The 57,671-nt window shown below is 33.8% G+C and carries 58 protein-coding genes, 2 tRNA genes, 4 pseudogenes, 1 riboswitch and 1 other annotated feature (1 of these 66 running past the window's edge); of the genes and pseudogenes, 32 read left to right on the top strand and 32 right to left on the bottom strand.

Annotation, left to right across the window (positions count from 1 at the left end):
• Together CD147_RS05900 and CD147_RS05895 are read left to right on the top strand one after the other, a co-directional pair.
• Nucleotides 1-587, top strand: partial view of an ABC transporter permease gene (locus CD147_RS05900; protein WP_103166495.1) — the 3' portion only. It extends 1,297 nt beyond the left edge of the window; only the last 587 of its 1,884 coding nucleotides appear in the window; its start codon lies beyond the left edge, outside the window; it ends in the stop codon at nucleotides 585-587.
• Nucleotides 588-649: 62 nt separating this feature from the next.
• Entirely contained in the window at nucleotides 650-841 is a 192-nt protein-coding gene (locus CD147_RS05895; RefSeq protein WP_103166494.1) for a VraH family peptide resistance protein, read from the top strand.
• A gap of 219 nt (nucleotides 842-1,060) precedes the next feature.
• On the opposite strand, the gene CD147_RS05890 is transcribed toward CD147_RS05895, so the two are convergent.
• From CD147_RS05890 to rpmH, 10 genes are all read right to left on the bottom strand, one after another.
• Nucleotides 1,061-1,633: a helix-turn-helix transcriptional regulator gene (locus CD147_RS05890; protein WP_103166493.1), complete on the bottom strand. Its 573-nt coding sequence runs from the start codon at nucleotides 1,631-1,633 to the stop codon at nucleotides 1,061-1,063.
• Nucleotides 1,634-2,261: 628 nt separating this feature from the next.
• Nucleotides 2,262-2,804, bottom strand: a complete 543-nt coding sequence (locus CD147_RS05885; protein ID WP_103166492.1) for a TetR/AcrR family transcriptional regulator — start codon at nucleotides 2,802-2,804, stop codon at nucleotides 2,262-2,264.
• Nucleotides 2,767-3,165 carry a DUF3147 family protein gene (locus CD147_RS05880; protein WP_103166491.1) on the bottom strand — a complete coding sequence of 133 codons (399 nt, stop codon included), beginning with the start codon at nucleotides 3,163-3,165 and terminating at the stop codon, nucleotides 2,767-2,769. Before CD147_RS05880 ends, CD147_RS05885 begins: the two co-directional genes overlap by 38 nt.
• An 18-nt stretch (nucleotides 3,166-3,183) precedes the next feature.
• Nucleotides 3,184-3,546, bottom strand: a complete 363-nt coding sequence (locus tag CD147_RS05875; protein ID WP_103166490.1) for a DUF3147 family protein — start codon at nucleotides 3,544-3,546, stop codon at nucleotides 3,184-3,186.
• A gap of 191 nt (nucleotides 3,547-3,737) precedes the next feature.
• The gene (noc, locus tag CD147_RS05870; RefSeq protein ID WP_103166489.1) at nucleotides 3,738-4,577 is read right to left on the bottom strand and encodes a nucleoid occlusion protein; all 840 of its coding nucleotides are present in this window, start codon (nucleotides 4,575-4,577) and stop codon (nucleotides 3,738-3,740) included.
• A gap of 45 nt (nucleotides 4,578-4,622) precedes the next feature.
• Complete coding sequence (rsmG, locus tag CD147_RS05865) at nucleotides 4,623-5,345, bottom strand: 16S rRNA (guanine(527)-N(7))-methyltransferase RsmG (protein ID WP_103166488.1); 723 nt, start codon at nucleotides 5,343-5,345, stop codon at nucleotides 4,623-4,625.
• Nucleotides 5,345-7,222, bottom strand: coding sequence for a tRNA uridine-5-carboxymethylaminomethyl(34) synthesis enzyme MnmG (mnmG, locus tag CD147_RS05860; RefSeq protein ID WP_103166487.1), 1,878 nt, complete (start codon nucleotides 7,220-7,222; stop codon nucleotides 5,345-5,347). The genes rsmG and mnmG overlap by 1 nt, the downstream gene beginning before the upstream one ends.
• Nucleotides 7,223-7,334: 112 nt before the next feature.
• Complete coding sequence (mnmE, locus tag CD147_RS05855; RefSeq protein WP_103166486.1) at nucleotides 7,335-8,714, bottom strand: tRNA uridine-5-carboxymethylaminomethyl(34) synthesis GTPase MnmE; 1,380 nt, start codon at nucleotides 8,712-8,714, stop codon at nucleotides 7,335-7,337.
• Between the two features lie 146 nt (nucleotides 8,715-8,860).
• Nucleotides 8,861-9,211: a ribonuclease P protein component gene (gene rnpA, locus CD147_RS05850; RefSeq protein ID WP_167409764.1), complete on the bottom strand. Its 351-nt coding sequence runs from the start codon at nucleotides 9,209-9,211 to the stop codon at nucleotides 8,861-8,863.
• Nucleotides 9,212-9,362: 151 nt separating this feature from the next.
• On the bottom strand, nucleotides 9,363-9,500 hold the full coding sequence (gene rpmH, locus CD147_RS05845) for a 50S ribosomal protein L34 (protein WP_000240855.1): 138 nt from the start codon (nucleotides 9,498-9,500) through the stop codon (nucleotides 9,363-9,365).
• Nucleotides 9,501-10,190: 690 nt separating this feature from the next.
• On the opposite strand from rpmH, the gene dnaA reads away from it, so the two are divergent.
• The 6 genes from dnaA (at nucleotide 10,191) to gyrA (ending at nucleotide 19,505) form a co-directional block, all read left to right on the top strand.
• Nucleotides 10,191-11,546 carry a chromosomal replication initiator protein DnaA gene (gene dnaA, locus CD147_RS05840; protein ID WP_103166484.1) on the top strand — a complete coding sequence of 452 codons (1,356 nt, stop codon included), beginning with the start codon at nucleotides 10,191-10,193 and terminating at the stop codon, nucleotides 11,544-11,546.
• A 309-nt stretch (nucleotides 11,547-11,855) separates the two neighbouring features.
• Entirely contained in the window at nucleotides 11,856-12,989 is a 1,134-nt protein-coding gene (gene dnaN / locus CD147_RS05835) for a DNA polymerase III subunit beta (RefSeq protein ID WP_103166483.1), read from the top strand.
• A 389-nt stretch (nucleotides 12,990-13,378) separates the two neighbouring features.
• On the top strand, nucleotides 13,379-13,621 hold the full coding sequence (yaaA, locus tag CD147_RS05830; RefSeq protein ID WP_174694333.1) for a S4 domain-containing protein YaaA: 243 nt from the start codon (nucleotides 13,379-13,381) through the stop codon (nucleotides 13,619-13,621).
• Complete coding sequence (gene recF, locus CD147_RS05825; RefSeq protein WP_103166481.1) at nucleotides 13,618-14,733, top strand: DNA replication/repair protein RecF; 1,116 nt, start codon at nucleotides 13,618-13,620, stop codon at nucleotides 14,731-14,733. Before yaaA ends, recF begins: the two co-directional genes overlap by 4 nt.
• Nucleotides 14,734-14,742: 9 nt before the next feature.
• Nucleotides 14,743-16,680 (top strand): DNA topoisomerase (ATP-hydrolyzing) subunit B, encoded by a 1,938-nt coding sequence (gyrB, locus tag CD147_RS05820; protein WP_103166480.1) that lies wholly within the window; start codon nucleotides 14,743-14,745, stop codon nucleotides 16,678-16,680.
• Between the two features lie 146 nt (nucleotides 16,681-16,826).
• The gene (gyrA, locus tag CD147_RS05815) at nucleotides 16,827-19,505 is read left to right on the top strand and encodes a DNA gyrase subunit A (RefSeq protein WP_103166479.1); all 2,679 of its coding nucleotides are present in this window, start codon (nucleotides 16,827-16,829) and stop codon (nucleotides 19,503-19,505) included.
• 55 nt (nucleotides 19,506-19,560) lie between these two features.
• Here gyrA and CD147_RS05810 read toward each other — a convergent pair whose 3' ends face one another.
• Nucleotides 19,561-20,373 carry an NAD(P)H-hydrate dehydratase gene (locus CD147_RS05810; RefSeq protein ID WP_103166478.1) on the bottom strand — a complete coding sequence of 271 codons (813 nt, stop codon included), beginning with the start codon at nucleotides 20,371-20,373 and terminating at the stop codon, nucleotides 19,561-19,563.
• 283 nt (nucleotides 20,374-20,656) lie between these two features.
• Nucleotides 20,657-20,856, top strand: a binding site (T-box leader).
• An 80-nt stretch (nucleotides 20,857-20,936) separates the two neighbouring features.
• On the opposite strand from CD147_RS05810, the gene serS reads away from it, so the two are divergent.
• From serS to rlmH, 17 genes are all read left to right on the top strand, one after another.
• Complete coding sequence (gene serS, locus CD147_RS05805; protein ID WP_103166477.1) at nucleotides 20,937-22,223, top strand: serine--tRNA ligase; 1,287 nt, start codon at nucleotides 20,937-20,939, stop codon at nucleotides 22,221-22,223.
• Nucleotides 22,224-22,583: 360 nt separating this feature from the next.
• Nucleotides 22,584-23,279 (top strand): AzlC family ABC transporter permease, encoded by a 696-nt coding sequence (locus CD147_RS05800; protein WP_103166476.1) that lies wholly within the window; start codon nucleotides 22,584-22,586, stop codon nucleotides 23,277-23,279.
• Complete coding sequence (locus tag CD147_RS05795) at nucleotides 23,276-23,605, top strand: AzlD domain-containing protein (protein WP_103166475.1); 330 nt, start codon at nucleotides 23,276-23,278, stop codon at nucleotides 23,603-23,605. The genes CD147_RS05800 and CD147_RS05795 overlap by 4 nt, the downstream gene beginning before the upstream one ends.
• 98 nt (nucleotides 23,606-23,703) lie before the next feature.
• Nucleotides 23,704-23,802: riboswitch (SAM riboswitch) on the top strand.
• A gap of 66 nt (nucleotides 23,803-23,868) precedes the next feature.
• Nucleotides 23,869-24,837, top strand: a complete 969-nt coding sequence (gene metX / locus CD147_RS05790) for a homoserine O-acetyltransferase MetX (RefSeq protein WP_103166474.1) — start codon at nucleotides 23,869-23,871, stop codon at nucleotides 24,835-24,837.
• A 121-nt stretch (nucleotides 24,838-24,958) separates the two neighbouring features.
• Nucleotides 24,959-25,897, top strand: a complete 939-nt coding sequence (locus CD147_RS05785) for a YybS family protein (RefSeq protein WP_174694334.1) — start codon at nucleotides 24,959-24,961, stop codon at nucleotides 25,895-25,897.
• 14 nt (nucleotides 25,898-25,911) lie between these two features.
• Entirely contained in the window at nucleotides 25,912-27,879 is a 1,968-nt protein-coding gene (locus CD147_RS05780; RefSeq protein ID WP_103166472.1) for a DHH family phosphoesterase, read from the top strand.
• Entirely contained in the window at nucleotides 27,876-28,322 is a 447-nt protein-coding gene (rplI, locus tag CD147_RS05775) for a 50S ribosomal protein L9 (RefSeq protein ID WP_103166471.1), read from the top strand. Before CD147_RS05780 ends, rplI begins: the two co-directional genes overlap by 4 nt.
• Before the next feature lie 63 nt (nucleotides 28,323-28,385).
• Nucleotides 28,386-29,780, top strand: a complete 1,395-nt coding sequence (dnaB, locus tag CD147_RS05770) for a replicative DNA helicase (RefSeq protein ID WP_103166470.1) — start codon at nucleotides 28,386-28,388, stop codon at nucleotides 29,778-29,780.
• A 276-nt stretch (nucleotides 29,781-30,056) separates the two neighbouring features.
• Complete coding sequence (locus CD147_RS05765; RefSeq protein ID WP_103166469.1) at nucleotides 30,057-31,340, top strand: adenylosuccinate synthase; 1,284 nt, start codon at nucleotides 30,057-30,059, stop codon at nucleotides 31,338-31,340.
• A 655-nt stretch (nucleotides 31,341-31,995) separates the two neighbouring features.
• A tRNA-Glu gene (locus CD147_RS05760) sits at nucleotides 31,996-32,070 on the top strand.
• Nucleotides 32,071-32,077: 7 nt separating this feature from the next.
• A tRNA-Asp gene (locus CD147_RS05755) sits at nucleotides 32,078-32,150 on the top strand.
• Between the two features lie 633 nt (nucleotides 32,151-32,783).
• Nucleotides 32,784-33,485 carry a response regulator YycF gene (yycF, locus tag CD147_RS05750; protein ID WP_103166468.1) on the top strand — a complete coding sequence of 234 codons (702 nt, stop codon included), beginning with the start codon at nucleotides 32,784-32,786 and terminating at the stop codon, nucleotides 33,483-33,485.
• A 12-nt stretch (nucleotides 33,486-33,497) separates the two neighbouring features.
• Nucleotides 33,498-35,324, top strand: a complete 1,827-nt coding sequence (walK, locus tag CD147_RS05745; protein ID WP_103166467.1) for a cell wall metabolism sensor histidine kinase WalK — start codon at nucleotides 33,498-33,500, stop codon at nucleotides 35,322-35,324.
• Entirely contained in the window at nucleotides 35,314-36,645 is a 1,332-nt protein-coding gene (locus tag CD147_RS05740) for a YycH family regulatory protein (protein ID WP_103166466.1), read from the top strand. The genes walK and CD147_RS05740 overlap by 11 nt, the downstream gene beginning before the upstream one ends.
• Nucleotides 36,646-37,437, top strand: a complete 792-nt coding sequence (locus CD147_RS05735; protein ID WP_103166465.1) for a two-component system regulatory protein YycI — start codon at nucleotides 36,646-36,648, stop codon at nucleotides 37,435-37,437.
• Nucleotides 37,438-37,710: 273 nt separating this feature from the next.
• Nucleotides 37,711-38,511, top strand: coding sequence for an MBL fold metallo-hydrolase (locus tag CD147_RS05730; protein WP_103166464.1), 801 nt, complete (start codon nucleotides 37,711-37,713; stop codon nucleotides 38,509-38,511).
• A 403-nt stretch (nucleotides 38,512-38,914) separates the two neighbouring features.
• On the top strand, nucleotides 38,915-39,394 hold the full coding sequence (rlmH, locus tag CD147_RS05725) for a 23S rRNA (pseudouridine(1915)-N(3))-methyltransferase RlmH (RefSeq protein WP_103166463.1): 480 nt from the start codon (nucleotides 38,915-38,917) through the stop codon (nucleotides 39,392-39,394).
• 122 nt (nucleotides 39,395-39,516) lie between these two features.
• Here the strand turns inward: rlmH and CD147_RS12080 are convergent, their stop codons facing one another.
• The 11 genes and pseudogenes from CD147_RS12080 to CD147_RS05675 all read right to left on the bottom strand — a co-directional run bounded on the left by CD147_RS12080 (nucleotide 39,517) and on the right by CD147_RS05675 (nucleotide 47,529).
• Nucleotides 39,517-39,693: a hypothetical protein gene (locus CD147_RS12080; RefSeq protein ID WP_157946216.1), complete on the bottom strand. Its 177-nt coding sequence runs from the start codon at nucleotides 39,691-39,693 to the stop codon at nucleotides 39,517-39,519.
• 153 nt (nucleotides 39,694-39,846) lie between these two features.
• Nucleotides 39,847-40,458 (bottom strand): hypothetical protein, encoded by a 612-nt coding sequence (locus tag CD147_RS05720; protein ID WP_103166462.1) that lies wholly within the window; start codon nucleotides 40,456-40,458, stop codon nucleotides 39,847-39,849.
• A gap of 332 nt (nucleotides 40,459-40,790) precedes the next feature.
• Nucleotides 40,791-42,686 carry an Eco57I restriction-modification methylase domain-containing protein gene (locus tag CD147_RS05715; protein WP_103166461.1) on the bottom strand — a complete coding sequence of 632 codons (1,896 nt, stop codon included), beginning with the start codon at nucleotides 42,684-42,686 and terminating at the stop codon, nucleotides 40,791-40,793.
• 23 nt (nucleotides 42,687-42,709) lie between these two features.
• A complete protein-coding gene (locus tag CD147_RS05710; protein ID WP_103166460.1) occupies nucleotides 42,710-43,048 on the bottom strand; it encodes a hypothetical protein in 339 nt (112 codons plus the stop codon).
• A gap of 86 nt (nucleotides 43,049-43,134) precedes the next feature.
• Nucleotides 43,135-43,362 carry a hypothetical protein gene (locus CD147_RS05705; protein WP_103166459.1) on the bottom strand — a complete coding sequence of 76 codons (228 nt, stop codon included), beginning with the start codon at nucleotides 43,360-43,362 and terminating at the stop codon, nucleotides 43,135-43,137.
• Between the two features lie 14 nt (nucleotides 43,363-43,376).
• A complete protein-coding gene (locus CD147_RS05700) occupies nucleotides 43,377-43,883 on the bottom strand; it encodes a DUF1643 domain-containing protein (RefSeq protein ID WP_031797623.1) in 507 nt (168 codons plus the stop codon).
• Nucleotides 43,884-43,896: 13 nt separating this feature from the next.
• Entirely contained in the window at nucleotides 43,897-44,208 is a 312-nt protein-coding gene (locus CD147_RS05695; protein ID WP_103166512.1) for a DUF960 family protein, read from the bottom strand.
• Between the two features lie 30 nt (nucleotides 44,209-44,238).
• A pseudogene (locus CD147_RS12445) lies at nucleotides 44,239-44,577 on the bottom strand (MFS transporter); the annotation flags it as partial.
• 129 nt (nucleotides 44,578-44,706) lie between these two features.
• Nucleotides 44,707-45,276, bottom strand: a complete 570-nt coding sequence (locus tag CD147_RS05685) for an isochorismatase family protein (RefSeq protein ID WP_053041769.1) — start codon at nucleotides 45,274-45,276, stop codon at nucleotides 44,707-44,709.
• 19 nt (nucleotides 45,277-45,295) lie between these two features.
• Nucleotides 45,296-45,868, bottom strand: coding sequence for a TetR/AcrR family transcriptional regulator (locus CD147_RS05680; RefSeq protein WP_076690068.1), 573 nt, complete (start codon nucleotides 45,866-45,868; stop codon nucleotides 45,296-45,298).
• A 344-nt stretch (nucleotides 45,869-46,212) separates the two neighbouring features.
• Nucleotides 46,213-47,529, bottom strand: a pseudogene (locus tag CD147_RS05675) (ISL3 family transposase).
• Between the two features lie 301 nt (nucleotides 47,530-47,830).
• Here CD147_RS05675 and CD147_RS12335 point away from each other — a divergent pair.
• The 3 genes from CD147_RS12335 to CD147_RS12325 all read left to right on the top strand — a co-directional run bounded on the left by CD147_RS12335 (nucleotide 47,831) and on the right by CD147_RS12325 (nucleotide 48,819).
• On the top strand, nucleotides 47,831-48,106 hold the full coding sequence (locus tag CD147_RS12335; protein ID WP_107366724.1) for an alcohol dehydrogenase catalytic domain-containing protein: 276 nt from the start codon (nucleotides 47,831-47,833) through the stop codon (nucleotides 48,104-48,106).
• Between the two features lie 195 nt (nucleotides 48,107-48,301).
• A complete protein-coding gene (locus CD147_RS12330) occupies nucleotides 48,302-48,502 on the top strand; it encodes a zinc-binding dehydrogenase (protein WP_107366725.1) in 201 nt (66 codons plus the stop codon).
• A 122-nt stretch (nucleotides 48,503-48,624) separates the two neighbouring features.
• Nucleotides 48,625-48,819, top strand: a complete 195-nt coding sequence (locus CD147_RS12325) for a hypothetical protein (RefSeq protein WP_240621108.1) — start codon at nucleotides 48,625-48,627, stop codon at nucleotides 48,817-48,819.
• 360 nt (nucleotides 48,820-49,179) lie between these two features.
• On the opposite strand, the gene CD147_RS05665 is transcribed toward CD147_RS12325, so the two are convergent.
• From CD147_RS05665 to CD147_RS05655, 3 genes are all read right to left on the bottom strand, one after another.
• A complete protein-coding gene (locus CD147_RS05665; protein ID WP_103166458.1) occupies nucleotides 49,180-50,133 on the bottom strand; it encodes an amidohydrolase family protein in 954 nt (317 codons plus the stop codon).
• Nucleotides 50,134-50,199: 66 nt separating this feature from the next.
• Nucleotides 50,200-50,571, bottom strand: coding sequence for a DoxX family protein (locus tag CD147_RS05660; protein WP_023374382.1), 372 nt, complete (start codon nucleotides 50,569-50,571; stop codon nucleotides 50,200-50,202).
• A 32-nt stretch (nucleotides 50,572-50,603) separates the two neighbouring features.
• Nucleotides 50,604-52,013, bottom strand: a complete 1,410-nt coding sequence (locus CD147_RS05655; protein ID WP_053041768.1) for a DHA2 family efflux MFS transporter permease subunit — start codon at nucleotides 52,011-52,013, stop codon at nucleotides 50,604-50,606.
• 136 nt (nucleotides 52,014-52,149) lie between these two features.
• Here CD147_RS05655 and CD147_RS05650 point away from each other — a divergent pair, with 136 nt between their 5' ends.
• Complete coding sequence (locus tag CD147_RS05650; protein ID WP_053016936.1) at nucleotides 52,150-52,935, top strand: arylamine N-acetyltransferase; 786 nt, start codon at nucleotides 52,150-52,152, stop codon at nucleotides 52,933-52,935.
• 30 nt (nucleotides 52,936-52,965) lie between these two features.
• The gene (locus CD147_RS05645) at nucleotides 52,966-53,538 is read left to right on the top strand and encodes a TetR/AcrR family transcriptional regulator (protein ID WP_174694335.1); all 573 of its coding nucleotides are present in this window, start codon (nucleotides 52,966-52,968) and stop codon (nucleotides 53,536-53,538) included.
• Between the two features lie 226 nt (nucleotides 53,539-53,764).
• On the opposite strand, the pseudogene CD147_RS11980 reads toward CD147_RS05645, so the two are convergent.
• Nucleotides 53,765-53,896: pseudogene (locus CD147_RS11980) on the bottom strand (ATP-binding cassette domain-containing protein); the annotation flags it as partial.
• Between the two features lie 200 nt (nucleotides 53,897-54,096).
• Here CD147_RS11980 and CD147_RS05640 point away from each other — a divergent pair.
• Complete coding sequence (locus CD147_RS05640; RefSeq protein WP_226861110.1) at nucleotides 54,097-54,444, top strand: TetR/AcrR family transcriptional regulator; 348 nt, start codon at nucleotides 54,097-54,099, stop codon at nucleotides 54,442-54,444.
• An 88-nt stretch (nucleotides 54,445-54,532) separates the two neighbouring features.
• Here the strand turns inward: CD147_RS05640 and CD147_RS05635 are convergent.
• From CD147_RS05635 to CD147_RS12315, 6 genes and pseudogenes are all read right to left on the bottom strand, one after another.
• Nucleotides 54,533-54,784 (bottom strand): annotated as a pseudogene (locus CD147_RS05635) (DUF927 domain-containing protein); the annotation flags it as partial.
• Nucleotides 54,784-55,077 (bottom strand): cassette chromosome ssDNA-binding protein, encoded by a 294-nt coding sequence (gene ssb / locus CD147_RS05630; protein WP_103166457.1) that lies wholly within the window; start codon nucleotides 55,075-55,077, stop codon nucleotides 54,784-54,786. The gene ssb and the pseudogene CD147_RS05635, both read right to left, overlap by 1 nt.
• Before the next feature lie 170 nt (nucleotides 55,078-55,247).
• A complete protein-coding gene (locus tag CD147_RS05625) occupies nucleotides 55,248-56,396 on the bottom strand; it encodes a hypothetical protein (RefSeq protein ID WP_233649272.1) in 1,149 nt (382 codons plus the stop codon).
• Between the two features lie 11 nt (nucleotides 56,397-56,407).
• Complete coding sequence (locus tag CD147_RS12320; RefSeq protein WP_233643179.1) at nucleotides 56,408-56,761, bottom strand: hypothetical protein; 354 nt, start codon at nucleotides 56,759-56,761, stop codon at nucleotides 56,408-56,410.
• A gap of 206 nt (nucleotides 56,762-56,967) precedes the next feature.
• A complete protein-coding gene (locus tag CD147_RS12490; RefSeq protein ID WP_325167662.1) occupies nucleotides 56,968-57,036 on the bottom strand; it encodes a hypothetical protein in 69 nt (22 codons plus the stop codon).
• A 55-nt stretch (nucleotides 57,037-57,091) separates the two neighbouring features.
• On the bottom strand, nucleotides 57,092-57,196 hold the full coding sequence (locus CD147_RS12315) for a hypothetical protein (protein WP_233643203.1): 105 nt from the start codon (nucleotides 57,194-57,196) through the stop codon (nucleotides 57,092-57,094).
• A 165-nt stretch (nucleotides 57,197-57,361) separates the two neighbouring features.
• Here CD147_RS12315 and CD147_RS05610 point away from each other — a divergent pair.
• Nucleotides 57,362-57,671: YSIRK-type signal peptide-containing protein (locus CD147_RS05610; protein ID WP_142382043.1), on the top strand; the 310-nt coding region annotated here is incomplete at its 3' end.

Genomic DNA, 57,671 nt, shown 5'->3' with positions numbered 1-57,671 from the left:
ACGAAGTAATTCCAATGACCGTTTCTATGGGTGGTCCAGTGCTTAAAATAAGTCCTGAAAATTATAATGCTCTAAAATCACAAGATCAGTTAACGCATCATTATGGATTCAATATTAAAGACCATGGAAAACTAAATAAAGCAGAAATATTAGCTAAAAAAGTAAGTCCCGGTGTAGAATTGAAACGTAATATGAAACAAACGCTTGATCAAAGTAACGGTATTCTAATGTTTGTGACATCATTCTTAGGCTTGGCTTTCTTAATCGCAGCTGGCTGTATCATTTATATTAAACAAATGGACGAAACTGAGGATGAAATTAATAATTATCGTATTTTAAGACGTCTCGGTTTTACACATACGGATATGCTTCCAGGATTAGCTTTAAAAATTTTGTTTAACTTTGGACTACCTTTAATCGTTGCTTTATTACACGCATTATTTGCGGCGATGGCTTTTATGAAGTTACTAGGCGCATTTTCTTCAATGCCGATTATCATTGTGATGGTGTTATATTCACTCGTCTACCTCATCTTCGCCATCATTTCATTTGTTCATGCAAATCGTATTATTAAACATTCAATTTAAACAGATAACAGATTTAATTTTTGAAAATATAAACAATATAACAAACGAGAGGATGGTTCTAAATGAATATTAAAGAATTAATCAAAACGTCTTATGAAGATTTATTAAGCTTGAAAGTAAACTGGTTCAATGGATTAATGTTAGTCTTAATTGTCTTTATCTTAAGTAGTATCGCAACTCCATTTATTGGTGTACCTGTAGGCTTACTTGGTGGCGGTTATGCATTAAAACGTTATGAAGAAAAAGATAAATAATTAATTAAAGGAGCGGGATAGAAATCTAATGTAATTTCAAAGATTTCGTTGTCCCGCCCCGGCAAGGATGACTAGAGATGAAGCAAGTACAGTTTTATGTAGCTTCATCTCAGTCAACTACTGCCTAATTATAGGTTAGTAGATAATATCATTTTTTCACTCATTGCTCGATTCTATTCAAATCCTAAATACTTTTTGTTTCAATCACTTTATTATCAACTAAGCTAAAAAAGTATATGACAGATAAACACTTAAGATAGCAATAGCAACAATTCCTCCAACAAAGAATATAAAAGATAATATGCTTGTTACCAAATCACGTCTTTTACTCGTCTTAACTTCACTAGGATCTTTACCATTCATAAACGCGACAATACGATCATAATTCTCCAATTTATGTTTATATTTAATTTTGTCCACTCTAGTTGAACTGTAAACACCTACTAATAAAAGAATCATAACAAGACTATAACCCCACATATGAAAGTACACCATAAGCGGTCCTAACAAAATAGCACCTAAAACGAGTGGAATAACCATCATCCACGCCCAAAAGTCCATTTCCTTTTTTAATTCTGCATTGTTCATAATGGTCACGTCTCCTTTGACAAGATCATCTAAAGAAACGTTAAACAGCTCACACATCATCAACAAATTGTGAATATCAGGATAACTACGTTTATTTTCCCAATTTGAGATGGTTTGCCTCGACACGTATAATGCTTCAACTAAACCTTCTTGTGAATATGCTTCTTTTTCACGATATTTTTTTATTTGTTGACCGATTTCCATTATTTTAGCTCCCTAACTGTTTTTTAGAATCATCTTGCGTTGTAATAAGAGATTGACAATAAGCCTATATATATTTTAAAGACTTTGTCTTCTCTCTTCTTACATAGAAACGCTTTCTTATCTAAAAAACTACCAAAGTTTTTTTACAATTACATCTTTTTTTGTGTCAAAAGGTTTTTACATGTTAATATATCAACATTTCAAGACTACCGGATGTCTAATGGTAAATAACTTAATGGGGTGAGCCGCTTTTATATTAATGTCTCAATTTATATATTTCTTTGTCAAAGAACTTCCTAAAGCAAGATCATTCCACTTATTTAGTATGGCTTGAATGGCTCGTGTGACTTGAATGACTCGAATGGCTCATATGATTTGAATAGTTTATGGAATTTGAATGTCCTGTATGATTGATATTATTTGAAGACGAGTGTTGTTTGTTTTGTGTTTTTTGCGTTTTATTGCCTTTATAAACTTTGATTATCTTACGTATTTCGTAAATTTTAAGTATTTTACCTGTTTTTTTATTAGTTATGCCATTGTTTGACTTTTTATTGTGATTATTAAAGACTTAAGCATATTAAAAGACCTAAGATGAACGTTCGCCATCTTAGGTCTTTGTAACAATTTATCTTACTTTATATGCTTCTAGTATAATTTTCAATAAGCGTTCTATATAAGCTGTATTTAACACTTGTGGTTTGATAAGTATATTGAAGTATATTGGAGAAAATACCAAGTCTATAAATAAATCTTGTTCATTCTCATCAATATAATGATTAATAATAGATTTTAACCTCTGTCGATGGTATATAAAATACTTATCCATAAATAGTGATTTTGCTTCGGTTTGTTGATTACTTATTAAAATTTCGATAACTGCTCTACCTAAATTAGTTTGATATACTTCCATCACTTTAGTTAAATAAGTCAACAACGCTTGATATAGACTATTGTCCTCAGAAACTTTAATTTGTGTTTGTTCAGTAAACATATCGACGATGATTGAAGATTTATCTTTCCATCTTCGATAAATAGTAGCTTTCGACACGCCAGTATTTTCAGAGAGTTGATCAATCGTAATCTCTCTAAAATGTGTCGTTTCTAATAATTTGCCGAGTTCTTTGAATATTTTATGATTGATTGTTGGATCTTTCGGTCTTCCAGCCATGTTTTCCCCTTCTTAAATGCGAAATCAGTTCGACCATTTCGAAAATAATCACTGCACTTACAAACCATACTATAAAGCCAACGACGATACTTAACAACCATTGGTTTGTATAGTATAGCATCCCCCACGTAGCTAAAATACTAAATAACACACCGGTCATACCAAATACTGCACCACGACTTACGTGTTTAGCAATCACATTCCCGTGTTGCATACCTGTTATAAATAATGATACTAAGAAAACTGCAGGTAAAGTCGCAAATACGCCACCTAGTTCTTTCCAAGGTAAAACTACCGAAATAATATAACTTAGTGTAACTGCCAGTCCACCCACAAGAAATTTAATTAACGCTAATTTCATTGAAAATACCTCCAAATATTAATAAATGTGTCTGACTGCAAAAATTGCAATTGAAATAACTAACCAACAAACTAAGGCAAAGATTGTACCTTGTTTATAATCGCGTTTACTAATATAAATTGATGTTAACAAGACTGTGATGATACATGATATTATTCCAATAATTGCACCTGCACTAAGATGAATAGACATTTGGACTAGTTGATTTCCACGATGATCTATAGCTAAAGCGATAATCGCTGCGAGGTAGACTGCCGGCAGTGTCGCAATAATACCTCCCATTTTACCGCCTACTTTTTCAGACATAATCGAAGCAAATGCTACTGCAAAACCTCCCATAACGAAATGAAGAATAGCACTTGATATTGATATTCCGAACACTTACAAAACCTTCTTCACTAATTATTAAACGATACGTTTCGTTTAGTAATATTGTAAGCTTAAACCTATATATTGTAAACAACTAATGAAATATCAATAATTTTCAAATTTCTTTATAAACTTCTGTTGTCATAAAAAAAGATCCAAATTAAAAGTATCTTACTCTTAACTTGAATCTCATCTAAAATCATTTACTTTTTATAAATTTTTATCTTAATTTCATAATAATCGTCATGATTTTTATCATTATATTCTACGCGTATACCTGAATTTTCAATTGCTTGAATACTCTTACCTACTTCATCTCTTGCTTGAGTGATGTCTTTCGAAAATTGGAAGGTTTGAGCTTTTACCTTTTCAGGGCCTGTTTTTTGTTTAACACGTGCTTCAGTTTGTTTTACATTTAACTTTTGGCTAATTACTTGTTCGATAAGTTGCTCTTGATCTTCAGGTTCAAGAGATAATACGGCACGGGCATGACGTTCAGTTACCTTACCTTCTCTTAAACGCGTAATAACCTTAGGGGCTAACTTAAGTAAACGTAATTTATTCGCAATAAAACTTTGACTTTTACCAAGGCTTTTAGCGAGTTCACTTTGTGTCGTTTCTCCAATTTCAAGTAACTTTTTATAAGCTTCCGCTTCTTCCACGGCCGATAAGTTCTCGCGTTGGATATTTTCAATTAACGCCACTACCGCAGTTTGTTCATCATCCATATGGCGAATAATGACATCTGCCTGTGCTTTATGCAGTGATTGAAGCGCTCTAAATCGACGCTCTCCAGCGATAATTTCATACATATTTTCTTCAATCGGACGAACTACTATCGGCTGTAATAAACCATGTTCTTCGATGGATTCTGCTAGTTCATTAATTTTACTTGAATCAAATACTTGTCGTGGTTGATATCGATTTGGAACGATACGCTCTATTTGAATGGATTCAACACTTGAATTGCGATCTTCTTCAATATATCCAACGATGTCATCTTTATTTTTTAATCCAAATAATTTTGAAAAAGGTTTTTTCATTATCCATTCACTCCTCTTAAAATTAATTTTAACATGTCATTGCTATTAATTTTCTATTAAAGGAGATTTGTTAGGCGTACCTGGTTTTCTAGGGTACTTTTTAGAGGTTTGACGACGTTTATCGATAATAATCATTTGTCTTTCGCCAGCATCTTCTGGTAAATCGAATGTATAAGAATCGCTAAAGACGCCACCTAATATACCAATCCCAAATTGCGCTTCATTTAATTCTTCTTCTCCTTTTGAAGACTTCAATGCGATGAAGTGGCCTCCTTTTCTAACTAAAGGAAGACATAATTCACTTAATACCGTTAATCGTGCTACGGCACGTGCAGTCACTACGTCATAAGTTTCTCTGTAAGGACCTTTACCAAACGTTTCCGCACGGTCGTGGATGAAACTCACTTGCGTTAATCCAAGTTCAGCTGCTAAATGATTGAGAAACTGAATACGTTTGTTTAAAGAATCTACAATTGTTACTTTTAATTCTGGAAAAACGATTTTTAACGGAATACTTGGAAAGCCAGCACCTGCGCCGATATCGCAAAGCGTTAATGGTTGATCAAAATCATAATAAAAGCTTGGTGTGATTGAATCATAGAAATGTTTGAGATAAACTTCATGTTCTTCAGTAATACTTGTTAAATTCATTTTTTCATTCCATTCAACAAGCAACTTATAATAAGTTTGGAATTGTTCTTTTTGTTTATCTGTTAATTCAATTCCATGTTCACTTAATTTCTCAGCTAGCCATTCTACTCCATTCATTATCTTTCCACCCTTTGCAATTTACCTTGTTCTAAGTATACAAGTAAGATTGAAATATCTGCTGGATTTACACCGGAAATACGTGAAGCTTGTGCAATATTTAACGGTTTAACTTCGGCTAATTTTTCACGTGCCTCAGTCGCTAAGCTATCCACTTTGCTATAATCCAAGTCTTCTGGAATTTTCTTCTCTTCCATACGTTTCACTTTTTCAACTTGTTGCAATGATTTATTAATATAACCTTCGTATTTCGTTTGAATTTCGACTTGTTCTTCAACCGCTTCTGGTAAACGATGGTCTTCTTCTAATATTTCTAAAATTGTATCATATGTCATTTCAGGACGACGTAATAAATCAATTGCTAAGATACCATCTTTTAATCGTGAACCGCCATTAGTTTCGATAACAGATTGCGTATGCTCGTTTGGTTTAATACGTGTATCCGTTAAACGTTGAATTTCGTCTTGAATTTGTTGACGTTTTTCATTGAAACGTGCATAACGTTCCTCACTAATCATGCCTAGTTCATAACCAAGATCAGTCAAACGTAAATCTGCATTATCATGACGCAATAATAGTCTATATTCGGCACGAGATGTTAGAAGACGATAAGGTTCATTAGTACCTTTAGTTACTAAGTCATCAATTAACACACCGATATATGCGTCTGAACGGCTTAGAATTTTTTCACCTGTACCTAATACTTTACCTGCCGCGTTAATACCAGCCATAATACCTTGGCCAGCCGCTTCTTCATATCCTGAAGTACCATTAATTTGGCCGGCAGTATATAAATTCTTAATCGCTTTAGTTTCTAGCGTTGGCCATAATTGAGTTGGCACAATCGCGTCATATTCAATGGCATAACCTGCACGCATCATGTCCGCCTTTTCAAGACCAGGAATCGTTTCCAACATTTGACGTTGCACGTGTTCAGGCAAGCTTGTAGATAAACCTTGAACGTACACTTCATTAGTATGACGACCTTCTGGCTCTAGGAAAAGTTGGTGTCTAGGCTTATCGTTGAAACGTACGAATTTGTCTTCAATAGATGGACAATAACGTGGACCTGTACCTTTAATCATTCCTGAATACATTGCAGAAAGATGTAAATTATCGTCAATTACTTGGTGTGTTTTATCATTTGTATATGTTAACCAACAAGGAAGCTGATCTAAAATATATTCAGTTGTTTCGAAACTAAATGCGCGACCTACATCATCGCCAGGCTGAATTTCTGTTTTAGAGTAGTCAATCGTTTTTGCGTTAACGCGTGGTGGTGTACCTGTTTTAAAACGTACAACTTCGAAACCAAGTTCTCTTAAATTATCAGCCAATGTGATAGATGGAAGTTGATGGTTTGGACCACTTGAATATTTCATATTACCTAAGATAATTTCTCCACGTAAAAATGTACCAGTTGTAATAACAACTGCTTGGGCACGGTATTCTGTACCAATATTTGTGCGTACACCTTTAACTTCATTATCTTCTATAATTAATTCATCTACCATACCTTGCATGATATCTAAATTCTCTTCATCTTCAATAACACGTTTCATTTCTTGTTGATAAAGTACTTTATCTGCTTGCGCACGTAAAGCACGCACGGCAGGGCCTTTACCTGTGTTTAACATACGCATTTGAATATGCGTTTTATCAATCGCTTTCGCCATTTGACCACCTAAAGCATCAATTTCACGTACTACAATTCCTTTAGCTGGACCACCTACTGATGGATTACACGGCATAAATGCGATATTATCTAAATTAATCGTTAACATTAACGTTTTAGCGCCACGTCTAGCTGATGCTAAACCTGCTTCAATACCGGCATGCCCTGCTCCAATGACGATTACATCATATTCTTGAACCACCTTAGTTACCTCCTTCATATTTTCCTAACTTTTTATAAATGACAATTAAGACTAACCGCCGTCTTAATTTTTAATATACTTTACTATTTTCTATATTTAACGTGTTTCTCCTCTATTTACCTAAGCAGAATTGACTAAATAATTGATCGATAAGTTCATCACTTGCTGATTCACCAATGATTTCACCTAGAAGTTCCCATGTGCGTGTTAAATCAATTTGAATCATATCCATTGGAATTCCAGACTCAGCTGCATCAATCGCATCTTGAATAGCATTTCTAGCTTGTTTTAATAGCGAAATATGTCTTGAATTAGAAACATACGTCATATCTTGGTTCTGAACATCGCCACCAAAGAATAAATCTCTAATTTGAAGCTCTAATTGATCAATACCAGATTGCGTCAACATAGACGTTTGAATTAATGGCATATCGCCAATCATTTCTTTTACTTCATCGATATCTAATTTTTGTTCTAAATCGGTTTTATTCACGATAACAATTGCATCTTCATTTTTAATGACTTCATATAACGTACAATCTTCTTGTGTTAACGGTTCGTTATTATTTAGTACAAATAGGATTAAGTCTGCTTCACTTAATGCTTTACGTGAGCGTTCGACGCCAATCTTTTCAACGATATCTTCTGTGTCGCGAATACCTGCCGTATCAACAAGTCTTAATGGCACGCCACGCACATTGACATATTCTTCTAGTACGTCACGTGTTGTTCCTGCAACTTCAGTAACAATCGCTTTATTATCTTGAATAAGGTTATTAAGCATAGATGATTTACCAACGTTTGGTTTACCCACGATAACAGTTGAAAGACCTTCTCGCATAATTTTACCTTGAGTACCCGTTTCTAATAGAAGATTAATTTCATTCTTAATCTTTTTAGACTGTGCAAGTAAAAATTCTGTTGTCGCATCTTCAACATCGTCGTATTCAGGATAATCAATATTTACTTCTACTTGGGCGAGAATTTCTAGAATCGATTGTCTTTGACGTTTGATTAAATCGCTTAAGCGTCCTTCGATTTGATTCATTGCTACTTTTGAAGCGCGATCCGTTTTAGAACGAATAAAGTCCATCACCGCTTCAGCTTGAGATAAATCGATACGTCCATTTAAGAAAGCACGTTTAGTATACTCACCTGGCTCGGCCATTCTTGCACCGTGTGCCATTGTAAGTTCTAAAATGCGATTAATTGTTAGAATACCACCATGACAGTTAATTTCAATTATATCTTCGCGCGTAAATGTTCTAGGTGCACGTAAGACTGAAATCATTACTTCTTCGACTACTTCGTTTGTTTCTGGATCTATAATATGGCCATAGTTAATAGTATGAGATTCTACATCTTCTAGTTTTTTCTTTCCTTTATATAGCTTGTCTCCAATTTCTATTGCTTGTGGTCCAGATAAACGGACTATACCAATTGCGCCTTCACCCATTGGCGTTGAAATACTCGTTATAGTATCAAAATCCATGATTACCCTCGCCTCCTTATTCAAGTAAATTTTCATTATAATATTGTAATTTTTTTCTTTTAAAATTGCGAATATCTTGATTTAAAATATCTTGGGTAAGACTTCGGTTTGTCTGATGTAAGACTGACGTACGTCTTGATACTTGTTTATTTTATCTTTTTATTAAATACTTTCGCAATTTTTAGCACATGTTCTAAGCTACCCTGAATTTCAAGCGTTGTCATATTTTTCGCGGGATGCCTAGCGATAACGACAATATCTCGTGCGATAATATCTTCTTTATGCACTTTAAAATTCTCTCTAACCGCACGTTTAATTTTATTTCTTGTTACTGCGTTACCTAACTTTTTAGAAACGCTAATTCCTAAGCGAAAATGTTCATTATTACTATTGTACGTATAAACTACAAATTGTCTATTAGCTACTGATTTCCCCTTTTTATAAATAGTTTGGAAATCACTATTCTTTTTAATACGGTATGCCTTCTCCACGCTCACATCACTCGCTTATATTATTCTCTGCATTATTTATCTATTTAAATTATCTATGGGATAGAACGGAATTCTTAGTTCTATTTAATTATTTTCTATTATCTAGCCTTTAATCGTCATTCAAACGAAAAAAAAGACCACTGAGAAGTCAGTGATCTTATGCTGATAAAACTTTACGGCCTTTACGACGACGACGCGCTAAAACTTTACGGCCATTTTTAGTGCTCATACGTTTTCTGAAACCATGAACTTTACTATGTTTACGTTTATTTGGTTGATAAGTACGTTTTACCATGCAAAACACCTCCATCTACATATTTATCCAGATCATTAGCATTTCTAATGAACCTGATTATTTTAATAGATAAATTATACTTTCTGATATCAGAATTCTTGATTTAATTAAATTTTATCTAGTCATAATTCAAGCAACTACTACAATATAACAAATTACCATTTATAAAGCAAGCAGCTTTTCAATTGAACGCATTATTTTATTTAAAAAGTGAACAGAGAACTTTTTAATATTTATACATTTTCACTTTCTTGTTATAACGACGTTTTATTCATTTTTGATACATAGTTTATAAATTATTTCCCAGAGCTGTTATAGTACATTTTCTTATTTTCAAGAAATTAAGTAAAATTTATCCACTTATTCACATATAAGATCTGAAATACTGTGGATAATCATTCCGATATTCACAACATTATACCTAATTTAACAACATATTCACAGCCATTTGACATCTATCTCAGTTAAAAAGTATAATTATGTGGATAAGTCGTCTAACTCATTATTTTTATAGGATTTATTTATTGATTTTGTATGTATCGATAGTGTGAATAAATCATAGCATAAATAAAGTTATCCACCGAATGTTATTAACTTGTGGATAATTATTAACATACTGTGATTATTTTTATCCACTGGGTCAAAATTCTGTGTATAAGTCTTAAATTTATAGAAAGATGGGGTTTATATATGTCAGAACAAGAAATTTGGAAAAAAGTATTAGAAGTTGCTGAATCAGAAATTTCACGAACTACTTTTAATACGTTTTTAAAAGATACAGAGCTTAAGGAAATTCGTAACAATATAGCATATATCTTTGTAATCCATGAATTTTACGCTGATTGGCTAAATTCTAATTATAAAGAAGTCATACAAACAATTATGAAAGATATTATCGGATATGAAGTTGATCCTACATTCTTAACGGCTGAGCAATTAGCTGAATTAGATGAAACAAGTCGTAAACCTAGTAATGCCAGTCAATCACAACCACATATCATCGAGGATCATCACGAAGGTACAGATCAATTTAACACACATAATACTTTCGATACTTTCGTTATTGGACCTGGCAACCGCTTCCCACATGCAGCAAGTTTAGCTGTTGCTGAGGCACCGGCTCAAGCTTACAATCCATTGTTCATTTATGGGGGCGTTGGTTTAGGTAAGACGCATCTAATGCATGCGATTGGTCATCACGTGTTAAGCAATCAGCCTAACGCCAAAGTGCTATATACATCGAGTGAGAAATTCACCAATGATTTCATTAAGTCTATTCGTAATAATGAACCTGAAGCATTTAGAGAGAAGTATAGAAATATTGATGTCCTATTAATTGATGACATTCAATTTATTCAAAATAAAGAACAGACTCAAGAAGAATTCTTCCATACTTTCAACGAACTACATCAAAATAAGAAACAAATTGTTATTTCAAGTGATCGTCCACCAAAAGAAATTTCCAAACTAGAAGATCGTTTACGTTCACGCTTCGAATGGGGCTTAATCGTAGACATCACGCCACCTGACTATGAAACACGTATGGCAATTTTGCAAAAGAAAATCGAAGAAGAGAATCTAGAGATTCCTGCAGAAGCACTTAATTATATTGCGAATCAAATCCAATCAAATATCCGTGAATTGGAAGGTGCTTTAACACGTCTACTCGCTTATTCGAAACTTCAAGGTAGACCTATAACAACAGAGTTAGCAGCTGAAGCATTAAAAGATATTATTCAAGTTCCTAAATCTAAAAAGATTACCATTCAAGATATCCAAAAAGTGGTTGGACATTACTACAACGTGCGCATTGAAGACTTTAGTGCTAAAAAACGTACTAAATCTATTGCTTATCCACGTCAAATAGCAATGTATCTATCTAGAGAGCTTACTGATTTTTCACTTCCTAAGATTGGTGAAGAATTTGGAGGTCGTGACCACACCACAGTTATTCATGCGCATGAAAAAATTGCAAATGATATTAAAGCAGACAGTATTTTTAAACAAGAAGTAGAAGATTTAGAGAAAGAAATACGTAATCAATAGACAGAAAGGCTTATAAATTGATCAACTGTTGTATAACAGATTACATCTTATTAAAGTGGGAAATAAAAATAGTGGGAATTTGAACTTAATTTTAACCTTAAAAGAAGTTTAGTCTTCAAAACCACTTTCACCATGATTGTGGATAATGTTTAAAAGTAATGCACAACATCAACAGTTTATCCACATGTGTATAACTTTGGCATATCTAGATTTTCTCGACATATCCACTAATCCACAGGACCTACTACTATTACTATGAATTTAAAACCTATATAATTATATATAAACGACTGGAAGGAGTTTAAATTAATGATGGAATTTACAATTAGAAGAGATTATTTTATCAATCAATTAAACGATACATTAAAAGCCATCTCACCAAGAACAACTTTACCAATTTTAACAGGTATCAAAATTGATGCTAAAGATAATGAAGTGATTCTTACTGGTTCAGATTCTGAAATCTCAATTGAAATCACAATCCCTAAACAAATCGATGGAGAAGATATTGTTACTATTGCTGAAACAGGTTCAGTAGTACTTCCTGGTCGTTTCTTTGTAGATATTATTAAAAAATTACCAGGTAAAGATGTTAAATTATCAACGAATGAACAGTTCCAAACATTGATTACATCGGGTCATTCTGAATTTAACTTAAGTGGATTAGATCCAGATCAATATCCATTACTACCTCAAGTATCACGTGATGACGCAATTCAATTATCAGTAAAAGTATTAAAAAATATCATTGCACAAACAAATTTTGCAGTGTCCACCTCAGAAACACGCCCAGTATTGACTGGTGTTAACTGGCTTATACAAGATAATGAATTAATATGCACTGCAACCGACTCACACCGCTTGGCTGTAAGAAAATTAAAATTAGAAGATGAATTTGAAAATAAAAATGTCATTATTCCAGGTAAAGCTTTATCTGAATTAAATAAAATTATGAGTGACAATGACGAAGAAATTGATATTTTCTTTGCTTCGAACCAAGTATTATTTAAAGTTGGTAATGTAAACTTTATCTCACGCTTATTAGAAGGACATTATCCAGATACGACACGTTTATTCCCAGAGAATTATGAAATTAAATTAGGAATTAACAATGGCGAATTCTATCATGCAATTGATCGTGCATCACTACTTGCACGTGAAGGTGGAAATAACGTCATCAAATTAAGTACTGGTAATGATATTGTGGAATTATCTTCAACCTCTCCAGAAATTGGTACTGTAAAAGAAGAAGTTACAGCAACTGATGTTGAAGGCGGCAACTTGAAGATTTCATTCAACTCTCGCTACATGATGGATGCTTTGAAAGCTATTGATAACGATGAAGTTGAGGTTGAATTCTTCGGTACAATGAAACCATTTATTCTAAAACCTAAAGCTGATGATTCGGTTACACAATTAATTTTACCAATCAGAACATACTAGGACGCGAAGTAATAATCTCCGTTTAAGACCTTGGCATTTTCAATTAAGACAATGTCAGGGTCTTTTGTTTTTATTTGAAAATCATCTATAAGTCCTCTCAGCCCTTCAATAAGACGAAAATGTTGGTATTCTGTGGGTAAGTTACGTTTTAGTATTTTATAAGCTAAAATGCCCCTTAAAATTAAAGTTTAAGTACTTAACTACATATGCTTTATAGCGACCTCATTTTCAGACTCTAAAAGTTGCTTTAAAAACAAAATACCTTCTTCTTTCCCTCAAAAAGTGAGATATTAAAAATATCTTATAAAGTAAACGGTTTCACATTCCATTTTAAATGAAATTTAATCCCAAAAAAGGTATAATATATTAATGACACATAAAGAAACGGAGTGATTATTTTGGTTCAAGAAGTGGTAGTTGATGGCGAAATCACGTTAGGTCAATTTTTAAAAACAGAAGGCATTATTGAATCAGGTGGACAGGCGAAATGGTTTCTACAAGATTTTGAAGTCTTACTTAATGGCGAACGTGAAACACGCCGCGGTAAAAAACTAGCTGACCAAGATCGAATTGATTTCCCTGATATTCCTGAAATTGATTCTGTAATCATTATTCACCAAGGTGAACAATGAAGCTTAAGACACTCCAATTAGAGAATTATCGTAACTATGAGAATGTTACGTTAGATTGTCATCCTGAAGTAAATATTCTTATCGGCGAAAATGCTCAAGGAAAGACAAATTTACTTGAATCAATTTATACGCTAGCTTTAGCTAAAAGCCATCGTACGTCTAACGATAAGGAGCTTATACGCTTTAATGCAGAGTATGCTAAAATAGAGGGTGAGCTAAGTTATAGACACGGTACGATGCCACTAACGATGTTCATAACTAAAAAAGGTAAGCAAGTAAAAGTGAACCACTTAGAACAAAGTCGACTAACACAGTATGTTGGACATCTTAACGTGGTTCTTTTTGCGCCAGAAGATTTAAATATTGTTAAAGGTTCTCCTCAGATCAGAAGACGCTTCATTGACATGGAATTAGGTCAAATTTCTGCGGTTTATTTAAATGATTTAGCTCAATATCAACGTATCCTTAAACAAAAGAATAATTACTTAAAGCAATTACAGTTTGGTCATAAAACAGATACGACAATGTTAGAAGTCTTAAACCAACAATTTGCGCAATACGCACTGAACGTGACTTTAAGACGGGAACATTTTATCAAGGAGCTAGAGTCACTAGCTAAACCGATTCATGCTGGAATTACAAATGAGCGTGAAACGTTGTCGTTGAAATATTTACCAAGCATTAAATTAAGTGATACAAATACGGATGAGAGTGAGTTATTAGACGAGGTTACTACCTTACTAAATGACAATATTCAACGTGAAATGGATAGGGGCGTATGTTTGTATGGGCCACATAGAGACGATTTAGGTTTTAACGTTAATGGTATGTACGCCCAAACATATGGTTCACAAGGACAACAACGGACGACTGCACTATCTATTAAATTAGCAGAAATCGAATTAATGAATATTGAAGTAGGAGAATATCCAATCTTGCTGCTAGATGACGTACTTAGCGAGCTTGATGATTCTCGTCAGACACATTTGTTGAGTACGATTCAACATAAAGTACAAACGTTTGTAACGACGACTTCAGTAGACGGCATAGATCATGAAATTATGAATAATGCTAAGCTTTATCGAATTAATCAAGGTGAAATTATTAAGTAATAGAAAGTGATGGTGAATACATTGTCAGATGTAAACAACACGGATAATTATGGTGCTGGACAGATACAGGTATTAGAAGGCCTGGAAGCGGTACGTAAAAGACCTGGGATGTATATCGGGTCAACCTCAGAGAGAGGATTGCACCATTTAGTATGGGAAATTGTCGATAACAGTATTGACGAAGCCCTTGCCGGCTACGCTGATCAAATCGAAGTCATTATTGAAAAAGATAACTGGATTAAGGTAACTGACAATGGTCGTGGCATTCCTGTTGATATTCAGGAGAAAATGGGTCGTCCAGCAGTTGAGGTTATCTTAACAGTACTTCATGCCGGCGGTAAATTCGGCGGTGGGGGATATAAAGTATCCGGTGGTCTACATGGTGTAGGTTCATCAGTAGTTAATGCCTTATCTGAAGATTTAGAGGTCTATGTCCACCGTAACGAAACAATTTATCATCAAGCATATAAAAGAGGATTACCTCAATTTGATCTTAAAGAAGTAGGTAGCACGGAGAAAACAGGTACAGTGATTCGTTTTAAAGCTGACAGTGAAATTTTCACAGAAACAACAGTTTATAATTATGAAACACTTCAAAAACGTATCAGAGAGCTAGCATTCTTAAATAAAGGGATTTCAATCACGTTAAGAGATGAACGTGAAGATGACGAAGAACAACGCGAAGATACATATCACTATGAAGGTGGTATTAAATCTTACGTTGAATTACTTAATGAAAATAAAGAGCCAAGTCACGAAGACCCTATCTATATTCATCAAACTAAAGATGATGTTGAAATTGAAATCGCCATGCAATATAACGGTGGCTATGCGACAAATCTATTATCTTATGCGAACAACATTCATACATATGAAGGTGGTACGCATGAAGATGGCTTCAAACGTGCATTAACGCGTGTGTTAAATAGCTATGGAACTCAAAGTAAAATCATTAAAGACGAGAAAGATAGATTATCTGGTGAAGATACACGTGAAGGCTTAACAGCTGTCGTATCAATCAAACATGGTGACCCTCAATTCGAAGGACAAACCAAAACAAAACTAGGTAACTCTGAAGTCCGTCAAATCGTGGATAAACTGTTCGCAGAGTATTTTGAACGTTTCTTATATGAGAATCCTAGCGTAGCAAGAATTATTGTAGAAAAAGGTATGATGGCCTCTCGTGCACGTGTAGCTGCTAAAAAAGCACGTGAAGTGACACGTCGTAAATCAGCCTTAGAAATCTCAAGTTTACCTGGTAAGCTTGCAGACTGCTCTAGTAAAAACCCTGAAGAAAGTGAAATCTTTATCGTAGAGGGTGACTCTGCCGGGGGGTCTACAAAAGAAGGTCGTGACTCTAAAACACAAGCCATTTTACCGTTAAGAGGTAAAATTTTAAACGTTGAAAAAGCTCGTTTAGATCGTATTCTAAACAACAATGAGATTCGCCAAATGATTACTGCATTTGGTACTGGAATCGGTGGCGAATTCGATATTTCTAAAGCACGTTATCATAAAATCGTAATTATGACCGATGCCGATGTCGACGGTGCACATATTAGAACGTTATTATTAACATTCTTCTATCGTTTCATGCGTCCACTTATCGAAGCGGGATATGTCTATATCGCACAACCACCATTATTCAAGTTAACTCAAGGTAAACAAAAATATTACGTCTTTAACGACCGTGAATTAGATAAATTGAAATCAGAATTAAATCCAACGCCTAAATGGCAAATTGCTCGTTATAAAGGTTTAGGAGAAATGAACGCCGATCAATTATGGGAAACAACAATGAACCCTGAAAATCGTATGATGTTACAAGTGAAACTTGAAGACGCGATTGATGCCGACCAAACATTTGAAATGTTAATGGGCGACGTCGTTGAAAACCGTAGACGCTTTATCGAAGACAATGCAGTCTATGCAAACTTAGATTTCTAAGAGATTACTTGTTAATAATTTAGGTTGAATCTTAATCATTTAAGCTCTGAAGCTGACTAATGATGATTCAACCTCATGCTATAAACAACTGTTACGACAGTCTTACTAAGTTATGAAAGAACTGATTATAGAAGGAGGATATCTTGATGGCTGACTTACCTCAATCAAGAATTAATGAACGAAATATAACCAGCGAAATGCGCGAATCATTCTTAGACTATGCAATGAGCGTTATCGTTTCACGTGCCTTACCAGATGTACGTGATGGTTTAAAACCTGTACACCGTCGTATTTTATACGGTTTAAATGAACAGGGTATGACACCTGACAAACCTTATAAAAAATCGGCACGTATCGTCGGGGACGTAATGGGTAAATATCACCCACATGGTGACTCTTCAATTTATGACGCCATGGTTAGAATGGCGCAAACATTCAGCTATCGTTATCCGCTTATCGATGGGCAAGGTAACTTTGGTTCTATGGATGGTGATGGCGCTGCTGCCATGCGTTATACCGAAGCTAAAATGACTAAAATTACCTTGGAACTCTTACGTGATATTAATAAAGATACAATTGATTTCTTAGATAACTACGATGGTACAGAAAGAGAGCCGGAAGTCTTACCTGCTCGTTTCCCTAACCTTCTAGTGAATGGCGCATCAGGTATTGCTGTAGGTATGGCTACTAATATTCCTCCTCATAACTTAACTGAAGTCATCGATGGCGTTTTACGTTTAAGTAAAAATCCAGATGTTACTATTGCAGAACTTATGGAAGATATTCAGGGGCCTGATTTTCCAACGGCGGGCTTAATCCTAGGGAAAAGTGGTATCCGAAGAGCATTTGAAACTGGACGTGGATCTGTTCTAATGCGTGCACGTGCGGAAATTGAAGAGCGTGGCGGTGGACGTCAACGTATCGTCGTAACCGAAATTCCTTATCAAGTTAACAAAGCACGTATGATTGAGAAAATTGCAGAACTTGTACGTGAGAAGAAAATAGAGGGTATTACAGACTTACGTGATGAGACAAGTTTACGTACAGGTGTAAGAGTCGTTATTGATGTACGTAAAGATGCAAATGCAAACGTTATTCTAAATAATTTATATAAACAAACTCCATTACAAACGTCATTCGGTGTAAACATGATCGCGCTTGTAAAAGGCCGACCTAAACTAATTAATTTAAAAGAGGCTTTAGTTGAATATTTAGAACATCAAAAAGTTGTAGTTCGTCGTCGTACGGAATATAATTTAAGAAAAGCGAAAGACCGCGCTCACATCTTAGAAGGTTTACGTATTGCGTTAGACCATATTGACCAAATCATCTCAACTATCCGTGAATCTGATACAGATAAAATTGCGATGGAAACGTTACAAGAACGCTTTAAACTTTCAGAACGCCAAGCCCAAGCTATTCTTGATATGCGTTTAAGACGTTTAACAGGTTTAGAACGCGATAAGATTGAAGCGGAATATAATGATTTACTTAATTACATTTCTGAATTAGAAAAAATTCTAGCAGATGAGGAAGTCTTATTACAATTAGTGCGTGACGAACTTACTGAAATTAAAGAACGTTTCGGTGATGAACGTCGTACTGAAATCCAATTAGGTGGATTAGACGATATTGAAGATGAAGACTTAATCCCTGAAGAACAAATTGTGATTACTTTAAGTCATAACAACTATATTAAACGTTTACCTGTATCTACGTATCGCGCACAAAACCGTGGCGGTCGTGGTGTGCAAGGTATGAATACTTTAGAAGAAGACTTTGTAAGTCAACTTGTAACATTAAGTACGCACGATAACGTCTTATTCTTTACGAATAAAGGCCGTGTATATAAACTTAAAGGTTACGAAGTACCTGAACTTTCACGTCAATCGAAAGGTATACCAGTAATTAACGCAATCGAACTTGATAGTGATGAAGTAATTAGTACGATGATTGCCGTAAGAAACCTTGAAGATGAAGATAGCTACTTAGTCTTCGCTACTAAACGAGGTATTGTGAAACGTTCTGCGTTAAGCAATTTCTCACATATTAATAAAAACGGTAAGATTGCGATTGGTTTCAAAGAAGATGACGAACTGATTGCCGTGCGACTTACTGACGGTCATCAAGATATCCTACTTGGTACATCACATGCGTCGCTTATCAGATTCCCAGAAACGAAGTTACGCCCATTAGGCCGTACTGCAGCTGGTGTAAGAGGTATCTCATTACGCGATGAAGATACTGTGGTAGGTTTAGATGTAGCTCATGCAGAGAGCGAAGATGAAGTCTTAGTAGTGACTGAAAATGGTTACGGTAAACGTACGCCAGTAAGTGAATATCGCTTATCTAATCGAGGCGGTAAAGGTATCAAGACTGCTAAAATTACAGAACGTAATGGTAATATTGTATGTATTACAACTGTAACTGGCGAAGAAGACTTGATGATAGTCACAAATGGTGGCGTCATTATCCGACTTGATGTTGAAGATATTTCGCAAAATGGTCGTGCAGCTCAAGGTGTACGTCTCATGAGATTAGGTGAAGAGCAATTTGTTTCTACAGTAGCGAAAGTAATTGATAAAACAGAAGATGAAGAAGCTACTGAAGCAGCTCAAGTTGAAGATAATGCAAGTTTAGAAAGTACTGAAAGTCCTAGCGAACAAGTTGTTGAAGATGAGACGCCAGGTAACGCATTGCACACTGAAATAGAAGAAGCGGATACTACATCTGATGATGAACGTATTGAAGTAAGAGAAGATTTCATGGATCGTGTTAATGAAGATATAGAAAATGCTTCTGACGATGACGATAATAACGAATAATTAACAACAAATAAGACTACCCTGCTGAGGGTAGTCTTATTTTATATACAAACCTTTAGTTTTCTAATTCTTTCATCACGTATGGAATCTCACTTATTAAATGTGAAGGTGGCACAACGTACATTGTTTCAGATAATTTCTCTCCAATATAACTATGCGTATATGTCGCGCTAGTTACAGCATCTTTTAAATTGTCAAACTGACCAACAAAGCTAGTAATCATACCAGCTAATGTATCACCCATGCCTCCTGTCGCCATTGCAGGAGTACCGATAGCAAGTTTATACTCTTCGTCTTTAAAGAAGATTTCTGTACCATGTTTTTTCAACACAACCGTCGCGCCTAATTTATTTACAGCTTCTCTATTACGTTCATATGTTTGTTCTTCAATAGGAATACCACTTAAACGTTCCCATTCTTTTTGATGTGGAGTGAAAATCACGCGACACGTAGGAATTTCAGGTTTCAATTTACTAAAGATTGTAATTGCATCCCCATCAACAATTAAGTTTTGATGTGGTTGTATATTTTGAAGTAAGAATGTAATTGCGTTATTACCTTTGAAATCAATACCGAGGCCTGGGCCGATTAAAATACTATCTGTGTTCTCAATCATTTTAGTTAACATCTTCGTATCATTAATATCAATAACCATGGCTTCCGGACAACGTGAATGAATCGCTGCATGATTAGTTGGGTGTGTGGCCACTGTAATTAAGCCACTTCCACTATATACACACGCACGCGCTGCCAACATAATAGCACCGCCTAAATTGGCACTACCACCAATAAGTAAAATCTTACCGTAATCACCTTTATGTGTTTCATCATTTCTTTTAGGAATAGTAACCGAATTTAATGTTTCCATAAATAAACCTCCCTTATAAGGTGTGGAACCTTTCTACACTAAATAGATATGGTCTGAACTTTACAGTTGTAGCGAACAACTCAGACTTATCTACGCCCTCGACTTTTAAATACAATAGAAAATATTATACCTGGATTCGACTTTCGTCAACACTATTTCAGGAATAATTTTGGTTCTAATTTTGTTGAAAATGAAAACGTTTAAATTAATAATAATTTTTAATATTAACAATTGCTTGATAATTTTAAAAGACTTTGCTATATTAAAAATAACTTAATAAGTTATTGTTCGTAGGACAAGTAACATAATCGATTAATTTCAGAGAGCTTGTGTTGAGTGTGAACAAGTAATTAATAGTTATGCGAATCTACCTACTTTATGTGAACAATCGGTAATAACCGTTATATTGGTAAAGTGCAATTTGGTGCATCGTATGTATCAAGTTGTTAAATAGGGTGGCAACGCGTAGACCACGTCCCTTGTAGAGGGATGTGGTCTTTTTTTATACTTAAAAGTTGTCATTCTTAATAAACTTTTAAAAAAATGGGAAGGATGAAGTTAATATGTTAGACATCAGACAATTTAGAGAAGAACCTGATAAAGTTAAGAGCAAAATTGAATTACGCGGAGATGATCCTAAAGTAGTTGATGAAGTCTTAGAATTGGATAACCAACGTCGTCAACTCATTGGGAAAACTGAAGATATGAAAGCACGTCGTAACAAAGTAAGTGAAGAAATCGCTGAAAAGAAACGTAATAAAGAAAATGCCGACGACGTTATCAAAGAAATGCGTGAACTTGGTGACGAAATCAAAGAAAACGATGCTAAATTAAATGAAGTAGATAATAAAATTAGAGATATCTTAATTCATATCCCTAACTTAATCGCAGACGACGTACCACAAGGTGCTTCAGACGAAGAAAACGTTGAAGTGAAAAAATGGGGTACGCCACGTGAATTCGACTTCGAACCAAAAGCACACTGGGATTTAGTTGAAGAATTAAAAATGGCTGACTTTGAACGTGCAGCAAAAGTTTCAGGAGCACGTTTCGTATACTTAACTAGAGACGGTGCATTATTAGAACGTGCATTAATGAACTACATGCTCACTAAACATACAACACAACACGGTTACACTGAAATGTTTACACCACAATTAGTTAACGCTGATACGATGTTTGGTACAGGTCAATTACCTAAATTCGAAGAAGATTTATTTAAAGTTGAAAAAGAAGGTCTTTACACTATTCCAACTGCAGAAGTTCCATTAACAAACTTCTACAGAGACGAAATTATCCCACCAAATGTATTACCTGAAAAATTCACTGCACAAACTGCATGTTTCCGTAGTGAAGCAGGATCAGCTGGTAGAGATACAAGAGGTTTAATCCGTTTACACCAATTCGATAAAGTTGAAATGGTGCGTATTGAAAAACCTGAAGATTCTTGGGATGCTTTAGAAGACATGACTAAAAATGCTGAAGCTATCTTAGAAGAATTAAAATTACCATACCGTCGTGTAATCTTATGTACAGGAGATATTGGTTTCAGTGCAAGTAAAACATACGACTTAGAAGTTTGGTTACCAAGCTATAACAACTACAAAGAGATTAGTTCTTGTTCAAACTGTACTGACTTCCAAGCGCGTCGTGCAAACATCCGCTTCAAACGTAATGCAGATGCTAAACCAGAATTAGCACATACATTAAATGGTAGTGGTCTTGCTGTTGGACGTACATTTGCAGCTGTTGTTGAAAACTATCAAAATGAAGATGGTACAATCACAATTCCAGATGCATTAGTTCCATACATGGGTGGTAAAACTGAAATCCGTCCAGTAAATGGTTAAGCTATAACTCATACACATTTAGCGTTGAAGCTATCTTAAAAGATAGTTTCAACGCTTTTTTAATTTCTCCTATACCTTATTTGAAGATAATCAGTTTTCAATGTGAAAATCCGCTTTTTCCTAATAAAGTAATAAAGTAAATAATATCTTTTTAGACCCCCCTACATGAGGTAATTAGAAATTTCGGACTAAAAATATAGAACTCTCAAAACATTGATAAATCAACATTTTTAAACACCTGACAGTCTTACGTCACACAACCCTACGTCTTATAGTATTGCTACTCTAGTACTAGTGTATTAGACTAAATTTAATTAGATATTTACTTGTGAAAGTGAGTGCAACAAAGGGGGTATGAGGATGACGTCACATGTGACATTTAAACAAGGAATCAAAGAATGTATTCCTACTTTATTAGGATATATTGGAATTGGTTTGTCATTCGGAATCGTGGCGGCTTCACAACATTTCAGTATATTAGAAATCTTATTACTATGTTTACTTGTCTATGCCGGAGCAGCGCAATTTATCATCTGCGCACTTGTCATAGCAGGTACACCGACTTCAGCTATAGTATTAACCACTTTTATCGTCAATTCACGTTTTTTCCTATTATCAATGACATTAGCACCTAACTATAGAAATTATAGTGTATGGAATCGTATAGGCTTATCATCTATCTTAACTGATGAAACATTTGGCGTAGCAGTTACGCCTTATCTAAAAGGGGAGAAGATAAATGATCGTTGGTTACACGGTTTGAACTTAACTGCCTACGTATTTTGGGCGCTTGCGAGCGTAGCCGGTGCAATATTTGGTAAATACATCTCTAATCCAGATATGTTAGGGCTTGATTTCGCTATTACCGCGATGTTCATCTTTTTAGCAATGGAACAGTTTGAGTCGATTACACGTTCAAAACTTAAAGTGTATCTTGTATTGATTGCGAGTGTTATTGTAATGATGTTAATTCTAAGTTGGTTTATACCTTCATACGGTGCGATTCTTATCGCATCAATCTTTGCAGCGACATTAGGGGTGGTGATGGATAAATGACAACATCTTGGCATACGTTAATACTCATCGTTCTATGTGGTCTCGTAACGCTAATTGTCCGTGTTATCCCGTTTCTTATGATTTCACGTATCCAACTTTCAGAAACGGTGATTAAGTGGTTATCGTTCATACCCATCACATTATTCACGGCGCTCATCCTAGATGGCATTATCGTTCAACAAGACGGCGTACAAGGTTATACACTCAATATCCCGTTCATCATTGCAACGATTCCAACCATCTTCATTGCTCTTATTACACGTAGCCTGACGATCACCATACTAGTAGGCATCGCACTCATTGCTGGTATACGTTTCTTCTTTTAAAAGGAAGAACCCAATAGCTAGCTATTGAAGTTACAAATGTAATTAGATAAAATAAATTTAAACTAAATAATTACAAAGTGTAAAAACTAAACAATATAAACTTATTGAGAGAAGTGGAGGGACGCGGCCCTATGAAACTTCAGCAACCGGCAATAATGTACGGTGCTACAACCAGCGAGATACTCGGATGATAAGTAACAAGCATATCGCTTCATACTTCTAAAGAGTATGAAGTGATTTTTTTATCTAAAGGAGGAAAGCGTATGACAAATTATACGGTAGACACATTAAACTTAGGACCATTTACAACTGAATCAGGTGAAATGATTGAGAATCTGCAATTACGCTATGAACATGTCGGATACTCAGGTCAACCACTTGTAGTAGTTTGTCATGCGCTAACCGGCAATCACTTAACGTATGGAACTGACAAACATCCCGGTTGGTGGCGTGAAATTATCGACGGCGGTTATATGCCTATTTATGATTATCAATTTCTTACATTTAACGTTATCGGTAGCCCATTTGGCTCAAGCTCTCCCGTAACAGACCCACATTTTCCCAAACAATTAACATTAAGAGATATTGCTAAAGCGATTGAAAAGGGCATTCAAGAACTCGGCTTCGATAGGATTAATATCTTAATAGGTGGAAGTCTAGGGGGCATGCAAGTAATGGAACTACTCTATAATAATCAGTTCCAAGTCGATAAAGCAGTTATTCTCGCAGCTACTGATAAAACGTCTTCCTATAGTCGAGCATTTAATGAAATTGCATGTGAAGCCATTCATATCGGAGGTAAAGAGGGACTAAGTATTGCACGTCAATTAGGCTTCCTAACCTACCGGTCGTCTAAAAGCTATGATGAACGTTTCTCTCCAGATGAAGTCGTTAGTTATCAACGTTATCAAGGTAATAAGTTTAAAGAAACATATGACTTATCTTGTTACTTAACAATGTTGAATGTATTGGATAGTCATAATATTGACCGTGGCCGGGTAGACGTAGATGAAGTCTTTCAATCTTTAGATACTAAAGTACTTACGATGGGCTTTACTGATGATTTATTATATCCAGATGATCAAGTGAGAGTAGTAGGGGAGCGGTTTAAATATCATCGTCATTTCTTTGTGCCAGACAATGTAGGACATGACGGGTTCTTGTTAAACTTTAATGATTGGGCGCCGAACTTATATCATTTTTTAAAAGTAACGAATTTTAAACGAAAATAATGGAAGCGGATAATGACGATAGTGCCATTAAACCAATGGCTAGTGAGTGTGCTAAGTACTATTTCTATACATTTGTTTTAATCTTGCATAGAGGTTAAAATAGAAGTTACAGTCAAAAAGTATGGGAGTGGCAAATGTGTTTTCAAAAGTACACCTTAAAGCGACGATTATAGGAACAATTGCGCTCGCTATTGTTGCTTTAATCACGTATGTGTTACCGATACTTGGTTTGATACTATGTTTATTCGCTACAATTCCAGGGATTATTCTATGGAACAAATCCGTTCCATCGTTTGGAGTTGCCGCGTTAGTCACAGTCATCTTAACCACTCTATTAGGTAATACATTTGTATTAAGTGCCATGATTTTAGTTTTACTACTTAGCTTTATTATTGGCCAATTATTAAAAGAACGTGCTTCTAAAGAACGCATCTTATATATAGCAACTACATATTTAAGTATATTTGCTTTAGTCGCATTAATGTTATTACAAGTATTCAAAAAAATACCAAGTGCAACCACGCTTATTAAACCTTTTAAAGATGCAATGCATAGCGCCATTGTCGCATCAGGCGTTGAGTCTGATTATAAAACGGTATTAGAAGAAGGCTTCCGACAAATGGCAGTACAACTTCCAAGTTTTATTATCATCGGAATTTTTATTCTTGTTTTAATTAGTTTAATCATTACGTTTCCGATTGTACGTAAATTTAAAGTAGCTACGCCGATTTTTAAACCTTTATTTGCTTGGCAGATGAATCGTTCATTATTATGGATTTATATGATTGTCTTATTGTGCGTAATGTTTGCGACTCAGCCAAGTACGTTCCAAAGTATCGTGTTAAATTTTGAAGTTGTGTTATCATTATTGATGTATATTCAAGGATTGAGTTTAATTCATTTCTTTGGTAAAGCAAGACGTATGCCAAATGCTGTAACGATATTGTTAATGGTTGTGGGGACAATTTTAACGCCGGCAACACATATTGTTGCATTACTTGGGGTACTTGATTTAGGAATTAATTTAAAACGAATGATTAAAAATGACTTTAAAAAGTGAATAGAGGTGGAAGAATGAACCGTCAATCCACAAAAAAGGCATTACTTATACCTTACATTTTGATGGTACTTACTGCGATAGCGCTCGCTGTTGTATGGTTTATCTTTAAGCCATTGGTAGCTACGATTGCCGCTGCTATTCTAGTCGTGATGATTATTATTAGCATCGTATTAGTAAGACAAGCATTATTAAAAATGGATAACTATGTGGATAACTTAAGTGGTCATGTCTCAGCTGGCAGCAACAAAGCAATCAAACGTTTGCCAATTGGTATGGTGGTGCTTGATGCCGATGATCATATTGAATGGATCAACCAGTATATGTCTGAGCACTTAGAAACGAACGTCATATCAGAACCAGTTAATGAAGTATTTCCGAATATTTTAAAGCAACTTGAAAAGATTCAAGAAGTTGAAATCGAACATGGTCCATATCATTATCATGTACGCCATGCCGAAGAAGAAAATTGTTTATACTTCTTTGATATTACGAATGAAGTACAAACACACGCATTATATGAAGAATCGAAACCTATTATTGCGACCCTTTTCCTAGATAATTATGATGAAATTACGCAAAATATGAATGATACGCAACGCTCTGAAATCAACTCAATGGTAACACGAGTGATTAGTCGTTGGGCGTCGGAATATAACATCTACTTTAAACGTTATAGCTCTGATCAGTTCGTAGCGTATTTAAATCAAAAAATTCTAGCGGAAATTGAAGAGTCGAACTTTGAAATTCTCAGTCAATTACGTGAGAAAAGTGTCGGTTACCGTGCGCAATTAACACTAAGTATTGGTGTCGGTGAAGGTACCGAGAATTTAATCGACCTTGGTGAATTGTCGCAATCTGGTCTTGATTTAGCATTAGGCCGTGGTGGTGACCAAGTTGCCATCAAGAATATGAATGGTAACGTCCGTTTCTACGGCGGTAAGACTGACCCAATGGAGAAACGTACACGTGTAAGAGCACGAGTTATTTCTCACGCCTTGAAAGACATTTTAACTGAAGGCGACAAAGTAATTATTATGGGACATAAACGTCCTGACTTAGATGCGATAGGTGCTGCAATCGGAGTATCGCGTTTCGCATTAATGAATAATTTAGAAGCCTATGTCGTATTAAATGAAGAAGATATCGATCCAACACTTCGTAGAGTGATGGATGAAATCGATAAAAAACCTGAGCTTAAAGAACGTTTCGTAACGTCTGATGAAGCCTGGGATATGATGACTTCTAAATCTACCATTGTTGTCGTAGATACACATAAACCTGAGATGGTATTAGATGAAAATATTCTAAATAAAGCTAACCGTAAAGTGGTTATTGATCACCATAGACGAGGCGAAAGCTTTATTTCTAATCCATTGTTGGTTTATATGGAACCATACGCAAGTTCAACAGCCGAACTTGTAACGGAACTCTTGGAGTATCAACCGACAGAACAACGTTTAACTCGTTTAGAATCAACGGTAATGTACGCAGGTATCATTGTCGATACACGTAACTTTACATTGCGTACAGGTTCAAGAACGTTTGATGCGGCAAGTTATCTTCGTGCCCATGGTGCAGATACTATATTGACACAACACTTCTTGAAAGATGATGTAGATACGTATATTAATCGTTCTGAACTGATTAGAACGGTTGAAGTACAAGACGATGGTGTTGCGATTGCGCATGGTTCTAATGACAAAATTTATCATCCCGTTACAGTTGCACAAGCAGCTGATGAGTTGTTAAGTTTAGAGGGTATAGAAGCATCATACGTGGTAGCTAAACGTGAGGATAACTTAATTGGTATCTCTGCCCGTTCACTAGGTTCTATCAACGTTCAATTAACGATGGAAGCACTTGGTGGCGGTGGACACTTAACCAATGCTGCCACACAATTAAAAGGATTATCGATTGAAGAAGCAATCGAACAATTACAACAAGCAATTACAGAACAAAAGAGTAGGAGTGAAGACGCATGAAAGTAATTTTCACACAAGATGTTAAAGGTAAAGGTAAAAAAGGCGAAGTTAAAGATGTACCAGTAGGCTATGCTAATAACTTTTTAATTAAAAATAACTATGCTGTTGAGGCAACTCCTGGTAACTTAAAACAATTAGAACAACAAAATAAACGTGCCGAAGCGGATAGACAACAAGAAATTAATGAAGCGAAAGCACTTAAAGAAAAATTAGAAAATATCGAAGTAGAAGTAAGTGCGAAAACTGGTGAAGGTGGTAAATTGTTCGGTTCAGTAAGCACAAAACAAATTGCCGAAGCACTTAAATCTCAACATGATATTAAAATTGATAAACGTAAAATGGACTTACCTCAAGGTATCCACGCATTAGGTTATACTAATGTGCCTGTTAAATTAGACAAAGAAGTTGAAGGTACAATTAGAGTCCATACAGTAGAAAAATAATACAATTAGCACTGGCATTTGGGTAAAATTTAGGATGGATTGGATTTAGAGGTGTAATGACGTATGGATAATATGTATGATCAAAGACAAATGCCCCATAACAATGAAGCTGAACAATCTGTCTTAGGTGCAATTATTATAGACCCGAACTTGATTAATACGACTCAGGAGGTATTACTTCCTGAGTCATTTTATAGAGGCGCCCACCAACACATCTTCCGAGCAATGATGAATTTAAGTGAAGATCAAGGGGAAATTGATGTTGTCACATTAATGGATCAATTGACGAAAGATGGTGCGTTGAGTGAAGCGGGTGGCCCCCAATATTTAGCGGAACTATCTAATAATGTGCCAACGACACGAAACATTCAGTATTATACAAATATCGTCGCTAACTTATCGTTAAAACGTAAATTAATACAAACTGCCGATAGTATTGCCAACGACGGTTATGATAATGAACTTGAATTAGATGCGATTTTAAGTGACGCTGAACGACGCATACTTGAGTTATCCTCTAATCGTCAAAGCGACGGCTTCAAGGATATTAGAGACGTTCTAGGACAAGTATATGAGACAGCCGAAGAATTAGATCAAAATAGCGGACAAACGCCAGGTATTCCCACTGGTTATCGTGATTTAGACCAGATGACTGCGGGCTTTAACCGTAACGATTTAATTATTTTAGCAGCACGTCCTTCTGTAGGTAAGACTGCCTTCGCTCTTAATATTGCACAAAAAGTGGCGACACATGAAGGAAGTTATACGGTAGGTATATTCTCCCTTGAAATGGGTGCAGATCAATTAGCAACACGTATGATTTGTAGTTCTGGTAATGTTGATTCTAATCGTTTAAGAACAGGGACGATGACGGAAGAAGACTGGAATCGTTTTACAATAGCGGTAGGTAAGTTATCACGTACGAAGATATTTATAGATGATACGCCAGGTATTCGTATTACAGATTTACGTTCTAAGTGTCGTCGTTTAAAACAAGAACATGGTTTAGATATGATTGTGATTGATTATCTACAATTACTTCAAGGTAGCGGGTCACGCTTTTCAGATAATAGACAACAAGAAGTTTCTGAAATTTCGCGTACGTTAAAAGCAATCGCGCGTGAATTAGAATGTCCCGTTATCGCATTGAGTCAGTTATCACGTGGCGTAGAACAACGTCAAGATAAGCGTCCAATGATGAGTGATATTCGTGAGTCTGGTTCGATTGAGCAAGATGCTGATATCGTCGCATTCTTATATCGTGATGATTATTATAATCGAGGCGAAGGTGAAGACGACGATGGTAATATGGAACCTCAGTCTAATGATGAGAATGGTGAAATTGAAATTATCATTGCTAAGCAACGTAACGGCCCAACCGGCACTGTGAAACTACACTTTATGAAACAATATAATAAATTTACAGATATCGATTATGCACATGCCGATATGATGTAAATATTTTTCACCGTACTTTAATCTTATTTTAGAATTAAATGTACGGTTTTTGTTTTATTTTGATTGAATTTATTTCTATTTAGTATGTGTCTTGATTTCTATATAAAAGGCTTTAAAATACTGATATGTAAACGTTTGTAGGTATTTATTGGGAAAATTTATTTTCAAAAAGAAAAGGAAAATGTATAAATATTAATGTTCGATTTTTATTTGCATTCTGCCAAATGGATTGATAGAATACTTATGGTTAATCGAGAAAACTTTGGAGGTGCTCACATGTCATCAATCGTAGTAGTTGGGACACAATGGGGAGACGAAGGTAAAGGTAAAATTACAGATTTCTTAGCGGAACAAGCAGATGTTATTGCACGTTTTTCAGGTGGTAATAATGCGGGTCATACAATCCAGTTCGGTGGAGAAACATATAAATTACACTTAGTACCATCAGGTATTTTTTATAAAGATAAATTAGCGGTTATTGGTAACGGCGTTGTTGTCGATCCAGTAGCGTTATTAAAAGAATTAGACGGTTTAAATGAACGTGGTATTTCTACAAGTAATTTACGTATTTCTAACCGTGCTCAAGTGATTCTTCCTTATCACTTAGCGCAAGATGAATATGAAGAACGTCGTCGTGGCGATAATAAAATCGGTACAACTAAAAAAGGTATTGGTCCAGCTTACGTAGATAAAGCGCAACGTATCGGTATCCGTATGGCTGATTTATTAGAAAAAGAAACATTTGAACGTCGCTTAAAAGAAAATATCGAAATTAAAGATGCATATTTCAAAGGTATGTTTAATGAATCATGTCCACGCTTCGATGAAATGTTTGACGAATACTATGCGGCTGGTCAACGCCTAAAAGAATTCGTTATGGACACAGCGAAAACATTAGATGACGCATTTGTTGCTAATGAAAAAGTATTATTCGAAGGCGCACAAGGCGTTATGTTAGATATCGACCACGGTACATATCCTTTCGTAACTTCAAGTAACCCTATTGCTGGTAATGTAACAGTAGGTACTGGTGTAGGCCCAACATTCGTTTCTAAAGTCATTGGTGTATGTAAAGCTTATACATCTCGTGTAGGCGACGGCCCATTCCCAACTGAATTATTTGATGAAGATGGTCACCACATTAGAGAAGTTGGTCGTGAGTACGGTACAACAACTGGACGTCCACGTCGTGTCGGCTGGTTCGACTCAGTTGTATTACGTCACTCTCGTCGTGTGAGCGGTATTACAGATTTATCTATTAACTCTATCGACGTGCTTACAGGTTTAGATACTGTGAAAATTTGTACAGCATACGAATTAGACGGCGAAGAAATTACTGAATATCCAGCGAACCTTGATCAATTACGTCGTTGTAAACCAATCTTCGAAGAGTTACCAGGATGGAAAGAAGATATTACAAGTTGCCGTACATTAGAAGAATTACCTGACAATGCGCGTAAATACTTAGAGCGTATTTCAGAATTATGTAATGTGAAAATTTCAATCTTCTCAGTAGGCCCAGACCGCGAACAAACTAACTTATTAGAACAATTATGGTAATAGATAAGAATTAAAGCTTTTCGTTTTAATTTAATTTTATGAAAATGAAAATCCAGTTTGCGACATATCCAATGTCCAAACTGGATTTTTTAACAATACTACGTATTGTTTGGCTAAGCTTTACGGGGGGAGCCGGACAGAAATCTAATGTAATTTCGAAGATTTCGTTGTCCGGCCCCGGCAAGGTTGACTAGAGATGAAGAAAGTATGGTTTTCATGCATCTTCATCTCAGTCAACTACTGCCAAACGTTGTATTTAAACTTTGGCTAATCTTGTTTCCCCAGGAGTATCGCCCTCAATACTTCGTATAAATATATAGTTGTATGTAACGATGCGTTTGAAAATATGTATTTATAAAAACTAATAGGCTTAATATTATTATAATAATGTAATTAATCTAAACTATTTGTTATAGGGTTATGCTTATTCTAAAAGTCTTCATCTAAGATTTATATTATAGAAATAGTGGAGTATTCAAAACAAAATACAAAAGTGTAAAAAGAGGATAAATGAAAGAATTGTAATGCTTGAAACCCTTGATATGGCAACTTTTATCCAATAAATTAAGAAATTATAAAAAAGATTAAAATTATGTAAAAAATGTCTTGTATTCAAAATAAGGCCTGTGCTATAATCTATCTTGTGCTTAAGAATGGCTCCTTGGTCAAGCGGTTAAGACACCGCCCTTTCACGGCGGTAACACGGGTTCGAGTCCCGTAGGAGTCACCATTTTTTAGGTCTCGTAGTGTAGCGGTTAACACGCCTGCCTGTCACGCAGGAGATCGCGGGTTCGATTCCCGTCGAGACCGTATTGCTTATCCAATAGGATAGGCATTTTTTTATATCTTTTTTTCTAGCTACTTTTACTTCACATTAGTATTCCGCTTCGTTCCCATTTTCAAAAATAAAATACTGCTCAATAAAAAAACATGCTTCAAGAAGTTTTGCGTTACAAGAATATGACGCCGCAATATAATTTTAATATTTCTATTTATATAAGAAGATAAACGTTGATATTAAAACATTTGAAGTTATCATAATTTTGTAACAATGCTTAGAATAGGCGTCACTACAACTTTTGTACCCTATTCAAAGGATTCAACATATTTGTAATATTAAATTAGAGTGGTAAACTTTAAACTACTAATCTCCCGGATTATTTGTTGTATGTGGGCAATATTTGATTAGAACGAAAGTTTGTTAAAGCAACACTTTTAAATTTCTAATCATTATTGTAAGGGCGAGGGTAGGAAATCTTTAAAGTTAAATTAGATTTCTATCTCACGCCCATAGAATTAGAAGTATATTAATGGTAAATTATATAGTAGATGAGTGTGCGTTTATAAACATTTTTTACGTGCTAAATCGTAATTATTCTTTACTAAAAACGCTAAAAATTATTGAAATAGAGAACTATAATTTGAGAAATGAGGGTTATAGATATGGCAAGAAAAGTTGTTGTAATCGATGACGAAAAGCCAATTGCAGACATCCTAGAATTTAATTTGAAAAAAGAAGGCTACGACGTTTATTGTGCCTATGACGGCAATGACGCAGTAGATTTAATTTATGAAGTAGAGCCAGATATCGTGCTATTAGATATCATGTTACCGGGACGCGACGGTATGGAAGTATGCCGTGAAGTACGTAAGAAGTATGAAATGCCAATTATTATGTTAACGGCAAAAGACTCTGAAATCGATAAAGTTTTAGGTCTTGAACTCGGCGCGGATGACTATGTTACGAAACCATTTAGCACTCGTGAGTTAATCGCGCGTGTGAAAGCCAATTTACGTCGTCATTATTCACAACCAGCTCAAGAAGTAAACAATGCGACAAATGAAATTACAATTAAAGATATTGTCATTTATCCAGACGCTTACTCCATTAAAAAACGTGGTGAAGATATCGAATTAACACACCGTGAATTTGAACTCTTCCACTATCTTTCAAAACATATGGGGCAAGTGATGACGCGTGAACATTTGCTTCAAACAGTTTGGGGTTATGACTACTTTGGAGACGTGCGTACAGTGGACGTAACCATCCGTCGTTTACGTGAGAAGATTGAAGATGATCCTTCTCATCCAGAATATATCGTAACACGTAGAGGCGTTGGATATTTCCTCCAACAACATGATTAGGAGCTTGCGGATATGAAGTGGCTGAAACAGTTACAATCCCTTCACACTAAGCTTGTTATTGTCTATGTACTCTTAATTATTATTGGAATGCAGATTATTGGCCTGTATTTCACTAATAATTTGGAAAAAGAATTAACCAACAACTTCATGAAGAATATTAAACAATATGCAACACAACTTGAAGTCAATGTTGAGCGTATTTATAGAGACGATCCATCAAATGCGCAAAAAGAAGTTCAAAGCTTACTAAACGAGTATGCCAATCGTCAAGAAATCGAAGAAATTCGTTTTATCGATAAATACCAAATTATTATGGCGACGGCCAAATTATCATCACATAATCTAATTAACCAGAAAGTTAATGATAATTCCGTTCAAAAAGCCTTATCACTCGGTGAATCGAATAGTCACAACGTATTAAAAGACTATGGTAACGGTAAAGAACGTATTTGGATTTACAATTTACCCGTGAAAAGTGGTAACGAGACGATTGGTAACATTTACATAGAGTCCAATATTAATAATGTATATAATCAGCTCAGCAATATTAATCAAATCTTCATTATCGGTACTGCCATATCCCTGATTATTACGGTCATCCTTGGATTCTTTATCGCAAGGACCATTACACGACCGATTACGGATATGCGTAACCAAACTGTAGAGATGTCTAAAGGTAACTATACTCAACGTGTTAAGATCTACGGGAATGACGAAATTGGTGAACTTGCCCTTGCGTTTAATAACCTATCTAAACGTGTACAAGAAGCTCAAGCAAATACCGAGAGTGAGAAACGACGTCTAGATTCGGTTATCACACATATGAGTGACGGTATTATTGCGACAGATAGACGTGGTCGTGTACGTATCGTTAATGATATGGCGATTAAAATGCTTGGCATGGCGAAAGAAGACTTAGTCGGTTATTACATGTTAAGTGTCTTAAATTTAGAAGAGGAATTCTCTCTAGATGAGATACAAGAGAATAATGATAGTTTCTTATTAGATATCAATGAAGACGAAGGCATTATTGCGCGTGTGAACTTTAGCACGATTGTCCAAGAAACGGGCTTCGTCACAGGTTACATTGCCGTATTACACGATGTAACAGAACAACAACAAATCGAGCGTGAACGTCGTGAATTCGTAGCCAACGTATCCCACGAATTACGTACGCCATTAACATCAATGAACAGCTATATTGAAGCGCTTGAAGAAGGTGCGTGGAAAGACGAGAACCTAGCGCCATCCTTCCTATCAGTAACACGTGAAGAAACTGAACGTATGATTCGTCTTGTTAACGACTTACTTCAATTATCGAAAATGGATAACGAATCCGAACAGATTACGAAGGAAATTGTCGACTTCAACATGTTTATTAACAAAATCATTAATCGACATCAAATGGCAGCAAAAGATACCACATTTGTGCGTGAAATCCCTCAAGAAACTATCTTTGCGGAAATCGATCTAGATAAGATGACACAAGTATTTGATAACGTTATTACTAACGCTATGAAGTACTCTCGTGGCGAGAAACGTGTCGAGTTCCACGTGAAACAAAACACGTTATACAATCGTATGACGATTCGCATTAAAGATAATGGGATTGGTATTCCAATCAATAAAGTAGATAAAATCTTTGACCGTTTTTATCGTGTAGACAAAGCACGTACACGTAAAATGGGCGGGACTGGTTTAGGTCTAGCAATTTCCAAAGAGATTGTTGCTGCGCATAACGGTCGCATTTGGGCCAATAGTGTCGAAGGACAAGGTACATCGATATTTATTACACTTCCATGTGAAGTTATAGACGATGGTGATTGGGATGAAGAGTAAAGAGTATATTAAATCAATCATTCTTATACTATTGGTTATGATGAGTGGCGTACTTACGTATATGGTTTGGAACTTTTCCCCAGATTTAACAAATTTAGACAGCGCGGATAGTAAAAAGAGTAATACTAAAGCGATTGGGAAACCTATGGCTGCGCATATTGATAATGTAATTTCACCTTACCAAATTGTGAAAGTGGACGGTGATAAAGTTAAAGGTATAGCGCCTACACGAGATCAATTAGCTAAAGTTTCAAATACTTTAAAAAATCACGACGTCAGTAAAGTTGAACATATGCAACGAGATTATAACTTAACGATTCCAACACTAAATGATCATTTTACGGTGTTAGATTTCACCTATGATATGCCATTAAAAACATATCTAGGACAAGTGCTTAATTCTTCTGCCAAAATACCTAAGAATTTCAATTTTAACCGTCTTTTAGTGAATAAAGATACTAAAGGTAAGTTAGAGTTATATGCGATTAGTAAAGACCGTCACCAAGTGATGAAAGTGACAATGAACACTAAAGCTAAAAACTTCAATAATGTAATGAATCAGTTAGACAATGATATGCAAAAATATTCTGAGGTCATCACAAATAAAGATACAATCGATAAAGCAACCCATGTGTTTGCGCCAAGCCAACCTAAGAAAATTCGTTCTTATCGCATGGTGTACGATACGATTCCTGTAGAAACAATGAATGCCATTTTATTCGATGATTCAGTGATTATTCGAAGTAGTAAAAGTGGTTCAACGACCTATAACAATAATACGGGTGTTACGAACTATAATGATGAAAGTAAGAAGTATCATTATAAGAATCTATCAGAAGACGAATCAAGCTCAAGTGATATGGATACAACAATTCCAAGTACATTTGAGTATGTGAATGGTCATGGGGGTTTCTTCAATGACGATTATCGACTCTTTAGTACAGATAATTCGTCAGGTGAATTGACTTATCAATTGTTCCTTAACGGTCATCCAACATTTAATGATCAACAACTAAACGATATTGAAGTAACATGGGGTGAAAAGGGCGTATATGACTACAAACGTGCGTTATTACGTTCAAGTGTACCTTTAGAAGGTGAACAACGAGAACTTGATAGTGTTGAAAGCGTGCGTTCTGCACTTGCTAATAACCCGGATATTGATTTTCCAAAAGTGACGAACATGACGATTGGCTACAAAGAAGATGACCGACCTGATAAAGAAGATATCGAAGTACAACGTAACAGTGAGTTTATACCGACGTGGTATGTTGAATACAATGGCGATTGGTATGCTTACGAGGATGGGAGGCTTGAATAAATGAATTGGAAACAAACGAAGACCTTGTTTATTTTCGTGTTTATTCTTGTTAACATCCTACTTGTAATTATTTATGTGAATAAGGTAACGAAATCTCAGATAAATGAGTCTGAAAGCGACAATGAAGTTAATTTTCAACAAGAAGAGATTCAAGTTGCGAAGGATATATTGAATAAAGACGTGAGCGGTACGGAGATGCAAATGATCACGGCGAAGTCGAAGAATTTCGATAGTGAGGCTGAAAATGAATCATCGCTAGAAGCGGATGATTCAGGTTATAAGTTAAACGGCGAAATTGATAAAACAGTTAACGTGAGCGACAGTAATCTAAGTGATTTGAAAGATTATATTATGGAGAATATATATCGAGGCAAATCGTATCAATTAGGTAATGTGACATCGAATACAGTCACATATGAACAAACTTACGAAGGTTACCCGCTAATGAATAATAATAAGGCACGCTTACGTTTCTATGTGGATAACGGTAAGGCGACAAGTTATAAACAGACGGTGATGAATAAAATTGAACCGGCTACAAGCGATAGTAATCCTAAGAAACAAGTAATCACACCGCGTAAAGCTATCGAAACATTGTATTTTAACCGTTATTTAAAATCTGGTGACCAAGTGCTAGATGCTCGATTAGGTTATTATTCAGTCGTAAGAGAAACGAATGTACAATTATTACAGGCGAACTGGGAAATTAAAGTAAAACATAAAGGTAAAAACGAGACAAAAACCTATTATGTAGAAGCAACATCATCTAATCCTAAAGTAATTGATAACTAAAGGGAAGATGCAATGTAAAATTTTGACGAGTGTATGGAGGTAGCTTCATGCACTCGCTTTTTTATTATTTATGATAGGCTTGGAAGATAAACATGGAATTGGAACTTTAATTTCTGTATTGATATAGTATAATATAAAGGTATTTTAGAGGACTGGAATGTTTCGAATGATATGAAGTGTTCGGAACTACATTTTTAAATAAAAGAGTGCAAAATAGACGGATTAGACTGAAGGCACTCTAAAATATAGTGTAAGTTGTCGGAAATAGAAAGGATGAGCCACTTGATACGTATGAGTGTTCTGGCGAGTGGTAGTACAGGAAATGCCACGTATGTTGAAAGTGACAAAGGCAGTCTATTAGTAGATGTTGGACTCACTGGCAAAAAGATGGAAGAACTATTTAGCCAAATTGATAGAAATATAGAAGATTTGAACGGGATATTAGTCACTCATGAACATATAGATCACATTAAAGGATTAGGCGTTCTCGCACGTAAGTATAAACTACCTGTTTATGCGAATGAGAATACGTGGAAAGCCATCGATAAAAAAGATGGTAAAATTCCTATGGACCAAAAATTTATATTTAATCCGTACGATACGCATTCTATTGCAGGATTTGATATAGAGTCATTTAATGTGTCACATGACGCAATTGACCCTCAGTTTTATATCTTCCATAATAACTATAAGAAATTTACGATGATTACGGATACAGGTTATGTGTCAGATCGTATGAAAGGCATGATTCAAGGTAGTGATGCCTTTGTATTTGAGAGTAATCATGATGTGGATATGTTACGCATGTGCCGTTATCCTTGGAAGACAAAACAACGTATTTTAAGCGATATGGGCCACGTATCAAACGAAGACGCTGGGCTTGCGATGACAGATGTGATTACAGGCAATACTAAACGTATTTATTTATCACACTTATCTCAAGATAACAATATGAAAGAATTAGCCCGCATGAGCGTGGGACAAGTGCTAAATGAACACGATATTGATACGGAAAAAGAAGTATTATTATGTGATACAGACAAAGCACAAGCCACGCCAATTTATACATTATAATCATAATTAGACGTTCGACCTACTTATAATTTCGAAAATTAGAGTAGGTCGTTTTTTATGTGTTAATTTAATTATCTAATAATTTGAACTATACATGAATATTCAAAGTGGAACGTCTTAAACATAGTTTTGAGTAAAAAAGATGAATAAATATTTAAGACGGTACCGAAGTTATCCCCAAAATTAGCTAAAGTTATCCACGGTTGTGTATAATACACACAGAAATACTCACATTATTCACAGACTTATCCACATATTTACAGGTGGACAACTTATTTTTAGTATTATTTCTTAATTTTTAGCCAGAATTTATATACACTCCTATTATAATTAGAGGGAATTCTGTTAACAAGTTGATAGCTTGTGGATAAGTAGGATAACTATTAACAACTTGGAGGGCCATATGAAGATAACAATCTTAGCAGTAGGTAAATTAAAAGAAAAATATTGGAAACAGGCAATGTCAGAATATGAAAAAAGACTAGGACCTTACTCTAAAATTGAAATTATAGAAGTACCTGATGAAAAAGCACCAGAAAATATGAGTGACAAAGAAATAGAACAAGTGAAAGAAAAAGAAGGTCAACGCTTACTTGCGAAAATCAAACCACAGGCAACAGTTATTACTTTAGAAATACAAGGCAAAATGTTGTCATCAGAAGGCTTAGCCAAAGAACTACAACAACGCATGACACAAGGTCAAAGCGACTTCGTATTTATTATAGGAGGATCCAACGGCCTACACCACGACGTCTTAAAACGCAGCAACTACGCACTCTCATTTAGCAAAATGACCTTCCCACACCAAATGATGCGCGTCGTCTTAATAGAACAAGTCTATCGCGCTTTTAAAATCATGAGAGGCGAAGCTTATCATAAATGATGCGGTTTTTTAGCGCCTTTCTAGAGGTAATTTGAACGTATCAAAACGTATGAGGTTTGTGAGAATTGCTGTTATGTTTTTGTGAAGCCTATCATAAGTGATACGGTTTTTTAGTATTAAGCTTATGATTTTTTACTTTCTAAATTGATAACTGCTATTTCTAATAGTATTAACAATTCATTTAATGTGTGATACAAGTAATCATTATTTCTTAGGTTTTCATATTTTTTCATATCTTTAATGAATTTTTTTACTTTATATACAGTCATTTTATAAGTTAATAGTTCAGTTTGATTCATGACGAATACCTCCTAAAAAAAGCAGACCTTAAGGTCTGCTTATATTATTTCATTAGAAATTGTCTTTATTTATTTATCCTAAACTTTATGTCCCGGACTCTTTTATATATTAAAATTAATTATTTTCATCACATATTTTTAAATATAAATCATTTAAAACAGGTAATGCTTCTTCGATTTTGACTTCAGATGAGTATATTTTTTTAACATTTTTACTATTGCAGAATGATTTGGATTGGTCGAATCATAAAGCGGTAACTTTATATTTAAGTTTATAGAGAAACTTCTTTTACTATAAGTGTTTATCATATATTCCTCTATTACAGGAGTATTTAATATACCACAGATGTAGAAACTTTCATCTTCAGTAATATCTCTTCCATTTTTATCTTGAGAGATATACGGTGCGTGTTTTGCAGGAATACTCATCTTAGTTTCTCCCCATAATGTAGTTACAGGATTAGCCAAAGCTGCGCGCCACTTACTATTATCACGAAATACAACTTTAAAAGGAGCATAAGTATATTGGCCTATTTTAGATAATGAATAAAAATTTTCTCCTTTTGCAATAAATTTACTTCTTTCAGATTGTTTTTCAATAACAGATTTCTGATTTAGCAAATATTTAGCAAGCTTAGGAGATAAATTTAATAGTTCGTTAATTGATACACTCTGCTTTTCATTCATGTTGTAAGGATAAATGCAGTATTGATTTCTATTTTCTAAAGAAAATCGTTCGATTGTTGGACCTGTAATTAGTGGCATAATATATTTAGTCTCTACATTCAAGTCACCAACATGATTAACTTTATGTGTCGTTTTGTCAGAGGTAATATTAGTGAAAATAGCTTGATCATCGTTTTTTGAATTTTTGAGAAAGTCTAGTATATATACTTCTTTTGGAGTGAATTCTACCCCGCTTCTAGCTTTATAGTTATTATCACCAATAACTTTAGATAAATTTTGAATTTGTGTTGAGTTGTTAACAAATGTGAATCCACTTCTGTTATCATCTAATTTAACTAGATATCCATTTTTTAACGTAAAATACTCTTTTACATCTGAAAAAGAAGATTTTGAGTTTATCTTTTCAATTTTTATTCCTCTTTTTTAATTACATTAGTAAGGGGAACCCCTTTAGTATAATCAATGTAATCTTTTTTGAAATAATAAGAAAGAAATGCGTCTTTCATAGTTATAAAAGGATGACCAGATTTTTCCCAATCTTCTGCATATTGTAGATAAAATCTTTTATTTGTTTCTATATCTAAAATAAAGTTTCTAAAACCTTCATACGAATCTTGAGTCATCATCGTTTTTGGCATTAGAAAGGCTAAAATTCCATCTTCATTGGGTCTATAGCTTGCATTTACATGAGCAATTAAAGCACAAATATTTAAACTAATTGCTCCCATATAGGTTTGACCACTAAATAGATGTCTCTCCAGGGAAACAGATTTAATTTTTTCTGCATAATTTTGGGGAAGGTATTCCCATTTTACCCATGGTGGATTACCTACAACAATGTTTAAATCTTTAAGAGAACCTGCTTTTAAAAAGTTTGAAATAATTCTTAGCCAAATTCCATCCCATTGTTTACTCGATAATTCAGCGATTTTATTACATAAGTCTTGTATTTTATTCTCTAAAGTAACATTAATAGCTGTATATTTAGATATTTTTTCAAGTAAATAACTTATTACTTCGTCCAATATTCCTATATTTAAAAGTTTTTGTGCAGTAATTAATGTTGGAGTAAATTCAGAGGACTCAACAAAATCTACTGGAAATATAGCATTTAAGTTACCTTCTATTGTTTCAATAGTGTTAACGTAGCATTCAGTATTTTCAATTTTTTCGGTAGTAGGAATTATGGCTGAATCGCCTAAGTAAACTGGAATTTCAAAAGTAGTTTCCTCATCTATAAGTGGTGAAATTGCTAGCATATAACTCACACGAGAAGTAAGCACATTTAGAGGATTTATATCAATTCCTTTAACTCTATTATATATTTCTTTTAATAAATTTTCTTTCTCTTTAGAGTTCATTTCACTAAGATCATATTGATCAAAGACTTTATTTATTAGTGTAGTTATAAAGATTCCACTACCACATGTTGGATCAATAGCTTTCCAATTTTTTGAGTCGATTCTATTAATCGATTCTTGAACCACATTATCAGCTAACCAAGCTGGAGTAAAATATTCACCTAAAGAATGTCTGATAGATTTAGGCATTATTTCAATATACAATTCTTTAAAAACATCTATTGAAGTATGTTCATGTAAAAACGTAAAAGTAGTATATTCTTCAATTTTTGATATTAAATTATTAAATAAAGTGTATAATTCATAATCCCAATGTGAATCTAAATGATACCAGCTAAAAAAATCGCCTTCTAACAGATTGTAAATTCCATTATCAGAAAAACTGTACCCATCTTCAATTTTTTCAAGAAATTCTTTTAATTCATCACTTGTTACAACTGTCAAATCATTAAAATACTTGATATTTTCAGAATTGGTTAATCTTTTATTAAGCAATTTACAAGCAATAAGTTTTATTATTATTGCATAAGTTGTTTGAAGGGAAAAGAGAGCTAAATATTCACTTCGAGCATCGTTGATATTTACTTCGAATAAATTAGATAACTCGCTTCTTCTTTTTATGATATCTTGATTCTTCCCCATATCTGTTTCAGAAAGATGAAATAATACTTGCCATTCTTTAAATAACATTAAAGTTTTTGTATCTAATTCTTGATTATAAAGGGAGTGAAATAATTTATTAGTTAATTTCATAGTAATACTATGAGGTCGTAAACCAAAGTCAGTAGTAATATTTTGAGAGTTTAATTTTTTAGATTTTGAGAATATTAATGCTTTAACTATTTCATCTATATCATTAGTAGTTATATTTTTAAAAGGTAATGTATTGTATTTTTCGTTTACATAACCAATTTTACCTATTTTTTTACCATCAGTAATAATCATAGTAGTTATATCATGAGTATCTTTTAGCTGATTAATTGTTGTTGAGCACTTACTTGTTGATTAGAAGTTTTTAATGCACTAGGTTTTTTGTATTCTACTAATAGTCCATTATGTTTCATATCAATTCTTCCTGAAAATTCTTGGTTGAAATCTTTACTAGTAAATTCTTTATCAAAATGAAAATCATCTATATGAAAATTATTTTCAATTAAAGTATATATTTCAGATTCAAAAATGGATGAAATAGTTGATTCATTCATGTTATTTTGAATTTTTTTAAATAAGTTGTTTTTTGTTTTTTCTAATTCTAAAGAGTAGTCTTCAGTTTTAGTAATGGTATGATAAATACTTTCGATAGACATATCAATTCCTCCTAATACTAATATTTTATCATGAATTTAGGATTTTAAGTGTTATGATTAAGGGAATAGATTGTCTTTTTGATACATCAATTCATTCTATTTAAGTATCTATTAATAATTGTTTGAAAATCATCATTAAATATTGTTGTAATAGAGTCATCATTCATAAAATCTTCGTAGATTTTATCAAGTATTTCTTCATCTTCGATTGCTGTGAAATGGTGTACTAACCCTTTTACAATCGATATATAATTTTGTGAAGCTAAACAGTTAGCAACTGTTTGCCAGTCTGACTGTGTAGTGTCATGGTTCATAGATAATCCTCCTTTTATTTCAACGTCCATTTTTGACGTGCTTTCGGATTAAGGGGGTGCATGATTTCATTGGTTGCTGGGTTCATGAGTTGTTTCACTTTCTTCTTATGTGGTTTCAACATTTCTAATACTTCATTAACACGTGCTTCAACAACGGGCTTTTTAGCGTAAGCACCCCATGCTAATATCACTTCATCTGATTCTTTCACTGCTTTCATAATTTGAATATTTGTATGATTATCATAAGCATTTTCTTCTAAATGTTTGAGATTGATAGGTGTTGTAATATTAGAGTATAGATTCACAAAATAGATGGACCCAAATGCATCCATTTCTGAAACTTTGTTCATAATGAGTTGGGTTGTTAGGTCAATATTGATAATGCCATCATAGTGCGGATACATCGTGATGATTGTAAGTGTTTGTTTTTCACTGTCCCATGTCTTTGTTAGTAAGTAGCGGTGAGTTCTCTTTTCGTCAAATATTGCAGTAGTGACAAGTGTATTTGTGATATTTTCCATTGATTTTATCTCCTTAATATTCATTTGGTAATAACATAATGTAATAAGAAAGGTCTACATCATCTTCACGGATAATGTAGACCTTATTGATATTGATAGGTTGATTGATAATTGCCTTTTGAGTTTTCACATACGCTGGTCGTTCTTGTTTGTGTTTGATATATAATTGATTGCGATGTGTATTGAACTGGAATATATGAAAATAATCTACTAAGGTATTATCTTTGGTTTGTTCTTGTTCTCGCTCAGATACGAGTTGCCATAATTGGTGTTGTAAGATATTAGGTAAGTTGTTGGCGATATCCCGGGTGATATATCTATTCATAAGAGACTTCCTTTCGTTCTGACTCTTTTTATATAAATCTGTGGCAATAGCTCTTGATAAGACGATACCAGCTCCACCAGCAAATCCTTGTATGAAACGAAATATAAGAACGATTGTAATATTCGGTGCAATTGCAATAACGATTGAAGATAAAATATAAACAATTAAACTAAATATTAAAGGATTTTTTCGACCAAACGTATCAGATAGTGTTCCAATAGTAATATTACCAAAAGCCAGGCCAATCATAAAAAATGTAAGTGTCATTTGAACTTGAGCAGTACTTGTATTTAGCATAGATTTAACTTCAGGCAATGCTGGTAGATACATATCAATTGATAGTGGACCAAACGCAGCCAGACCAGCCATAATTAGAATAAATAAAGGGGATATATTTTTTTCTTCATTATAAATTTCCTTTCTGGTTCTATTTTAAGAATTTGTCAATAAAAGAACACGAAAGTCAAAATAAAGACTTTCGTGTTCTTTTAAAGATTACTACTTTTTAGAGTCTAAAATTTTAATCATATCTTCTGTTGTAACAACTTGTCCCATAAATGGAAATGTTTGTTCAATTGAAAATTGATGTAATGATGCTTCAGGTGCAGACATCATGTCAGAAACAAAATATTGATTATATGCATTTTGATAAGCATCACGCGCAGTAGTATCAACACCCATATGTGTAGAAATGCCACCAATGACGATATTTTGAATACCTCGACGTCGTAGTTGTAAATCTAAGTCTGTGCCAAAAAAGCCACTAAATCCTCGTTTACTTACAACATAATCCGTTGATTTTACCCCAAGTTCATCAACTATTTCAGCAAGATCAGGATTCGGACTACCTCCTGGCAAGGATTTCATCGCATTAGGCTTTAGAGCATCTTTACCGTCAATAAAATCAACCCTAATAAATGCTATAAAACCTTCATTCTTTCTAAATAATTCCACCATTTTTGCAGCATTATTTAATACTGTTGAGACACTATGCGGAGCTGTTTCAACAGTATTCGCAATACCTTTTTGTAAGTCAACTAAAACTAAAGCTGTATTCTTGAAATCCATTTTTATTTTCCTTTCGTTATCAAAGTTTTGAGGACTGAATACCTCGAACAAAAATTTTCAAAATACGATCTACAAATTGTTTGGAGGGAATCTTTTTAACATAATGTTGATACTCAAATACATCTGCTGAAAAAGAATTCAGTAAAATATCAGCATGAAAATCAGGATCATTGACAATATCCATTTTTGTTATACATGACATAACTTCTGATTTAAGTTTTACATAGAAGGGTGTCTGCATAAGTACACGATTTTTTTTGTCTGAACGTTCAATTTCTTTAATTAAACTTACATTTTTCTCCATAATTTCAATAAGAGATAAAAATATAAAACGAAGTAATTCTTGCTGATCAGTTTGAATTTTCTTTTTATAATCAATCTGATTAAACATGTGTTCAATTTCTTGACTCAACAGTGCAGAACAAATATCGGACTTATTGGAAAAGTGACGATATAATGTTCCTTTACCAATTTGAGCGGCTTCCGCTATTTTTTTCATACTTATCGAATCTACACCATACATATTGAAAAGTTCATTAGCTGTTTTTATAATAAGCTTTTCATTTTTAATAGCATCACTTCGCTTTGACATATAAACCTCACCTTCAAATTATTTGTTTCATACATATTTAATAAATCATTATAAGTGAGACGAGTCTCCGTTTCAAGCGTTTAATCTAAAAAATATTTATTCTAATATACTTTTAAAAAAGTGGGTTTTAAAGATAGTGGGTGAATCAATTACTATTCTTTAATTTACTTTGATATTAGTATCATCTATTAAAACAAATCAATTTTTGCTAAGTTATAATTACTAGCTTTATTCATTTCTTCTAATACAATACTTTTAGTAAGAAGTAAAATTACGAAAACGATTACAAAAGCGATAAAATATGGCTCTCTGTCAAATTGGACTGATGGCCTCAATTATAGAGATTAAGCAACGAAACATTGCTTAATCTCTTTTTTGGTCTATATGCGTAAAGTTTAGAACACAAAATTATGCGATTGCGCAGGTGATTGTAATTTCTATAACCATAAGATACCCGTTTAATTAATTTAATTTTATTGTTAATGCCTTCAATTGGACCGTTGGTCAGATTAGTATAAGTGAGGGTGTTTTTGATGAAATCAGTGTACTTGCGTAAAGTCCCTACAACTGGCTTAAATTTTTTATGAGTCAGTGATAAGTCAATCATAGATAAAGTTGTCACTAATGCCGAGAAGTCATTCGTTTTAATACAGGTGCGTAGTTGATTTACATAGTGGTAAGTACGTTCTAATGTTGAGTTTAAAGCTAAAATATGCTTGACGACACCTTTTTCGGTCTTCCATTCTTTAAACAATCTCATTTTTTTATATTCAAAGGATTCTAAGTTTTCCGTAGGTTTTAAGACCAGTTTCCAATAACGTTTACACTTATTGTAATCTGGGCGATGTGCGTTTTTTAGGTCATTCATGGCACTGACACGTGCCATATTAAGCGCACGATGAATAGATTGTACAATATGGAAGCGATCAATAATAATATGTGCATTAGGAAACATATTACGAATCAAATTTATATAAGGTGGATATATATCAATCGTAATGTTTTTTACTTTTTGACGTTCTTTTAAAGGAAACCGATTAAAATATCGTTTTAACGAAAATAAACGGTGATCTTCTACGATATCTACAATAGGATGCGTCAACGCATCGGCGTAAATAAAATTCATACTCCCTGATACATTTTTAACTCTTTTAAATTCATCCATCATAAGGTGTTCGGGCGAGGATTGATTAAGGCGTTTGATGTATTTGATTCGCAATCATATCAATGTATCTAGAGACCGTGGTAGGTGATACAAATGTATCACGGGCGATAGCTTTCTCTGAACGGACTTCTGTGGCTTTATCGACAATCGCTAGCTTGGTCGAGTTAGCAATATAGCAGTACATATCAACAACATTTGTTTTAGCAGTAAAGTGAGACTCACAACATTTACAATAAAAGCGTTGCTTCGCTAATACTAAATAAGCTGGTCTTTCATTCATTTTATTAAGCGTAATGCATGATTGTTTCTTGCCATTTTTAACGATTGAATAATCCTTATTTTTATACCCACATAATGCCCACCTTGGAGGTGTATAGGATAGTTCACCGTAAAAGAATAAACAGGTCATTCCTTTATAGACTTTTTCATCTAATGTGTCTTCAAATTTAATATTTTTATCTTTAATTCCAATTATTTTTGATATACAATCAGTCATAGGCGCAATATCTCTCCTCATTGTTGGTTTAAGGCACTTACAATTATAGAGATATTTGCGCCATTTTTATATTCTTAAAGACATAAAAAAATTGAACTGATTTTCATCAGTCCAATTAAGTATAGAACCTAAAAATATGTATATTAATTGATAAAGCGATGATATTATGTTAATACAATCAGCAGTTATTAACAAAGTTAAAGGGGATTATGAATTCGGAGATTTAGAACTTCAAGATATACAAAGTGAGTAAGTTATTGTTAAAGTGGTAGTTTCATATATTTGTCACTCTGACGAAGCAATGAGAATTGGTGATGCAGAATTTTCTTTTCCAGCACTATTAGGACATGAAGGAGCAGGAATTATCGAAAAGGTAGGTGAGCAAGCTACAAATTTTAAAGTTGGAGATCAAGTTTTAATGGCTTACAATACTTGGGGAGAATGTGAAAACTGCAATTCAGAGAATCCTTCTTCTTGTATAAATTGGACTACATTAAATATGAGTGGGGCTAGAATAGACGGATCATACACATTCAAAAAGCAAGATGGAACAGCAGTATCTAATTTCTTTACGTAAAGCTCTTTTTCTACACATACAATTACAAATTATAGAAACTTAGTTAAAATAGATAATGATATTGATTTAAGATTAGTTGCCCCTTTAGGATGTGGATTCTTAACTGGAGCTTGAACAATTGTAAATGGCTTAAAACCTAAAGTTGGAGATAGTATAGTTGTATTTGGTACTGGTGCGGTAAGTTCAGCAGCATTAATGTTAGCAAAAGCACAAGGCTGTACAAAAGTTATTGCTGTAGAGATTCATGGTCGCAGATTAAGTACTGCAAAGGAATTAGGTGCCACGCATGTGATTAATATTTCTAATGAAGATTTAATTGAAGAAGTAAATAAAATAACTAATGGCAAAGGGGTGAGTTTTTCTGTTGACAAAATAGGAGTTTCAACTGTTATGTAGTCTGCTATAGATGTTCTTGGTACGCAAGGAGTAATGGCCTCTATAGCTGTAACATAAAATAAATTAGAAATGAATAGCTTTACAGATTTAGTACTCCAAAATAAGTCCATTAAGGTGTATTGATGAGTGATGCGATTGCTCAATTTGAAATATCTCAATTAATTGAATTATATAAGCAAGGACAATTTGATTTTAATAAATTAGTTAAATTTTATGACTTCGAATATATTAACCAAGCAATTTTAGATTCAAATTCTGGAAAACTTATTAAACCGGTATTATTAATATCTATATCCAAAGTAATTCCAACTTTTTAAATTCAATACTTAGATTCTCAATTTTATATGTGATTTCTAAATAAAAAGCGTTTAAAGATTACAAAAAAGAGCAGAACAGATAGCTAATTACTAGTTATCCGTTCTGCTCTTATATATATCTTTACCTCTTATGAGCCCAACTTTATATGAACTTACTTTCGTATATTTTCGTAGTTAATTTACATGGAATTTAAAGATTGTTTATGTTCTATATGTCTTTTCAACAGCCTTTATTGTTAATCAAGTATATAAGATTAAAACAAGCATTTTTAATCTCATAACTACAATTAACACAGCTCAAATAATAATTTCATTTCTTATAAATTGCTAACATGAATAAGTAGTAGTAGAAATATAATATTAAATATTAAAGAGCTGAATTGCATTACCTCTTAAAATACCGTCAATTGTGTCTGGATCAATATCACTGTTTTTAATATAGTCTACACCACGTGTATATTTCTCATCTTGGAAGTAAGGGAAGTCTGACCCCATCATGAGCTTATCCTTACCGAATGTATCAATGGTATTGATTAAAGAAGGTTCATGGAAATTAGCAGTATCATACCAAAATTGACGATTTAATACTTCATATGGATCAATGTTAAAGGCGTTCCAGTCTTCGTAATTGTCTTTAATACGAGTCATGAAGAATGGTAAAGCACCACCTAAATGTGAAATATGGAATTTGATATTTGGATATTTTTGTGGAATCTCGTTTTTAATTAATTGTAACGTAATGAATGTAGATTCTAATGGTGCGCCAATCACCCATTCTAATTGATAGTCGTTCACGAGTGGACTTTGGGCACCACAACCAGTTGGATGAATATAAAGTGTTGCATTTAATTCGTTCATAGCTTCGAAGAAAGGTTCGAATTGTTTGTCGGCAACTGACACTTTATCTTTCACAATAGTTGGAATCGCAATACCTACAAAGGCATCTTTTTTAAGTAGTTCTTGCGCTTCTTTAATAGCTTGATCGACATATGGAAGAGATACTGCACCATATGCTAAGAAACGGTCTGGATATTGTTGAATCAATGATTCATATAAATAGTTAATCTCTTGTGCACTTTGATGTGCTTCTTCTTTTGTACCCCATTGTGGTGATTGTGGTGTGGCAGAGATGATTTGCATATCAACGCCAGCATCGTCCATCATTTTAAAGCGCTTGTCTAGATCTTCTTTAGAGGCAGATTGATTAATTCCTTTAGCAACCTCTGTACCTTGACTACCTAATTTGCCTAATTTCTCTAAATAGTCTTCGCTCCATAAATGTGCATGTGTATCAATCGCTTTTGCATTTGACATATGATTGTCCTCCTTTAATTAAATGACTATATTAAATATTTATCCAGTTTAAAAAAATATAATCTTTTATTGACGACGATTTAAACTTAAAACTTCGATTAAGCTAAGAACATTTAACATAAAGAATTTAGAAGCGGCTTTGGCACCTTGGTGACCATGTCCTGCTTTATAGTGATTGTAGATTGCTGTACCCATCACTATGTTAATCATTAGAGTGCCCACAACGACTAATTTTTGGCCAAGTTTGCCTAAAATTGAACTAAATAAAAAGATAGAACCTACAAATTCGAATAATCCTGCTAATCGCATTGAACGACGTGATAATCCGAATCCTTCTTTAAATTGTTGTGCCATAGCATCGTCATTTTTTACTTTTGGTAAACTACTTTTAAAAATTTCTTTTCCTACATATGCGTTAATAACATGTCTTAGTAACATGCTTAACACCTCCTATTAAATAATATTAAAGATTAGTGAGTTGTATTTGATTGTCTTTTTTCTGAGAAGAGTGCAATGAATGCACCTATCAGTGCTACAAAGGCAACGATATAAAATGTCATATCTAGACCATGGATAAGGCCGGCTGCACCGTGTAATGGTGAAAGGTGACCGAAACCAGTCATCAGTGTTACAAGTATACCCGTACCAATAGCTGCTGAAATTTGGCGAATTGTATTATTCATTGCCGTTCCATGTGCAATCAATGATACAGGTAAAGCGTTTAATGCTTGTGTAGTCATTGGTGTCATAATCATGGAATTACCTAACATCAAGATGGAGAATGTCACAATGACATACCATGCGGATGTCTGTGGATTGAACTGTGCCATGAATAAGGCACCTATCATAATTAATAACATGCCAGTGATACTTAAACTTCGGCCGCCAACACGGTCATATAATCTACCAGTAACAGGCGACAACAAGCCCATGACGAGTCCACCGGGTAATAAGATGAGACCAGATTCTAAAGGTGACCAATGCATCATGGTTTGCATGTAAATAGGTAAAATAGTCAAATTACCGATAAAGAGTACAAACATTAATACAATTAAAGTCATCGAAATGGTGAAACTACGGTATTTAAATACTCTAAATTCGAGTAACGGTGAAGATAGTTTCAACTGACGACATATAAATAACGCAAGTATAATGATGGAAATGATAATCGTCATGTAAACGGATGGATGCGACCAACCAAGATTACCGGCTGAACTAAAGCCATAAAGTAAACCACCAAATCCTAACGTAGACATGATGACTGACAAGATATCTAACGAAGGTTGTTGTGTCTCGGTAATATTTTTCAAATATAAGAAACCGAAAATAGCGTCAACCACACTAATTAAGAGCACGACTAAAAATAGATAGCGCCAATCGAATAGATGGATGAACCAACCTGCTGCTGTAGGACCAATCGCAGGTGCAAAGCCGATGACAAGTCCAAAGATTCCCATTGCCATACCACGCTTTTCAACAGGAAAAATAATGAATAATAGTGTTTGAGACAGTGGCATTAAAATACCTGCACCTAACGCTTGAATACTACGCCCAACTAATAATAATGGGAATGTAACCCCTAACATACACATTAAAGAACCAAGTATTAAACAGGTCGCAGCCGTAAAGAATAATGTACGTAATGAAAACTTCTCTATTAAGTAGGCTGTGACAGGAATCATAATACCGTTCACTAACATAAAGATGGTCGTTAACCACTGTGCTGTACTACTAGATATCGCAAAGTCCTTCATAATCTCTGGCAATATCGTCGTAAGTAACGTTTGGTTTAAGACGCCGATAAAAGCACCAATCATCATGCCCGCTATCATTAAATTACGTTGTTTTATATTTAAATGTGTTGGTTGTGTCTGAGTCATAAGTTCACCTCTTTTCTCAAATGGAATCAACTATCACTTATTTTATTCGGAATGTGTTCCGTTTGTCAAATTTATGAATTCAATATAATATAGATAGTGTTAAAAAACGAAAAAAGGAAAAAGGAGATACTTAGTAATGAATATTGAAGATCTTGAAAATTATTTAAATATAGATTCAAATAAATATAATGAACCAAGCTTAGAAGCATTAAATTATTATTTAAAACGATATATGTTAACAGTACCTTTTGAAAATATCGATGTTCAAAATGGTGTAAGAATATCAGTAGAAGTAGACGATATTTATGAAAAAATCGTTAATCATCAACGAGGTGGTTTCTGTTATGAAATGAATCACTTCTTCAAAGCGTACTTAGAAGCAAAAGGCTTTACAGCGAATATGGTATCTGCAACTATTCATACACCGGGTGGTGGACGTAGTCTTAAAGGATCTCATATGTCATTAATCGTGCCGATTGATGGTGTCAATTATGTCGCAGATGTAGGTTATGGTGACTTGCCAATCAGTGCTATGCCAATTATTGATCAAGATAGTGATGCTATCATTGAAGATATTAACGGCGAATATCGTGCGATTTATGTAGACGATCACTTATTCTACATTCAAAAATGGAAAGATAATGAGTGGGATACAGAATACGAAGCGGAATTAGAACCTAGAGACATTCATGATTTTGATTACAATATTGAATACAATCAAATTAATCCTAACTCTACATTCGTTAAACGTCTTCTAGTTACAATGCCTAAATCATATGGTCGTGCGACAATGTCTCAAAATAATTTAACGTTAACGAAACAACGAGATAAAGAAAAATATGATATGACAAGTGAAAATTATCGTCAATTTTTAAAAGAAGAATTCAATTTAGATGTTAAAATTAATAGACTAGAACCATAAAAGAGAGCACATCATTTGGAAGGGGATAAGATGATCAATCAACGGAAAAAACGTAGTGATGCAACGCATAATAAAGCAATCATCTTACAGACAACGACTCAACTATTAGCACAGGGTGAAGATATTAGTGAGATGAATATGGCGGAAATCGCGAAGAAAGCGGGTGTGGGTGTAGGCACTTTATATCGTCACTTTGAAAGTAAATCGTTACTATGCCAAGCGATGATGGATGAAAAGGTTCATGATATGTTTGATGAAATGGATACGTTCCTACATCAGCATCAAGATGCGACTGTGAGAGATAAAATATATGGTATTTTATCTATTTATTTAGATTTAAAAGAGGCAAATTTTAATGTCCTAAACTTTATTGAGAAATCAAATTCTCAACATCAGTCAATGATTAATATTCCATTTTATGAACAACTGAAAGATTTGATTAAAGACCAGTTCACTAGTCAACAACAGACCCAAGATTTAGAGTTTAAGATTAATTTGATGCTAAACTCATTTTCATCAGATTTCTATTACTTTGCCAAACACGATCAACAACTGACAAAAGACCAATTTTTAAGTAGACTATTAGATATATTTATAGGATAGATAATAGCTTGAAAGTTGGACAGAATTAAGAAAGGAGCAAATGTAAATAAACACTAGTTCATTAAATAGCCCCTTAAAATTTATTGTAGCCTGAGATATTAATTTATGTCCCAGGCTACAATTTTTATAAGTCATATGATAGATTGTTAAACTTTGCGATAACGCTTAAGTCCGATGATATTTAAAATGATAAATAAAATAATAAAGATAAGAAGAATAAGAACATCTTACCTGAACCACTAGGTCCTATTAGTCCCAAAAGTTCGCCTTCGTTAATGTCTAGACTGATTTGGTCTAAAACTTTATGTTTATCATAGGATTTTACTGCGTCTTTAAGTGAAGCAATCGTCTGCATCATGCTGTGTACCTCCTTATTTGACACTCTGTTTAATTACTGTATATTCAATATAAATCAATTTTCGACAATTGCATGCATCAATTGAAATAATCAGACACATGAGATATAAATGTTCAATAATGTTATGGGGGCGACACAAATGAACGAAGAAACCATGGATAAACGTGTGTATAAAATATTAACCAAAATTGAAAAAAAGTATGATTACACTACTAAATGTTAAATCTTATGATGACATTAGTATTAAAGATATTTGTGATGAAAGTGGCATTAGTAGGGGAACATTTTATCAACACTATAGAGATAAAGATGACTTTTTATTTCAATATCAAAAAGTCATGATGAAAAAAGGGAAGCGTCAATTGACACAAATTCAATTTGAGGAACGACGTCAATTCTTTGAACACGCGTTAAACTCTTGGATTAATGAAGGAGAATTACTACTTTTATTGTTAAGAGATAATGGCGTTTATATTGTCCACCAAGCCATGAAAAAGAATTTACAACAAAACATTGAAGTTCGTTTAGTGCCTATTATGAATACTTAGGCACTTACAAATAAGGAAAAATAATTTTTAATTATATGACACTGACCCCCAAATAATGGGAATAATATAAAAACACTTTCGTTGAATTCATTAAAGAGGGCAGTTTTTGTGTTGTTAAAATATCACTAGATTCAACAATTACTTTTTGATCCTCGTCTGTAATAATTACTTTTTCAGTGTTAGTTTTAGGGTCAATAAACTTATTTTTGATAACGATAGGACCTGCGATTTCAACTTCAGTAGGCATTCCTCCTTTTTCTTTGGGAGGCTTGTCTTCATACCAACCTTTTTTTGATTTGTATCGTGGTAAAGGATTAAATGAAGGGTTAGTTTGAGTCATTAGCGAACGCCTCTTTTCGAAGGGTTGCTATGATTACGTGGATGTGGACCTATTTTTTGATATAACAAACTGCCGTTTTTCGTACCTACAGTATCAAATGGTAATCCTGGTGTGCACTTAATCCAGTAAGCAAAACGACGTCCTACTTCACATTGATCATTCGTGCTACAAACCATACTATATTTTTTTCTTAATTCACTATAAGTGAACATGCTTCCAACTGATTGTTGAAAAGCTTTGGCAATTACAAAATTATAAAGCTTCTCCTGTGATTTACTTTTATTTCTTTTCATAACTATTATCTACCTCCTAAAATTATCACTTACGTGATATGGACTTTATTTTACTCTCAAAGAAAAATAGAGGTTTGAGATTTCGAAAGAGAATTTTAGGACATTGATTCTATAACGTTTAATAAATAAAAAGCCCAACGATTTAAGAATCGTTGGGTATATTTATTGAATTAATAATATAAATTTGGTCCTTCTTTAATACTGTCTAAACGTGTCTTGTAAAACTTACTAATTATTTGAATCATTAGTTTATCGAGAAAGTCATTAGGATTATTATTAAAATTTTCTCTTTTATAAAAGTTGCTAATGTTATATTTTTTAAGCTCAGTGAGTAAAGAGTCTTCTACTTTTTCTGTCATTTTTACATCATTTTTAATTTTGTCATGAATCAAAGCTTTCAAATTAGTATTTCTTGCATAGCCATTAATAAGACTCTCAAACTGAGTTAATTTTTGTTCATGTTTGTAGTTTAATACAATTAGATCATTCTTTAAATTAGTAATACTATGCAGAGCAACTAATATATCATATTGAGTTGATTTTTGAATGATATTAATTACTAGTGTAACTAATTCATCGATTAAATCGGAAATAGCAATAAATAATGCAAAGTGGAATGTATCTTCAATGGTCGTTAAATAATATAATTCGTTATTATTAATTAAGTTTTGTTTTTTCATAAATTCATTTATATTATTTTGAGACTCAATCAGGCTATCTATTGTTAAATTAACTTTACGTGACTTATTTGTCAGAATACTACGGATAAATTTAAAATACGTATCATTTTGATCATATAAGTTGAGAGAAATACCGATAATAGCTTGTCTGAATTGATCTAGCTCGTCAGATTGATTTAAACTATCTTTTTTATGAGTTGAAGGTTTAATACTATTAGTAATTTCAAAGTATTGAGAATTACTTGTTCGTTCTTTAATTAAACCATCTGTTACTAGTTGTTTAAAGTATTTAGATTTATTTATGTTTGAGATGTTTTTCTTAACATAGGAGTCTTGTTTCTCTTTGTAAATGAGATATTTTGTTAAAAAATTACTTGTAACTACATCGTCAAAATTTTCTCTAGATAAATCTTGATGGATTTCTATTATTATATCTTTCAAATTTTTAAATGTATTCCAAGAAGATACGTTGTCTACAGTTTTTTCGTAATCTATTTTATGTTTAGCTTTTTTTAAATTAATATTTTCTTGAATCTGTTTTATAGTATTGTTAGCTATCTTTTTAGCAAAATATGTTGTTTTATTGATTGTGGCTAAGAACTCGATGAAATATGTATCTAGAATTGTTGATTCTAACACTTCTAAAGCATCTACACCTTGGTCAATGATTTCATTTGAAGTTCATTTATGTCCACCATACTTTGACTATCAATAGAATACGTCAAAGTATCTTTAGTAAAGCCACTAGGAATTTTATCGATAAATATACCCTCTTCACTACATTTCACAGTGTGTTGCTCCACAGTTTGTTCATCCTGATTTATAAAATAGCTTACATATATAGTTTCGCTAGGTTGGGCTTTTCCACATATAAAATTTGGTCGGTATTCTTTAGGAAAATAATCCTCTAAGTATTCTTCTAATATAAAGTCTGAATCAATTTTATGTATAAAATAACTGAAATTCCGAAACCACATTTCTATTTTCCATTTATTTTTAAACATAGTACTACTCACTTTCAATAATTAAATGTATAAACATAATGCTAGTTTTATTTTTAAGATATTTCAATAATATTTACTAATTTTTCTCTATAAGATATACAATATAAATAGAAAACAAACGTTCCCATTGGAGAGGTCCTATGAAAAGGTCATTAGAGTCTTTCGGTGAGTTACATCAAGTTTTAAAGAATTATAGAGATACTAGCTTATGGATATTCTACAATTGATTCTTTATTCAAACTTGGAAGGTAGAGTTTGTTTAATATATCAATAATGAAAAAATCTAATAATTTGTTATCAGTATATTCACTATACTAATTTATACTTGGTTCATTTGATATATATAGTTACTTTATGCTTTACATTCAAATATTTGAAATCAACAGGTTCTACTTGCTTATATGTAATAAAATTTTCGGAATTGTTTTCTTCAATATATTGATGAACTTTATATAGTTGCTTGAAGTTTAAGTCGTTTTTTATTTTTGTAAATTATAAGTAAACATTAATTCTGTTGGGCAAAATTGTATTGACTCATCTTACTAATATTATATACTTACATTAAATAATTTTAAATTCCAATTATTAGGAGGAATGTAAATGAAAGGAAAAAAGTATGATTTTTTGCCAAATAGGTTAAATAAATATTCAATTCGTAAATTCACAGTTGGAACAGCTTCACTATTAATTGGTGCTACATTAGTATTTGGTATTGGAAATGAAGCAAAAGCAGATGAAATATCGAATACTATAGGTCAAGAAAGTTTTGATAATGAAAGTTCTGTTAAAGAAAATTCTTCACAGTCGTTTGAATTAGAAAAAACACCAAGTACTGAAGAGACAACAAAAGAAGAGCAACCAAGTACTGAAGAGACAACAAAAGAAGAGCAACCAAGTACTGAAGAGACAA

Source organism: Staphylococcus devriesei (assembly GCF_002902625.1).
Lineage (GTDB): Bacteria > Bacillota > Bacilli > Staphylococcales > Staphylococcaceae > Staphylococcus > Staphylococcus devriesei.
Note: the sequence above shows the minus strand (reverse complement) of the source record. Positions and strands in the feature narration are given on the sequence as shown.

What these genes read in the sequence shown, in the direction of transcription:
- CD147_RS12330 (WP_107366725.1), top strand. Translation starts at nt 48,302, where the DNA reads ATGTTAGCAAAAGCACAAGGCTGTACAAAAGTTATTGCTGTAGAGATT.
- CD147_RS05650 (WP_053016936.1), top strand. Translation starts at nt 52,150, where the DNA reads ATGAATATTGAAGATCTTGAAAATTATTTAAATATAGATTCAAATAAA.
- CD147_RS05685 (WP_053041769.1), bottom strand. Translation starts at nt 45,276, where the DNA reads ATGGATTTCAAGAATACAGCTTTAGTTTTAGTTGACTTACAAAAAGGT.
- CD147_RS05715 (WP_103166461.1), bottom strand. Translation starts at nt 42,686, where the DNA reads ATGATTATTACTGATGGTAAAAAAATAGGTAAAATTGGTTATGTAAAC.
- CD147_RS12080 (WP_157946216.1), bottom strand. Translation starts at nt 39,693, where the DNA reads ATGAATCAAACTGAACTATTAACTTATAAAATGACTGTATATAAAGTA.
- CD147_RS05720 (WP_103166462.1), bottom strand. Translation starts at nt 40,458, where the DNA reads ATGCCACTAATTACAGGTCCAACAATCGAACGATTTTCTTTAGAAAAT.
- recF (WP_103166481.1), top strand. Translation starts at nt 13,618, where the DNA reads ATGAAGCTTAAGACACTCCAATTAGAGAATTATCGTAACTATGAGAAT.
- serS (WP_103166477.1), top strand. Translation starts at nt 20,937, where the DNA reads ATGTTAGACATCAGACAATTTAGAGAAGAACCTGATAAAGTTAAGAGC.
- CD147_RS05680 (WP_076690068.1), bottom strand. Translation starts at nt 45,868, where the DNA reads ATGTCAAAGCGAAGTGATGCTATTAAAAATGAAAAGCTTATTATAAAA.
- gyrA (WP_103166479.1), top strand. Translation starts at nt 16,827, where the DNA reads ATGGCTGACTTACCTCAATCAAGAATTAATGAACGAAATATAACCAGC.
- mnmE (WP_103166486.1), bottom strand. Translation starts at nt 8,714, where the DNA reads ATGGATTTTGATACTATAACGAGTATTTCAACGCCAATGGGTGAAGGC.
- CD147_RS05735 (WP_103166465.1), top strand. Translation starts at nt 36,646, where the DNA reads ATGAATTGGAAACAAACGAAGACCTTGTTTATTTTCGTGTTTATTCTT.
- CD147_RS12335 (WP_107366724.1), top strand. Translation starts at nt 47,831, where the DNA reads ATGAGAATTGGTGATGCAGAATTTTCTTTTCCAGCACTATTAGGACAT.
- CD147_RS05655 (WP_053041768.1), bottom strand. Translation starts at nt 52,013, where the DNA reads ATGACTCAGACACAACCAACACATTTAAATATAAAACAACGTAATTTA.
- yycF (WP_103166468.1), top strand. Translation starts at nt 32,784, where the DNA reads ATGGCAAGAAAAGTTGTTGTAATCGATGACGAAAAGCCAATTGCAGAC.
- CD147_RS05890 (WP_103166493.1), bottom strand. Translation starts at nt 1,633, where the DNA reads ATGGAAATCGGTCAACAAATAAAAAAATATCGTGAAAAAGAAGCATAT.
- CD147_RS05895 (WP_103166494.1), top strand. Translation starts at nt 650, where the DNA reads ATGAATATTAAAGAATTAATCAAAACGTCTTATGAAGATTTATTAAGC.
- rsmG (WP_103166488.1), bottom strand. Translation starts at nt 5,345, where the DNA reads ATGAATGGAGTAGAATGGCTAGCTGAGAAATTAAGTGAACATGGAATT.
- CD147_RS12320 (WP_233643179.1), bottom strand. Translation starts at nt 56,761, where the DNA reads ATGTTTAAAAATAAATGGAAAATAGAAATGTGGTTTCGGAATTTCAGT.
- CD147_RS05885 (WP_103166492.1), bottom strand. Translation starts at nt 2,804, where the DNA reads ATGGCTGGAAGACCGAAAGATCCAACAATCAATCATAAAATATTCAAA.
- CD147_RS05700 (WP_031797623.1), bottom strand. Translation starts at nt 43,883, where the DNA reads ATGGAAAATATCACAAATACACTTGTCACTACTGCAATATTTGACGAA.
- CD147_RS05880 (WP_103166491.1), bottom strand. Translation starts at nt 3,165, where the DNA reads ATGAAATTAGCGTTAATTAAATTTCTTGTGGGTGGACTGGCAGTTACA.
- CD147_RS05800 (WP_103166476.1), top strand. Translation starts at nt 22,584, where the DNA reads ATGACGTCACATGTGACATTTAAACAAGGAATCAAAGAATGTATTCCT.
- dnaN (WP_103166483.1), top strand. Translation starts at nt 11,856, where the DNA reads ATGATGGAATTTACAATTAGAAGAGATTATTTTATCAATCAATTAAAC.
- CD147_RS05765 (WP_103166469.1), top strand. Translation starts at nt 30,057, where the DNA reads ATGTCATCAATCGTAGTAGTTGGGACACAATGGGGAGACGAAGGTAAA.
- CD147_RS05660 (WP_023374382.1), bottom strand. Translation starts at nt 50,571, where the DNA reads ATGTTACTAAGACATGTTATTAACGCATATGTAGGAAAAGAAATTTTT.
- metX (WP_103166474.1), top strand. Translation starts at nt 23,869, where the DNA reads ATGACAAATTATACGGTAGACACATTAAACTTAGGACCATTTACAACT.
- walK (WP_103166467.1), top strand. Translation starts at nt 33,498, where the DNA reads ATGAAGTGGCTGAAACAGTTACAATCCCTTCACACTAAGCTTGTTATT.
- gyrB (WP_103166480.1), top strand. Translation starts at nt 14,743, where the DNA reads ATGGTGAATACATTGTCAGATGTAAACAACACGGATAATTATGGTGCT.
- CD147_RS05780 (WP_103166472.1), top strand. Translation starts at nt 25,912, where the DNA reads ATGAACCGTCAATCCACAAAAAAGGCATTACTTATACCTTACATTTTG.
- dnaB (WP_103166470.1), top strand. Translation starts at nt 28,386, where the DNA reads ATGGATAATATGTATGATCAAAGACAAATGCCCCATAACAATGAAGCT.
- CD147_RS05785 (WP_174694334.1), top strand. Translation starts at nt 24,959, where the DNA reads ATGGGAGTGGCAAATGTGTTTTCAAAAGTACACCTTAAAGCGACGATT.
- rpmH (WP_000240855.1), bottom strand. Translation starts at nt 9,500, where the DNA reads ATGGTAAAACGTACTTATCAACCAAATAAACGTAAACATAGTAAAGTT.
- ssb (WP_103166457.1), bottom strand. Translation starts at nt 55,077, where the DNA reads ATGAAAAGAAATAAAAGTAAATCACAGGAGAAGCTTTATAATTTTGTA.
- CD147_RS05730 (WP_103166464.1), top strand. Translation starts at nt 37,711, where the DNA reads ATGAGCCACTTGATACGTATGAGTGTTCTGGCGAGTGGTAGTACAGGA.
- CD147_RS05740 (WP_103166466.1), top strand. Translation starts at nt 35,314, where the DNA reads ATGAAGAGTAAAGAGTATATTAAATCAATCATTCTTATACTATTGGTT.
- CD147_RS05645 (WP_174694335.1), top strand. Translation starts at nt 52,966, where the DNA reads ATGATCAATCAACGGAAAAAACGTAGTGATGCAACGCATAATAAAGCA.
- CD147_RS05640 (WP_226861110.1), top strand. Translation starts at nt 54,097, where the DNA reads ATGATTACACTACTAAATGTTAAATCTTATGATGACATTAGTATTAAA.
- rplI (WP_103166471.1), top strand. Translation starts at nt 27,876, where the DNA reads ATGAAAGTAATTTTCACACAAGATGTTAAAGGTAAAGGTAAAAAAGGC.
- rlmH (WP_103166463.1), top strand. Translation starts at nt 38,915, where the DNA reads ATGAAGATAACAATCTTAGCAGTAGGTAAATTAAAAGAAAAATATTGG.
- dnaA (WP_103166484.1), top strand. Translation starts at nt 10,191, where the DNA reads ATGTCAGAACAAGAAATTTGGAAAAAAGTATTAGAAGTTGCTGAATCA.
- CD147_RS05705 (WP_103166459.1), bottom strand. Translation starts at nt 43,362, where the DNA reads ATGAACCATGACACTACACAGTCAGACTGGCAAACAGTTGCTAACTGT.
- CD147_RS05810 (WP_103166478.1), bottom strand. Translation starts at nt 20,373, where the DNA reads ATGGAAACATTAAATTCGGTTACTATTCCTAAAAGAAATGATGAAACA.
- noc (WP_103166489.1), bottom strand. Translation starts at nt 4,577, where the DNA reads ATGAAAAAACCTTTTTCAAAATTATTTGGATTAAAAAATAAAGATGAC.
- CD147_RS05695 (WP_103166512.1), bottom strand. Translation starts at nt 44,208, where the DNA reads ATGAATAGATATATCACCCGGGATATCGCCAACAACTTACCTAATATC.
- CD147_RS05665 (WP_103166458.1), bottom strand. Translation starts at nt 50,133, where the DNA reads ATGTCAAATGCAAAAGCGATTGATACACATGCACATTTATGGAGCGAA.
- CD147_RS12325 (WP_240621108.1), top strand. Translation starts at nt 48,625, where the DNA reads ATGAGTGATGCGATTGCTCAATTTGAAATATCTCAATTAATTGAATTA.
- CD147_RS05795 (WP_103166475.1), top strand. Translation starts at nt 23,276, where the DNA reads ATGACAACATCTTGGCATACGTTAATACTCATCGTTCTATGTGGTCTC.
- CD147_RS05710 (WP_103166460.1), bottom strand. Translation starts at nt 43,048, where the DNA reads ATGTCTATCGAAAGTATTTATCATACCATTACTAAAACTGAAGACTAC.